This window comes from Cellvibrio sp. UBA7661, from assembly GCA_002483365.1.
GTDB lineage: Bacteria > Pseudomonadota > Gammaproteobacteria > Pseudomonadales > Cellvibrionaceae > Cellvibrio.
In genome coordinates this window covers 591552-649222 of the sequence record DLHT01000006.1, presented here as the reverse complement: position 1 = coordinate 649222, position 57671 = coordinate 591552, and the positions used below count along the sequence as shown (strand labels likewise).

Here is a 57671-nt window from a genome sequence, read left to right as displayed (position 1 = left end):
GCACCGTTGCCAAAGGTTTCATCCAATACCGATTCATTGCTTAAGCGACCTTCCAGGGTATTCATCACCGCGTTAGGCTGTTCGTAAATTTCTTTCAGCATAAAGTGACGATATTGGCCTTTGTCACCCGCATCGTAACTGGCGGTAGATTCGTGAACCTGACGCTCAGCGGCTACACCGTCTTTATCAAAAATACGAATGCTATGACGGGTAATTTCTGCTACATCACCTTCTTCCAAAAAGATAAAACGGCGAGTAACTGGCAAAAGCGCAAGTTGATCTGACGCGATAAAGTTTTCACCAATGCCCAAACCAATCACTAAAGGTGAACCTGAACGTGCAACCACTAAACGCGATGCGTCGTTTTTATCCATCAACACAGTGCCGTAAGCGCCGTGTAATTGTTTTACGGTTTTTTGTACTGCAGTTAATAAACTGTCGGTATTTTTTAATTCTTTTTGCACCAGATGCGCGATGACTTCGGTGTCGGTATCGGACGTAAATACATAACCTTCTTCTTGCAAGAGGCGACGCAAATTTGCGTGGTTTTCAATAATGCCGTTGTGCACTACCGCGATATGCTCTTTTGACACATGCGGGTGCGCATTGCGTTCGCTTGGCTCGCCGTGAGTAGCCCAGCGGGTATGCGCAATACCAGTGCCGCCCGGAGTAGGGCTGCTGTGTACCGCATCGGATAATTCTTTGACTTTGCCCAAGCGGCGCACGCGTTGTAATTCGCCGCTGCTGTTTACCACAGCCACACCGGCTGAGTCGTAGCCGCGATATTCAAGGCGGCGCAATCCTTCCACCAGAATATCCACCACATCGCGTTGCGCTACGGCGCCAACAATTCCACACATCATTTTTCTCCTTAGGGTTCTGAGCTGTAGTAAAAATTTGTAGTAGTAAAAATATTTTTTAATTTTGTGGTTTTTCGTTTGCGTTTTTATTTCTCGTTCGTCACTCCCGCGCGCGGGAGTCCAGCTTTTGATCTTTCACTAAAACTTATGGATCCCCGCTACGCGAGGATGACTACTCCCTGTTAAAAACCGTCCTGCCGATGCAAAAATCACTCTCTAACCAATAATCACTTGCACACCTTGTTTTTCAATTTTCTTTTTATCTTGTTCAGCGATACCGTCATCAGTGACCAGCACTTTTATTGCCGACCAAGGCAATTCCAGATTGTGAATTTTGCGCCCGATCTTGTCGGACTCGGCCATCACAATCACTTCGCGTGCGACTTCGGCCATCACGCGGCTCAAGCTGTAAAGTTCATTGAATGTTGTCGTGCCGCGCTCCAAATCCAAACCATCGGCACCGATAAAAAATTGGTCGAAGTTGTAGGAACGTAAAATTTGTTCGGCGAGTTGGCCCTGAAAGCCTTCGGATTTCGGGTCCCAGGTGCCGCCGGTCATCAAAATCGTGGGTTCGTTTTCCAGCTCGCGCAGGGCATTGGCGATGCTGAGGGAGTTGGTCATCACCACCAAGCCTTGCTTGTGCGATAACTCGGGCAATAACGCTGAGGTAGTGGAACTGCCGCTGTCGAGGATGATGCGATTGTGATCGCGGATCAACTGCGCGGCAGCTTTGGCAATAGACTGCTTACGAACCGAAACTTTTTCGACCGGATCACTCATCAACTCCTGCGGCACCGGAACCGCGCCACCGTAGCGGCGCAGTAATAACCCATTGGACTCCAGCGCGGCCAAATCCTTACGAATAGTCACTTCTGAGGTAGAAAACTGCTCTGCCAAGGCCTCAACACTGACTTCACCACTGCTGTTAAGCAGGTCGATAATCGCCCGACGGCGCTGCTGGGTGTTCCGTTTGGTCATGTTATCTTGCCAGTAAGTTTCGATTTGAAAGATATTGTAGTCTTTCGAAACTTATTGGCAAGGTTTATTTGGTTAAAAAAGCAACTTGGTATTAGAAGAACAGGCGCGCCAAAGGCATGCTTACCTGCCCAAAATCCCAGAATTCTTCGACATTAGCGTTGATCATGACGGCAACTACCATGTTTCGCTCTGGAATCACCATCAGCCAACTTTGCGATCCGCGCGATACGCCGCCGTGATTGGCATTTTTGATGATGCCGTTGCCATCGTCATACTCTGCCCAACGCCACCCAAGTGCATAGTTTTGGGGGTTGGTTGAGCCATCTGATAGTTGTTGAGGTTGCCAGAAAAGCGTTCTTATTTGCGGGGCGATGAAATCATCATTCAACCAAGCCGAACCCAGCATGGCCATATCGGAAGGCGTGGAGATAAATCCGCCGCCTGCGAGCCTATGGCTTAAATCGACTTTTTGCCAGACGCGAAAAGCAGGGTGTTTTCCATCTTTATTCCAATAAAAAGTCGCCAGAGAGTTGGGTTGCAAAAACTCATATTCTGCGCCAGTGGAATCCATGCCCAGCGGCGTAAAAATATGATTGCGCATAGCGCTAAGAAACGGCTCGCGCGCGACAGCTTCAAGTACCACACTTTGCAATACCGTGTTGAAACTGGTGTAGTGAAATTGACTGCCCGGTGTAAATAGCAGCGCTGTATCATCAAACACTTCCAGCGATTCACGTACGGATGTGTAGCGTTTATCGAGCTTAAATAAATAATACATTCCCCATACATCGCCATAATTATCCAGATAATCCGGCAAGCCGCTGGAGTGGGAGGCAAGTTGTCGCGGTGTAATATTTCTCCATTGCGGATTAGGTAAATCCGCAACGTAATGGGAGATAGGTTTATCCAAATCGATTTTTCCATCTTGAACAAATTTAGCGAGCAATGTGGTGGTGACAGCTTTAGAGGTACTGCCAATCCGGAATTGTGTGCTATCAGTTGCGGGGGTTTGTTGTTCGATATTTTCCCAACCTACTGCACCCGCCCACACAACTTTTCCATCTACCGCGACAGCGGCCGACATCGCGGGTGCATGAATTTTTTCACGGTATTGCGCGAGTAATTGCAACGCGGATACCGATTGCGGATGCGTAGAAAATGCAGTTGTTTGGGGATAAGTCTGCGGCGCCGTTATATCGGCAGGGAACCACATAGGTACTTTGCCTTCATAGGCAAGGAATTGGTAAATCGGTGCTGCTAACCAAATAAATGCCATCGCACCGGCGAGCAGGCTGATTTTTTTGTAGGGGATCTTGTGCATTGTTTTTCACCATCGCGTTATTAAAAACCACTCTGGCGAAAACAGTGAAAAATAGCTTAGCAAAATCAAAAAAAACTGATCGATTTTAAAATTGATCAGTGATATTTACTTTTATTTAGATGAATTCTGCTGCTGCGCAGCGGTGCGATAAGAAGTTGGCGTAGTGTCCGTAATCTCTTTAAATGCACGATTAAATGAAGCGATGGAGCCGTAGCCTAAATCCAGCGCAATCGTGAGAACCGGCAGTGACGTTTCCACCAAACGCTGGCGCGCCGCCTCGATTCGGTAGTGATTGAGGAACGCGTTGAAGTTGGTGTAACCCAGCGATTGGTTGATCAGTTTACGCAAGTGATGATCCGCGCATTCCAATTGTTCGGCTAACTTGCTGATAGTGAGATCGGGTTGCACGTAACCTGCAGCTTCAATAAAGCAGTGCAACTTTTTAGCGAGCGCGTTTTCTTGCGGGATTAAACGTGAATAGCGCGGCGCATCCGATGTTGTATCTGATACGGATTCTGGTTTTATCGATAATGCATGAAAAAATAACAGCACCGATGTAATACTGGTACCGATCAAACAAATCGATGCGTTCATCAGCATAAAAATCTGGTGGCGATTCAAGCGGGTATTGCTGAGCTCGACCAGATCCAACATCAGAAAAAACAGCCCGACTAACAAAACAAACCAAAAACGCGCAACGCGCCGCTGCTCTACCAAGTCATTGCGCCAGGTCAGCATCACGCTCGCCAAAAGATGCACAATAAATATCAACGCGATGCCATGACTTGCCATTTGGAGATAGCCGCCACCGCCGCGAATCAAGAAAACATAAATATAAAAACCGGCCAGTAACACCAAGGCGACTTTTCCAAACACCGGCCAGCGCTGTAAATTAAATTCATCATCAAATAATTGTTTGCCATATAACCATAAAAATACCGGCATGGTGTGAGTGAACATCAACAGGATGCTGCGAATAAATCCCTGTGGACGCGGCGAGTAAGGCGCGGTCAACAATAAATAAGCAGCAACACCCAGCGCCAACATCAGCGGAATAATCTGCGCGCGAAAAGTAGATTGCGTGCGATAGGGTTCATAAAACAGATACGCGACCAATAGCAGCAACTGCCCGATACAGGCGTAGCGGATAAAAAAATCAATGCTGGTGATCACGCTGGTTTCTATCACATCGACCCTGACTAAAAACAAAAAACGGGCGGTGATTATGCGGGGAATTGGAGGGCATTTATATGCCCTCCGTAAAATGGCGTTGGGTTTATTACTTCACAAACTTGGACAACAAACGAATATAAGCGACCTGATAGTCGTTGTGGTTTTCGGTGATCTGCCAGGAGTTGAGCGGCCAGCTGGTGTTGAAGTCCAGGTAGGCTTTCATTGCCGGTTGGCCTTTGGGTGGACTTAATACGGCTCCACCGCAACGGGAATCATTTGAGTTGGTTTGGCAAAAGCCATCCCAGTCATAAGACGGGTTGGGGCCGCCAACTAAAAAGCCGGGCGCTGGGCCGTAGGTGGATGTGCCGACTCTATCCCAGAGTGCGCTGCCGTTGGTAAACCACGAATGGTAGAACTCGTTGACCGAGCTGTGCACACCCAGACTGTACATGTTGGACAAGTAGACCATCGCCTGGGGATTAACGCCATGGATGTAATTCAGGTAGCCCACCGCCGCGTTGCGCACCTCGGTTTGATCGATGCCGTTGATGCTGTAGTCGATCAGATTGTGGAAGGTCAGCCCCTTGCGGGAAATGGTGCGGTTGCTGCCCCAGGTGAAGTTGCTGGTGCCGATATAAGCGCGGTAAGGGTCATCGCCGTTGCGCACCGCCGGCCAGTTGTTGTTGGCGTTGAACGCGGATTGGTATTGATTTTTCAGGCTGGTGGCGATGGCACCGGTGGCATCGGGCAGGCTGGCGTAATAAAGCCAGGCGCTGACTTCCGGCTCATTCCATACATCCACCCAACTGGTGGCGTTAGTTGCGTTGGCATCCACATGGCTGCGATAAGTAGCGGAACCGGTCGCTGCAAACAGGTAAATCGCGGCGGTGGTTTTCTTGGTGGCGCGGCTGGCGTCATCCACCTCTTGTTGACCAGCGCCCAAGCCGGCCGATGCACCCTCGTTATTGCGGAAAGTTACGTTGGGGTTGGCCACTGCCCAGGTCCAGGCATTTTCCGCGCGGGTTTTCAGATCGGCAGCGTAGGTATTCAACTCGGGGTTATCCAACCCAGCCAAAATTTTACTGCCCAGTGCAAAAGCACCGGCACTGGTGAGGGTCGCCGAGGTGCTCGCTGGGCCGTAATAGCTGGGGCCGGTGGCGCTTGAAGGTGGGCTGGCGTGTTGGTTGGGCGCTTTTTCGTGGGATAATCCAAGAATCGATAGCACCGAGCCATCGCTGTTCTGCATTTTCTTCAGCCAGTCAAAACCCCATTTGATCTCGTCGATAATGTCGGGCACACCGTTGCCAGATTCGGGGATGTTGTAATCGTCCGTCCAGATAGTCGGGTTTTCCGCATAGGCGTGGAGCAGGGCGACCAGATAGTAGGCGTGCCAGTTGGTGTATTTGTTGTAATCGCCCGCGTCATACCAACCGCCGGAGAGGTCTTTTTCGGTCGCGGCGTTATTTTTGTCGCTATACAGGCGTGCGTTTTTATCTTGCCCGGCAGCTATGTGGCTGGCCGCATCGGTCCAACCTGCTTCGGCAAAAGGCGCTTGTTTAGCAAAACCGGCGCGCTGGTAGAAGAAGCTGCGCATCGCGTGTTTGAGTACGGGTTTGTATACATCCGCACCAATGTTGAACCCGGGCGAGCGCACATTCTTTTCCACATCCACCACCGCATAGCGGCCCGGTGTGGTGACACTGGAGAAATCGAACCACCAGGCTTTATCGCCGGCGGCATCAAAAGTCGCGCCGGATTTCCAACTCACCGCGCTGCCGCTCAGCACCACGGTATTGCTATCCAGGTTGATCAGCTGATAAATCGCACCGGGGGTAAAACTCAGCGCGGCGTCATAGCCGGTTTGCGGATCGCGGATGACCGCGACCTTTTTGGCATCGGGCAAGTAACCAAATTGATCGACCACAATAAAGCTGCTGATAGTCGCCGCACCTTGGCTTGCTGTACTGGAAGCGGCCAGCGATGAGGGTGCTAGTGAAGAAGCTGCAACCGACGAGGGCGCAACACTGCTGGTAGGTGCAATAGAAGAAGCGGGTTTGGGAGTACTGGAACCGCCACCACCTCCACTACCGCAGGCAACCAGTGATCCCATAAACGAAAGTGCAACAAGAAGTTTTGATCGGGTCATAAATCGCTCTTTATATTTATCTGATTTAATCGCCAGATGATAACGGTTTCATCAAGCATCGAGCATCTGTTTTGGGCGGATTTAGTAGATCTTTACCTTTGCAACCGACCTAGGGTTCTTGCAGCGCCAACCCCAACTCGGCAATAGTCGACTGATTGAACCTGATCCACAGGGGAACATTGGCAGCCTGTTCCAATAAAAATTGCTGATAGAAGCTGTCAGCTGACCGCCCTTGGCGTTTATCCAATTGCAGCAAGTAGGCAGCGGCATCCAAGGCATTCTGTAGCTGGCCATTCATGTTAGCCTGCTCAAATGCGCGGATTCCATGAGCTTCGGCCTTTGTCCATTCGCGTTGTGCCAGCCAGATTTTGCCGACTTGAAGCTCCTCGGCAGCATCAAGCTCCTGGTTGGCATAAAGATCCTGTGCATCTTGCCAGCGCGATTGTTTTATCAATAGCTCACTCAGGTGAACTTGTGCGCGCTCCCGCTCCCACCAATCCTGATCGGCAGGAATAAGCTCAAGGACCGTGCGGTACTGCACTTCCGCAGTTGCCTCATCCTGCGCAAACATACCGGCATAAAAGTGGATCAATCCATAGAGGTCAGCGTCTCGCTGGTGCTTATCCAACACAGCTTTTGCGTCATCCAAATATGCCGAGCTATCTTGATCGCGCTGAAATTTATGCGCCAATACCGCTGCCCAAGTATTGAAACGATATTCACCAAGTACATCGCCTGCGCGGCGCACATATTCAAGCGCACGCTGAATATGAGCCTGAACCTGGTCATAGTTGTGGTGTGTTAACGCCACGACGATGCGCTCATGTTCCACTTCTGCCAAGTTGTCCTTATCGTTAATGGTACTGAACACCGACTCTGCCTTGGCCAATAGCAATTCTGCATCTGCCAGCAAATTTTCAGAGGTGTAGACTTTGGCCTCTGCCAGATAGCCTTTTGCCAACATTAGCTTGTCCTGCTGCCTGCTCGACTCACTTTGGAGGAACCTGGCCAACACTCTGGCACTGGCGGCATCGCCAATTCTGAGATGAAGATCGATCAGCCCATACACCAGATTCAAGTCCTGGGAATATTCATTGTGCAATAGTTTCAGCTGTGCTGCCCTAAGCACGGCGTTTTGCTGATCTATTTCCAACAAGCCGGAATTCACAATCACCTGCAGATGCTGCTTCATCAACCCGGCCAAAGCCGCAGCCGTCGGTGCTTGATGCTCTGCTCGCCAAGTCGCAGTGCGGGAGTTCAATTGGTAACGCACCCTCAATCCCTCTGGCTGTTGCGTCACCTTGGCTACGGCCACATAGGGAACCTGCGCGGCTTGGCTAAGCGCGGGAAAGTATTTTTGCGGCGCCCAGAAAAAGTCCTCCGGCACCTTCTGATTGTTAGCAATGACCTGCGTAAATCCATCGGTATTTTCCAAATCGATACGCAGCGAATCCAGTACTTCTGGGTCTACATCTCCCCCGGAAATTAAGGGTAACAGGGCGATGCTGGGTAGGGAGGCAGTAGCCTGATAGGAATGCCACACCATCACCGCGACTGACAGCAAGCAGCCCAGTACCAGGCTGGCGACAATTCTTTTGGGGAAAAAGGGTTTGGCTAACGAAATGCTATTCAGGGGTATTGAACCCGCTTCATCGCTCCCAACCTGAGTCAGCGGCAACTGCCATTGATAGCCTTTTTTGGAAAAGGTTTTGATCGATTCCTCACCAAACACAGCGCGCAAATGACGGATATTCTGAAACACTGCCTGCTCTGCAACGACCTTACCCACCCACACCTTATCCAGAATTTCTTCTTTGCTGAACAACTTGCCCGGCTCGCTCAGTAACAGTGCCAGTAGCTTTGCCTCATTCATGCGCAGTGCAATCACCTCGCCCGCCTGCGTCAGCAATAGCTGTTCAGTATCAAATACGAAGGTTTTGATGGTGTATTTCATGGTATTCCGTTCTGCTTCGGCAAGGGCGTCAATTCTAGTCCGCACGGCAATCGGGTCAACCAAGTACACCCTAGGAATGGTATTCACGCGGGCCATTTTTCTATTATTTTTCTTATCGGGCAAAAAACTAGAATTTAACTAGGATTTTTGCCACACAAACAGCCAATTTCACTCGCGCTCGTTTCACTTCTATCGTTAAGGACTTATCGAATGCGAATGACCCATTGCTCCCTACTAGCCAGTTTTGTTGGCTGCTTATCCACACTGGCACTTGCCCAATCTTCAACGCCTGCTACCACAGTGATCGAACCGATTATGGTCGCCATTCCCGCCGGGAATTTGTTAATGGGAGATGACAAGGCTGATACCCATTCCAATCATAAGCTGCGGGTGGATGGGTTCCAGCTGTCCAAGTACGAGGTGACTGAGGCCGAGTTCAATCAGTTCCTATTAGCCACGAGCTATAAACGGGAGGGTCAATGTTCCCTGATACAGGCCAACGTTAAGCTGGAGTTTCCTTTCTGGCCACCGCAGCAACCCGACCCGGATAATCTGAATACCCACGCTGCATACTGCATTAGCTGGGCCGATGCCAATGCCTACGTGGATTGGTTAAATGCCCAAACCGGCAAACACTATTTCCTACCCAGTGAAGTCCAGTGGGAATATGCCGCGCGCGCGCGCAGCAACAGCCGTTATATCCACGGGGACACGCCAACCAAACTTTGCGACTACGCCAATGTCTATGACACCCCACACCAACGGCAATCACGAGATTTGGATTTAGCCCAACCAGGTGTCGCCTGCAATGATTTCAGCACGTTCATTGCTGCCGTTGGCAGCTATAAACCCAATGCATTTGGCCTGCAGGATATGACGGGTAATGTCAGTGAATGGGTGGCCGATTGCGCGGAAGACAGGGATTCAGCAAACAAAGTGACGGCTTGCACTCGCCATATCTTGCGTGGTGGCTCTTGGGCGGATGCCGAAGACCGTGTCGAAATCGGCTATCGCCGTTTGCTGGAAGATAAAACACCGCGGGCACTGCAAGCCGGTTTCCGTTTGGCACTCAATAGCCGTGAGCAAAGCCATCGCGATGACAACTTCGAACGCAACATCCAACGCCAACAGGCGCAAGCCAAAACCCACAGAATCAATAGCCAGGCGCTGATCAAACACACACTCGCCGCACGCAAAACCTGGAACACTGGCGAGTTGTTGCTGCCACCCATGGTCTCTATCCCCGCCGGCGAATTTATGATGGGCAGCGACACCGACAAAAGAACCCAACCGGTTCATCGCGTCTCACTCAAGGCATTCAAGATGTCGGCCTACGAGGTAACGGTCAAACAATTTAAACAATTCGTCGAACACACGGGTTATGTGATTGGCGAAGACCGCTGCTGGAAATGGGTTGACGAAAAGGGCGGATCATTCAAAGTAGGTTTCGACATAGCCGCCGGTAATTGGCTAACACCCGCCTATGCACCGAGCGATTTCCACCCGGTAATGTGTGTCAGTTGGGATGACGCCAATGCCTATTTGCAATGGTTGTCCAAGACCACTGGCAAACATTATCGCCTGCCGACTGACGCCGAATGGGAATATGCCGCGCGCGCCGGTAGCACCAGCAAGTACGGTGTAAGCGATGATGAAAAAGCCCTGTGCGATTACGGCAATATCTGGGACGCAAGTGGCATGCGCGCGTTTGTGCGCGACAAAAAATATCAAGCAAAAACCATGGCCTGTGATGACGGATCGGAATACACCAGCATAGTCGGCCGCTATAAGCCTAACGCGTTCGGACTCTACGATATGCTCGGCAACGTGAGCGAGTGGACACAAGATTGTGACCGGGATAATTATGTAGGTGCCGCCAGCGATGGTTCTGCCTGGGTAGCAGAAAGCTGCATGATGCGCTCGCGCCGCGGCAGCCATTACGGCCCCGGTGATACGCAAGTGGCGTTTCGCGGCCATGGCGGGCAATCAAACCGCTCAAGTCTGGGTGAAGGTTTTCGTTTTGTAGAAGTGATTAACCCGGAAAATGTTTGCACCAAAGATTGCAATAAACCCGATGCCAAAAATAGTTTTGTCATCCAATTGGCGAGCGCACAAAAGGCACAGTCATTGAATAAAGTCGCCCGGAAAAACTAAACGCAGATACATATAGGTTGCAATCAATTTGCCCCCGGCTCAGATCACCAACGATTTGTGCCTGGGTGCAACACATCACTTTTTCTAATTCATATTCGCCACAATAAACTTCAAAATCTGCCTTGATATAGTTTTCATAAAAAACGAGGCACTTGGCCTCGTTTTTTATTTTTATCGTTTCGTTTATTTTTTTGTTGGACGTTCCCAGCCCTGAATATTGCGCTGTTTACTGCGCGCAATCGCAAGCTCCGCGGCTTCTACATCTTTAGTGATAATTGAGCCCGCACCCACAGTTGCGCCCGCGCCAATTTTTACCGGAGCAACTAATGCAGAGTTGGAGCCGATAAACGCGTTATCGCCAATCTCGGTTTTAAATTTATTCACACCATCGTAATTACAGGTAATTGTGCCTGCGCCCACATTCACTTTAGTGCCGACTTTAGCATCGCCGATATAACTCAAGTGATTCACTTTACTGCCTTTGGCAATCACGGCTTTTTTAGTCTCGACAAAATTGCCGATTTTGACTTCATCGGCCAAATCAGTGCCTGGGCGCAAACGGGCGTAAGGGCCAATATCACAATTGGCTGCCATCACCGCTTGTTCAATATGGCTGAAGGCTTTGATGTGGGTTCCCGCTCCAATCTTGCTATTGATAATCACACAGTTGGGTTCAATCACCACACCATCACCCAACACAACATCGCCTTCAAACACACAGTTCACATCAATCACTACATCGCGGCCGGCGGTTAAATTGCCGCGAATATCAAGGCGCGAAGGATCGAGAAGTGTCACGCCCGCTACCATCAATTCATTGGCTTTTTGTTGTTGATAAAAACGTTCCAGTGCAGCCTGCTGCTGGCGATTATTAATACCTTCTACTTCTTCAACCGCATTGGGCTGTTCAACATGGATCGCAATACCATCGGCCTTGGCCATGGCAATAATGTCGGTGAGGTAATATTCACCCTGTGCGTTGTTGTTTTTTAATTGAGGCAACCATTTCTGCAAATGCGCTGCTTTAACCGCCATGATGCCGGTATTAATTTCAGCAATTTTTTTCTGCTCATCGCTGGCATCTTTGTGTTCAACAATGGCAATTACTGCACCTGAGGCATCGCGAACTATTCGGCCGTAACCGGTTGGATCTTGCATATTTACGGTAAGCAAACCCATTTGTTTTTCATTCACACCGGCAATCAGTTTTTGCAGGGTTTCTGCGCGGGTCAGCGGTACATCGCCGTAGAGGATTAATACCGTTGCATCATTGCGCAACTGGGGCAGGGCTTGTTGTACTGCGTGGCCAGTACCGAGTTGCTCTGCTTGCAACACAAATTTGACATCCGGCGCCGCCATTTTTTGTTCAACTTTTTCAGCACCGTGGCCGACGATGATCAATATTTTTTCGCCACCTACCTGACGTGCAGTATCCACGACATGTTGCACTAATGCTTTACCACCAATGGGGTGCAATACTTTGGGTAAGTCCGAGCGCATACGAGTGCCTTTGCCGGCAGCGAGGACGAGAATATCGAGCATATGGGTTCCTTTTGCGATCGTGGTATGAGTGATATCGCCCATTCTAACGGGTTGCGGGCGTTGATGCTGCGATAGGGCGATAATTGTCCCCTCGCAATTAACGGAATTTTACCCTGTCTAATCGTTACTTGATAAACACTCAGCTCGATTTAAAACAGAATTGTCGCAACGGCGATAAAAAATTGCAGACCTAACCTATGAAAAAACTCATGAATGCTTATTTCATCGCGTTGTGCGCAAGCGCTTTTTTTCAAACCAGCCCGACATTAGCGGCTAACCCTATCGTACCCGGATGGTACGCCGATCCGGAAATCCGGATTTTTGAAGGTCAATTCTGGATTTATCCAACTTATTCCGCTGGGGTATCTACACCCGACCTGCCTGTCACCCTCAGTGAAAGCCAAAAGCAACAACGCACTCAAACGGGCATCTGGTCACCATTTTTGAAACAGACCTTCCTCGATGCTTTTTCGTCCCGGGATTTGGTCAATTGGACTAAACATCAGCGTGTGTTGGATATCAAAGATGTCTCTTGGGCAGCTTATGCGGTTTGGGCTCCTTCTATTATTCATGCCAATGACAAATATTATTTGTTCTTCAGTGCCAACAATATTCTTAACGATAAACAACCCGGTGGTATTGGCGTTGCTGTTAGCGATAAGCCTGATGGCCCATTTCGCGATCTACTGGGTAAACCGTTAATCAACAAAATCCACAATGGTGCGCAACCGATAGACCAAATGGTATTTCGCGATGACGATGGCCAGTTCTACATTTATTACGGTGGCTGGAAGCACTGCAACGTCGCAAAATTGAGCAAGGATTTACGTCGCCTTGAACCTTTCGAAGATGGTGAATTTTTTAAAGAAATCACGCCCGCAAATGAGTATGTCGAGGGTTCGTTTATGGTGAAACGCAATGGTATTTATTATTTGATGTGGTCGGAAGGTGAATGGACCGCATCGGATTACAGTGTTGCCTATGCAATGGCGAAATCACCACTCGGCCCATTCAACCGTATCGGCAAAATATTACAGCAGGATTTAACCATCGCCAAAGGAGCAGGGCACAATTCAGTGGTTAATATTCCAGGTACTGACGATTGGTATATTGCTTATCATCGACGTCCACTCAATACCGAAGACGGTAATCATCGCGAGCTCGCAATAGATCATTTGTATTTTAATACGGATGGCACCATCAAACCGGTGATGATGACCAATGAAGGAATTGCTCCGGTGGCAACATTAAAATAATTTCTAACAACAGAATTTGCTTTTTAAGCAAAAAAATTTGTGGCAATAAAAAAGGCGACCCGAAGGTCGCCTTTTTTGTCCAACAACAAATGCTTACTTGCCCGCTTTTTTGCGAATTGCCTGCAAGGTGCGCAATTGAGCAGCAGCTTCTGCCAGTTGCGCGGCAGCGCGCTGGAAATCGATCTCGCTGGATTGATCTGCCAGTTGTTGTTGCGCTAATTGCTGTGCTTCCAAAGCTGCAGCTTCATCCATATCGTCCGCGCGTAAAGCGGTATCCGCCAACACGGTCACATGGTAAGGCTGAACTTCAAGATAGCCACCGGAAACGAAGAAAATTTCCTCAGCACCACCTTGTTTGATAAGACGCACAGGACCAGGCTTGATACCCGTCAACAATGGGGCGTGACCGTAGGCAATACCTACTTCTCCCAAGCTACCAGTAGTGATTACCATCTCTACCAGACCAGAGAAAATTTCACGCTCAGCACTGACGATATCGCATTGAAGAGTCATGGCCATTTTTGTGTCTCGGTTATCTTGCGTTACTTTTCAGTTAAATCTTCACAGCTAAATCGGAGAAGCTAATCAGCAACAGCCCCGCGTTAACAGGGCTGACTCAATTACTTGAGCTTGCTGGCTTTTTCGATAGCTTCGTCGATTGAACCTACCATGTAGAAAGCTTGTTCTGGCAGGTGATCGTAATCACCGGCTAACAAACCTTTGAAACCACGGATGGTTTCTTTCAGTGGAACGTATTTGCCTGGCGAACCAGTGAATACTTCCGCTACGTGGAAAGGTTGTGACAAGAAACGTTCGATCTTACGCGCACGGGATACGGTTTGTTTGTCTTCTTCTGACAATTCGTCCATACCAAGGATCGCGATGATGTCTTTCAACTCTTTGTAGCGTTGCAATACGGTTTGAACACCGCGCGCTACTGAGTAGTGCTCGTTGCCGATAACCATTGGGTCCAATTGACGTGAAGTGGAATCCAGTGGATCAATCGCCGGGTAAATACCTTTTGCAGCGATATCACGGCTCAATACTACGGTTGAGTCCAAGTGCGCAAAGGTGGTAGCAGGAGACGGGTCAGTCAAGTCGTCCGCTGGTACGTATACCGCTTGTACAGAGGTAATAGAACCGATCTTGGTAGAAGTAATACGCTCTTGCAGAACGCCCATCTCTTCCGCCAATGTTGGTTGGTAACCTACCGCTGAAGGCATACGGCCCAACAATGCAGATACTTCGGTACCGGCCAGGGTGTAACGGTAAATGTTGTCAACGAACAACAGAACGTCTTTACCTTCGTCACGGAATTTTTCTGCCATGGTCAAACCAGTAAGAGCAACGCGCAAACGGTTTCCTGGCGGCTCATTCATCTGGCCGTAAACCATCGCTACTTTGTCTACTACGTTAGAGTCTTTCATCTCATGGTAGAAGTCGTTACCTTCACGGGTACGCTCACCTACACCGGCAAACACTGACAGACCACTGTGTTCTTTTGCGATGTTGTTGATGAGTTCCATCATGTTTACGGTTTTGCCTACACCCGCACCACCGAACAAACCAACTTTACCGCCTTTAGCAAAAGGGCAAACCAAGTCAATTACTTTGATACCGGTTTCGAGCAATTCTTCTGAAGCTGCTAACTCTTCATATTTAGGCGCAGCGCGGTGAATCTGCATACGCTCTTTTTCGCCGATTGGACCCGCTTCATCAATTGGGTTACCCAATACGTCCATGATACGACCAAGGGTTTCAACACCCACTGGCACTTTGATTGGCTCGTTAGTGTTGGTCACAGTTAAACCGCGACGCAAACCTTCTGAGGAACCAAGAGCAATAGTACGGACTACGCCGTCGCCTAATTGCTGTTGCACTTCGAGGGTCAGGTTGCCTTCGGTAATAACCAGTGCGTCATACACTTTAGGCACTGCATCGCGTGGGAATTCCACATCGATGACGGCGCCGATAATCTGAACGATACGTCCGCTACTCATTTCCGGTTCCTCTTTGTTCCAGAAATTCCAGATCCCTTTTAATAAAACTCAGGGCTCTGAAGGATTAAATACAAAAATCGTTAGCCTTTCAGGGCAGATGCAAACTACGCAGCTTATTGGATCGCTGCCGCACCGCCCACAATTTCTGACAGTTCCTGGGTGATCGCTGCCTGACGCGCTTTGTTGTAAATCAACTTCAAGCTATCAATCAATTCACCGGCGTTGTCGGTTGCACTCTTCATTGCAATCATCCGCGCCGCTTGTTCAGAGGCCGCGTTTTCAACTACCGCTTGATAGACTTGTGATTCGATAAAGCGAGTTAGCAACCCTTTCAACAGGAACTCTGCATCTGGCTCGTAGATATAATCCCAGTGATGTTTCAACTTGGTATTTTCTTCGGCAACCAAAGGCAGCAATTGGCGAACTTTTGGTGTTTGGGTCATGGTGTTAACAAAGTCGTTGCTCACCAGGAACAACTTGTCGATAGTGCCGGCTTCAAACGCATCCAGCATTACCTTCACACTACCAATCAGGTCAGCCACTTGCGGGGCTTCGCCGATATCGCGAGTTGAAGCAACGACATTGCCGCCAAAGCTTTTGAAAAACTGACCAGCTTTGGCACCAATCAAACCCAAATCAATCGCTACACCTTTGTCGGCCCAAGCCTTCATGTCCCGGATAGAAGCTTTGAACAGGTTAGTGTTCAAGCCACCACACAGGCCGCGATCACTGGAAACAATGATGTAACCCACGCGCTTAACATCGCGCTCTTTCATAAAACGGTGTTTGTATTCGGGGCTGGAGTTGGCCAGATGCCCGACTACTTCACGGATACGCTGGGCATAAGGTTTACCCAATTGCATCCGCTCTTGCGCACGACGCATTTTACTCGCGGCGACCATTTCCATCGCGCTGGTAATTTTCTGCGTGCTTTTGACGCTCGCTATCTGCGTCCGAATTTCTTTTGTGCTTGCCATCTCTCGAACCCCGGTTAAGGCCTTGCGGCCTAAAAGGTTAGAGATCGCCGCGAATTAACGCAGCGATCGCCAGATTACCAGGTGCGGCTCGCTTTCAGCTTGGTCACCAGCTCTTTGAACTTGCCTTCCAATTCGCTGTTCCAATCACCAGTGGCATCGATATGAGCCATAGTGTCAGCGTATTCGGATTTGGCGAAAGACAGCAGAGCCGCTTCGAAGTCCAGCACTTTGCTTACTTCGATATCTTTCAGGTGACCTTCGTTCGCAGCGAACAGTACCAATGCCATTTGCGCAACGCTCAATGGAGCAAATTGTTTTTGCTTCATCAGCTCGGTAACACGTTGACCGTGTTCCAATTGCGATTTGGTTGCTTCGTCCAAGTCAGATGCGAACTGGGAGAATGCCGCCAACTCACGGTATTGCGCCAATGCGGTACGGATACCACCGGAGAGTTTCTTGATAACTTTAGTTTGTGCAGCACCACCTACACGCGATACCGAAATACCAGCGTTCATCGCAGGACGGATACCTGAGTTGAACATGGACGATTCAAGGAAGATCTGTCCATCGGTAATAGAAATCACGTTGGTTGGAACGAACGCAGAAACGTCACCGGCCTGGGTTTCGATGATTGGCAATGCGGTCAAGGAACCGGTTTTACCTTTCACTTCACCTTTGGTGAATTTCTCTACGTACTCTTCGCTTACGCGAGAAGCACGCTCAAGCAGACGTGAGTGGAGATAGAACACGTCGCCAGGATAAGCTTCGCGGCCTGGTGGGCGACGCAGCAACAAGGAAATTTGACGGTAAGCCCAAGCTTGCTTGGTCAGGTCATCATAAATAATCAGGGCATCTTGTCCGCGATCACGGAAATATTCACCCATAGTACAACCGGTGAATGCTGCCAGGAATTGCATAGACGCAGGATCAGAAGCAGTAGCTGCGATCACAATGGTATGATCCATAGCACCGTTTTCTTCCAGCTTGCGCACAACGCTCGCAACAGAAGAGGCTTTTTGACCGATCGCTACATAAATACACTTAATGCCAGAACCTTTTTGGTTAATGATGGCATCAACGGCGATAGCGGTTTTACCAATTTGGCGGTCACCGATGATCAGCTCACGCTGGCCGCGGCCGATTGGTACCATTGCATCGATTGCTTTCAAACCGATTTGTACTGGCTGGTCTACCGACTTACGCCAAATTACGCCCGGTGCAATTTTCTCAACTGCGTCGGTCATTTTGGTGCTCAGCGGACCTTTACCGTCGATTGGATTACCAAGAGCGTCAACAACGCGACCCAGCAATTCCGGACCAACAGGCACTTCAAGGATACGGCCAGTACACTTACATTTTTGGCCTTCGGCCACACCGCGGTAGTCACCCAGAATTACAGCACCAACGGAGTCGCGCTCCAGGTTCAGTGCCATACCGTAAATACCGCCTTCAAATTCAATCATCTCACCGTACATAACATCGGCGAGACCGTGAATACGAATAATACCGTCAGTTACGGAAACGACAGTACCTTCGTTTTGTGCTTCTGTTGAAAACTCAAGGCCAGCAATGCGCTGCTTGATGATTTCACTGATTTCAGAAGGATTCAGTTGCTGCATGCTCTGTTCCTCAACCCTAAAATTAGGATTTCATTGCTTCGGCGAGCTTCGCCAAGCGACCACGGACTGAACCGTCAATAACCATATCGCCAGTGGAGATAACAATCCCACCAAGCAGGTTCTTATCTACCGAACCTTGCACACTGACTTTACGATCCAGTTTGGCGCTCAGGGCCTGAGCCAATTTGTTAATCAAGTCAACAGGCAACTCGTAAGCTGCTGTTACCTCGACATCAATAGTTTTTTCTTGCTGGGCTTTCAGTCTGGCAAACAGCTCTTTCACATAGGGAAGAAGTGCCAAACGTTTGTTGCTTGCAAGGGTGTGGATGAAATTCTTTTGATTCTCATCCAGTTGTTCACCACAAACCTGTACAAAAACGGAAGCTTTCTGCTGTGCCGACAAACCAGATGCGCTCAACGCTTTTTTCACCTGATCTTGTTCGGCAACGGCGGCTGAAACTTCCAGAGCTTCAAACCATGACTGCAATTTGTTGGCAGCCAGGGCGAACTCGAATGCTGCTTTGGCGTAAGGTCTAGCCAGGGTAGTGAGTTCAGCCATATCTACCTCTCTTACAGCTGCGCAGCGAGTTTGTTTACCAACTCGTTGTGAGCGTTTTGATCGATAGAAGATTCCAGAATCTTTTCTGCACCGGCCAATGCCAGAGTCACTACCTTCGCACGCAATTCTTCACGTGCACGGGCAGTAGCCTGATCAATTTCAGCTTGGGCAGCGGCTTTAACACGATCCGCCTCAACACGCGCTTTCTCTTTTGCTTCTTCAACAATTTCGATAGCGCGTTTGTTTGCTTGATCAATGATTGCGGCAGCTTCTTTCTTTGCAGACGTCAGTTGCTCAACCACTTTTTGTTTAGCCAGTTCGAGATCTTTTTCAGCTTTATCGGCAGCCTGAAGACCATCAGCGATACGCTTGCTACGCTCTGCCATTGCCGCAACAATGGGTGGCCACACAAAGCGATGTGTCAGATAAATGAAGATGACAAACGCCACCATCTGACCGATAAGAGTTGCATTAAGATTCACGTTTAGATGCCTTTGTTAAAGGAATTTAAATCGCAAACACGACAGCTAAAATTAGGCGCCAGTTGCGAACAGGATGTACATACCAATACCAACACCGATCATTGGTACCGCGTCAACCAGACCCATAACAACGAAGAATTGAGTACGCAACATCGGGATCAATTCTGGTTGACGAGCACCGCCTTCCAAAAACTTACCGCCGAGAATACCTACACCAATGGCAGCACCAACAGCACCCAAACCAATTACCAGTGCACCTGCCAAATAAATCAAAGCTTGAGCTTCAGTCACAGTGTTTTCTCCTACTAAGTTGATAAATAAAAATTAAAAGAACAAACAAAAAAAACAATTTACAAAACGGGTTACAAAAAACGCTTAGTGTTGCTCATCGGTTTGATAAGCCATGCTCATGTACACAATGGTCAATGACATGAAAATAAGGGCTTGCAAGAAGATAATCAGAATATGGAATAAAGCCCAAATAACCTGAATCACACCAGCAACACCGGCAAAAATGATCCCTGCACCGTAAAGGATCGCTACCAGGATAAAAATAATTTCGCCTGCATAAAGGTTACCGAACAGCCGCAAACCCAGAGAAACTGGCTTCGCAATCAAGCCTGGCAATTCCAATACGAGGTTCACAGGGATAAAGAGCGTTTGGATAATCGGATTGCTGCTGCTGAACGGGTGCAAAGTCAGCTCTTTAAGGAAGCCCAACAAACCTTTTTGAGTAATGCTGAACCAAAGAATCAGGATGAATACACAAAAGGCCATGCCTAAAGTGATATTAGGATCGGTTGTAGGAACCACCTTGAAATACACATGATGCGGATCCATACCCAGTACATTGGCACCAAATAGTTGAGCCAAGCCAGGAAGTAGATCGATGGCAACCAAATCCATCGCGTTCATGAAAAATACCCACACAAAAACGGTCAATGCCATAGGGGCAATCATGGAGTTTTTGTAAGGGAACATGCTTTTGACATTGCCTTCGACAAATTCGACTGCCGCTTCAACTGCGTTTTGCATGCCGGTTGGTACATCGCTGGTTACTTTTTTGGCAACACTACGGAAAATCAGAAAAAACACTGTTGCCAGAAATACTGACCACCCCAATGTATCAACATTGAAAGCCCAAAAACCCATTTGTGCAGCTTCATCACTAGTGTGTGCGAACCCCCAAGTACCATCCGGTAATTGGCCATAGGTAAGGTTGGTGAGGTGGTGTTTAATGTATTCGGAGGATGTTAATGCTTCGTTTTCGGCGGATGACATCGTTAAGTTCCAAAATTAAAGTTGAAAAAACGTTTGACCTACTAACGCTCTAGACCTTGCGGCGCATCAGTGGGTAGATCCAGGCAACAACCTGAACCATCACATAAGCCATGATCATGGTGGCGGCATAAGCGGCTTCTTTCAGAAACCCAATCTGCTTGAACGCCAGCAGGAACAAGACGGCTGTGATTATAAATTTTCCAAACTCACCCACATAAAATGCTGTGAGCATTTTTTGGGTTGGTGCACCCAACGCAGGGCGAAACACCACAAGCGCCAGCCACAAGTTGGCTGTCACACCAATTATTCCACCGATTAAAATTGAAATTGCGATCGAATAGTTGATCGCCAAGGCAGTAGCGGCAGCAACCAGAGTCGATACCAACTGGGCGGCTACTGTTTGGAGAGCTGTATCACGCCCCTTTAGATAACGAGACAAGTGTTTTCACCCCCCAATTTTTGCGGCGGCATTTTGTCACAAACACGGTCTTATTACCATTAGTAACAAGTTTATGTTCCTTGCGCCCAAACGTGGCGCATTATAGAGACTAAGCCCCCCAGCGGCAACCTTCGAGCTAGCATCAAACTCAAAAACTGACTAGTAAATTTGCTGTAAATTTAGGCACTGTTTTGAGACTTACTGCCGCTTGTGGCTAATGGAGAGCATTACAACTAGATATAGATACAAGACATCGAAATCAGGATGCATTGTAGAGGATGAAAAAGTAAAAATTATTTAATGTGACCAAGAATGCCATCAAGTTCATCAAGGGAATTGTAACTGATGACCAATTTGCCTTTCCCTTTGGCACTGTGCTGAATTTCCACGCCGGCTCCCAAGGTTTCCGACAATTGATCTTGCAGGTGGCGAATATCAGCCGACACTTTGACTTCTGGCGTCACTTTTTCCTGATGTTGATTTTCCTGTAGCTGACGAACCAATGCCTCTGTTTGACGTACAGACAATCCCCTGGCGACTACCTGGCGGGCAATTTCTTTCTGCTGCAACGGTTCCAGAGTCAATAAAGCGCGGGCGTGTCCCATCTCCAGATCGCCATGTTCCAGCAATGTTTTGACTTCTTCGCTTAATGCAATCAAGCGCAACAGATTGGTCACCGTAGTACGTGACTTGCCCACCGCGTGGGCAACTTCTGCATGGGTTAACTCAAATTCATCTTGTAAGCGCTTTAATGCAACCGCTTCTTCAATGGGATTTAGATTTTCGCGCTGGATATTTTCAATCAGAGCCATCGCAATGGCAGCTTCATCGGGCACGTCGCGAATCACCGCGGGGATTCTATCTAGTCCCGCTAATTGTGTTGCACGCCAGCGACGCTCACCGGCAATGATTTCGTAGCGTCCCTCACCAATGCTGCGCACTACAATTGGTTGCATTACACCTTGGACTTTTATCGATTCAGCCAGCTCTTCCAACGCTTCCTGATGCATATCACGGCGTGGCTGGTATTTACCACGTTGGATTAACTCGACGGGTAAGTGCGCGAGTTTGCCATCTTTATATTCAATTTTTTGATCCGCCTCGCTTGGGGTAATAGGCATTTCCGGCGCTGGCGCAGTCACTCCCAAACCTGCACTCAGGAGTGCATCCAAGCCTTTACCCAAACCTTTGCGTTTACTCGACATTCTTGTTGGCCTTATATAATCAAAAAACGAATTTTTAGTTGGTTGCTACAACTTCTGCAGCAGATTTGTTGCTGGATTCATTGCGACGCAAAATTTCACCCGCTAGAGCAAGATACGCTATAGCGCCTTTGGATTGACGATCAAAAGCCAACACCGGCATACCAAAACTTGGAGCTTCAGCAAGACGCACATTGCGTGGAATACAGGTGCGATACAAGCGATCTCCAAAATGTTGCTGCAATTGTGCGGATACATCGTTAGTCAGACTGTTGCGCGGATCGTACATAGTGCGCAATAGACCTTCGATTTTTAAATGTGGATTCAATACTTTTTGAATTTGATTGATAGTGCCAACCAAAGCCGACAAACCTTCCAGTGCATAATATTCGCATTGCATGGCAATAATGACACCATCGCATGCCGTTAATGCGTTCAAAGTTAGCATGTTCAACGAAGGAGGGCAGTCAATCAGAATATAATCAAATTGGTCACGCACCAGGTTAAGCGCATTTTGTAAACGGCGTTCTTTATTATCGAGCGCAAGCATTTCAACTTCTGCCGCAGTCAAATCACCATTTGCTGGCAACACTTGGTACTTACCGCTTTCCGATAATACCAAACAATCATTTATTGACTCGCGTTCGGTGAGCACATCGTAAATGGACTTTTCCACTTCGTTTTTATTCACGCCACTGCCCATGGTAGCGTTGCCTTGCGGATCAAGATCAACCAGCAATACACGTTTCTTGGTCGCAACCAAAGACGCCGCCAGATTCACGCAGGTTGTTGTTTTGCCCACGCCGCCTTTTTGGTTTGCAATCGCATAGATCTTGGTCAAGTGACAATCCTATAACCACCGCGTGGTTGAAAAATTTTATTGTTTAGACTGCAGGATTAATAAATGGCGTTCGCCATCCGTTTCTGCGACAACTAATTTAATACTTTCCAATAACTCAATTTTGTCGCTGATGGGTGCCAACTCATCTTCCGGAAAAATGCCTTTCATAGCGAGAAAAATTCCATCTTTCGCAACAAGGTTTGCACAACCTTCAGTCATATCCTGCAAACTGGCAAAAGCACGGCTAATGACGCCGTGAAATTTTTCTGCCGGATTAAACTCTTCTACGCGGCGATTTTCTACGGTTACGTTTGTTAACCCCAGTAAGGTTTTTACGTGAAATAAAAACCGGGTTTTTTTACCATTGCTATCCAACAACGTAAATTGTTTTTCAGGGAACATAATTGCCAACGGAATTCCCGGAAGGCCACCACCAGTTCCTACATCAATTATCCGCGTTAACGGACATTTTTTTTCTACTCTGGCTTTATGTGAGTTGAACCAAGGAACCACACTTAGACTATCTAAAAGGTGGCGCGAAACCATTTGCTGGATATCACGAACCGCTGACAAATTATAAGCTTTGTTCCATTTTTCAAATTCACCGACATACGCCAGCAATTTTTCTGTTTGTTCACCGGTGAGCAAAACCGACATCTCAGCTGCACCGCGTACCAGCTGTTGCGTTAATCTATCGTGTAATTCTGGTTCAATCACGTGGACTACTCAATGTATCCGCGAAGCGGAAAAAAATTTTATTCGCTGATTAACTGGCTTGTTGTTCAGGTGTATCTTCTTTTAAACGCTTAAGTACACCGCGTTTTTTCAAATACACTAATACCAGTGATATTGCTGCCGGTGTTACACCAGAAATACGCGATGCACGGGCTAAAGTTTGTGGCCTTGCTGCGATGAGTTTCTGTTTTACTTCATTCGATAAGCCATCGACTTGTGAATAATCAAAGTCATCAGGAATAATCGTATTTTCATATGCACGTAAGCGGTCAACATCTTCTTGCTGACGCTCAATATAGCCAGAATATTTTGCCCCGATCTCAACTTGTTCGGCAGCAGCTACATTGGCAAGTGATTCGCCTTTTAAAGGTGCAACATCAGCATAGGTTAATTCCGGCCTTTTTAACAAATCCATCAAACTGTATTCGCGTGTCAATTTAGTCTGGATTTTTTGCTCAACTAATTCTGCTTCAGCGGAACCGGCTTGAATCCAGGTTGAACGTAAGCGCTGTTGTTCCAATTCGATTTGTTCGCGTTTATCACAGAAAATTTTCCATTGCTCATCACCGATCAAACCAAGTTCCCGGCCTTTTTCGGTCAAACGCAAATCTGCGTTGTCTTCACGCAATAGCAGGCGATATTCCGCACGGCTAGTAAACATGCGATAAGGCTCTTTGGTTCCCAGTGTAATCAGATCGTCAACCAGTACGCCGATGTAGGCTTGATCGCGGGTCGGACACCAAGCTTCTTTTTCCTGGGCGCGCAGCGCGGCATTGATACCTGCAAGCATACCTTGCGCACCCGCTTCTTCGTAACCCGTGGTGCCGTTAATCTGGCCGGCAAAAAACAATCCGCCAATTACTTTGGTTTCCAGACTGTGTTGCAAATCCTGTGGATTGAAAAAATCGTATTCAATCGCGTAACCGGGGCGAAGGATATGCGCGTTTTCAAAACCTTTCATTGAGCGCACGATTTCCAACTGCACATCAAACGGCAAGCTGGTGGAAATCCCGTTCGGATAAAGCTCGTGTGTGGTAAGTCCTTCAGGTTCGATAAAAATCTGATGCGAATCTTTATCCGCGAAGCGGTGAATTTTATCTTCAATCGATGGACAGTAACGCGGACCAATCCCTTCAATTACACCTGAGTACATAGGTGAACGGTCGAGATTGCGGCGAATAACATCGTGAGTTTTTTCGTTGGTATGGGTGATGTAGCAACAAATCTGGCGCGGTTGCATTTCACGGTTACCACGCACCGACATCACCGGGCGAGGTTCATCACCCCATTGTTTTTCCAACACATCAAAATTAACTGTACGGGCATCAACACGGGGAGGTGTACCCGTTTTTAAACGATCAACGCGCAACGGCAATTCACGCAAACGTTTTGATAGCGCAATCGATGGAGGATCGCCTGCGCGGCCGCCGGAATAATTTTGCAAACCGATATGGATCAAACCACCCAAGAAGGTACCGGCAGTCAACACTACCTGGTCGGCCATAAATTTCAGCCCCATTTGCGTCACTACACCACGCACCTGGTCGTTTTCAACAATCAGGTCATCAGCAGCTTGTTGGAAGATCCACAGATTCTCCTGATTCTCCAAGGTTTCGCGGATCGCTGCTTTGTAGAGAATCCGGTCAGCCTGAGCCCGGGTCGCACGCACGGCAGGCCCTTTACGCGCATTCAGGACGCGAAATTGGATACCGCCTTTATCGGTAGCCAACGCCATAGCGCCGCCAAGTGCATCGATTTCTTTCACCAGATGACTTTTGCCAATCCCGCCAATTGCGGGATTACATGACATTTGCCCAAGGGTTTCAATGTTGTGGGTGAGGAGCAGGGTTTTACAACCCATACGTGCCGACGCCAGACACGCCTCAGTACCGGCATGGCCGCCACCAATCACAATCACATCAAAACGATCCGGGAAAATCATCGCTCACACCTTGCAGCTTAACTGCGTACTTAGCCGAAATATGACCTGTAGGTCAAAAGGGGCGACATTATAGAGCGAGTCTTGGTTTTGCACAAAACTTGTACAGGGATTAATCAACGCTTTTTTATCACGTATTTCTCAACGAAGAGGGATTTGACGTTTTATCTGAGACAAGGACGTTAAAGACAAGCCCCATGGACGGGCTCACGGCGTGTCCCAGGTAAAAGTTCAAATTTCCTTTTACTGATACTTTTCCAAAAAAAGTGTTCGCGTTACAACAAAGGAGAATTTTTTTAAAAGAGAAATATATATTTTGTTATTTAGGGTTTTAATGATGTTGTTATATATAGTGCTCTATATTTCTGTGGGTAAGTATAAAAATATTATTATTTTCAAATATTTATGATGATGATAACCGATAGGAAAAAGACTCTATAAGCTGCGCTTAAGCTGATTGAAAGCTGGTTGTAACACCTTGAGTTATACAGAGAGGAGAGAAAAAGTGAGTTATCCCCAAAACTCTGCCCAGTTTTTGTCATGAACACACACAGGTTTGTGCACAAGATATCTGTATTAATAATAAAATTTCTCGATAAAACAGGTATTTACCTCTAAATCTTAATATTTTCTGTGGATAACCTGTGTAACTGTGTGGAAAAACATGAAGATAAGCCGGTATTAAGGTTTCCCTTACTGGAAGCTTTGGTGTGAAAGGTGTGATTTTGAGGATGGGGTTAATTAAAGATAAGAATAAGAAAGGTGATGAAATTTACGTCATTTACCTATGCAGAAACTGCTGAAGATCCTGCCTAAAAGATCATCAGGGGTAAATTCACCGGTAATTTCACCCAGGCTATTTTGCGCCTGACGTAAATCTTCGGCCAATAGCTCACCTGCGGCATAGCCATGGAGTTGGGCTTTACCTGAATTCAGGAACGATTGAGCACGTTCAAGTGCATCCAAATGGCGACGGCGCGCAGTAAAACCGCTTTCTCCGGTCTCGCTGTAGCCCATGATAGTTTTGAGATGCTGTTTTAAGTCATCGATTCCCGCACCGGTTGCTGCACTTATTCCGATATAAGTATTGTGTTTGTTTGATGTAAACAAACCTGCAGCTTCATTGCTGAGATCGATTTTGTTGCGCACAAGGGTAATCTTGTTTGGATCTTGTAGTCGTTCGACAAATTCTGGCCAGATTTCCCGCGGATCCGTTAATTGGCTCTGACGGCTATCCACCAGTAGCAATACCCGATCAGCTTGTTGAATTTCTTGCCAGGCGCGCTGGATACCAATTTGTTCTACTTCATCCGGGCTTTCGCGTAAACCGGCGGTATCGATAATATGCAATGGCATACCATCGATATGGATGTGTTCGCGCAGGACGTCGCGAGTCGTGCCTTCAATACTGGTGACAATGGCAGATTCACGGCCGCTCAGGGCATTGAGCAGGCTGGATTTTCCGGCGTTTGGACGGCCAGCAATCACTACGCGCATACCATCGCGCATCAAGACACCCTGTCTTGCTTCTTTAAAAACGTTTTCCAGTTTATCGATGATGGTATTCAGGTCATTGGCGACTTTGCCATCGCTGAGGAAATCAATTTCTTCTTCAGGAAAGTCGATAGAGGCTTCCACGTAAATACGCAAGTGGATCAATGCTTCAACCAACTCATGGATACGTTTGGAAAAAGCCCCCTGCAAAGAGTGAAGTGCGTTGCGTGCAGCTTGCTCGGTTGTGGCATCAATCAAGTCGGCGATGGCTTCGGCTTGGGCGAGATCGAGCTTGTCGTTTAAAAATGCCCGTTCAGAAAATTCGCCCGGGCGCGCAAGGCGGATCCCCAGTTGGGTAATTTCCTGCAAGAGTAAATCGAGAATGACCGGGCCGCCATGGCCCTGCAATTCAAGGACATCTTCACCAGTAAAGGAATTGGGGCCGGGGAAAAACAGGGCTATGCCTTGATCGAGCACATCACCCTTGCGGTTTTTGAAATCGCAATAATGTGCGTAGCGTGGCTGGATATTAATAGAAAGAAGAGTTTCCGCAACGAGCCTGGCTTTGGCACCAGAGACCCGGATAATACCGACACCACCGCGGCCAGTGGCGGTAGCGATGGCGGCGATAGTGTCGGTAATAATCATAACGGTAACTTATTTTGCAGAAGGTTCAGCTTCGATCTGTTTAGTAATGATGTATTGCTGGATGATCGACAAGGTGTTGTTGGTTACCCAGTAGAGTACCAAACCAGCAGGGAACCACAGGAACATAAAGGTAAACACAAACGGCAGCATATTCATAATGCGCGCTTGCATAGGATCTGTCGGTTGCGGGTTCAGCTTCTGCATGAAGTACATGGTAATACCGTAAATAATCGGTAGTACAAAGTAGGGGTCTTTTACCGATAGATCGAGAATCCACCCGAAGAATGGTGAATGACGCAATTCAACTGATTCCATCAGCACATAATAAAGTGCAAGGAATACCGGCATCTGGATCAGCAGAGGTAAACAGCCACCAAATGGATTTACTTTCTCGGTTTTGTAGAGCTTCATCATCTCTTGTGAGAATTTTTGACGATCATCGCCATAGCGCTCTTTCATTTCGGCCATTTTCGGCGCTAATTTGCGCATTTTCGCCATAGATTTATAGCTGGTTGCGGATAGTTTAAAGAATAGTATCTTCACGCAAAGAGTGAGTCCGATAATCGCCAAGCCCCAGTTACCAACTAGATTGTGAATAAACTTAAGAACCGCGAATAAAGGTTTTGATACCCACCAAAGCCAACCATAATCTACTGTCAGATCCAGATGAGGTGAAATTTCTGCAAGCCTTTCTGTGTCTTTTGCACCCGCATAAAAATGGGCACCTATAACCCCTTGGGTTCCCGGAGCCACTTCGGTGACTTTACCGGTAAATCCTAATAGGTAGAGATCATTGCTACCTAATTTGCGCAGGTGGAAAGTATTTTGACTTTCTGCATCTGGTATCCATGCGCTAATAAAATAGTGCTGTACCATCGCGACCCAACCGCCTTTTTCAGTTGTTTTGAATTCATTTTCGGCAATTTTGGCAAAAGTAAGTTTTTTGTAATTTTCTTCAGGTGTGGTAATCGCGGCACCCAAAAATGGATTCATTTCTAACGCGCTGACTTTGACAAAGTTTTGGCTGTCGCGTTTGATTTGACCATAAAGTTGTGCTGACCAAGGAGTATTACTTTGGTTATCAATCAGGTATTCGATATTGATTAAATAATCACCACGGGTGAAGGTAAAACGCTTGGTAATCTTTACCTCACCTTGTTGCAAGAACAAATCAACCTGTAATTGGTTATCACCTTCTTTCAATGAATATTCTTGTTTTTCACTGGTAAATAGAGGACGGCCTTGCGCAGTATCTGTCCCGTTAACACCAATCAAACCACTTTGTGCGAGATAAGTATGGTTGTCACGGTTATCGAGCAATACAAAAGGTTGGTCAGGTGTATTCAATTTCAGGTAATGGCGTGGAAGTGCCAATTGCACGATATCGCCACCCAATGGATTAATTGTCAGATCAAAGCTGTCTGTTTTAACGCGAATTAGCTTACTGGCAGCCAATGTTGTTTTTTCAGCCTCAGATAGATTATTGGATGCAATCGGTATTTCACTGCTTGCCGAAGGTGATGGAACCCCAGTAGCTGAAGAAGACGTTTCTGTTGCTATGGCTTGGCTTGCCATTGCAGGTTGTGAGGGTAATTGTTCTTGATATTCATGCCAGCGGATAACCAACATCAACAAGGTTGCGAGAATTGCTGCAATTAACAGGTTTTTTTGCCAATCCATCTTAATGACTGCCATCTGTAGTGTGTGAGTGAAAAGAACAACATTTGTTGTTTTTTGGTTCAGGTATCTTTGATTCAGGTACCAGGTCTATCCCGCCTTCATGCCAGGGGTGGCATTTTAGTAGGCGACGCAGGGTTAGATAAGACCCTGTAAAAAATCCATGCCGGATAATTGCTTCTTCCGAGTAATGTGAACAGCTGGGATAAAAACGGCATTGGTTACCAATCCAGGGGCTTAATATATAGCGATAAGCGTGAAGCAGCTTGATCGCCAGCCAAACCAGACAGGCGTTCGCTCTACTCATCAGTTGTTTTAGTATCTGCATTGATAGGTTCCCCACTTGTCCGGGGTTGCGATGTTAACCGATGATGGCGCACTTTTTTGAAAATTCGCTGCCACTGCTGATTTAATTGCTGGTTAAAGTCGGTATTAGATAGGCTATCCATGCCTTTACGCGATAAAACCACAATATCCAAACCAGCTAAATCTTGCTGGTAAAGACGAAAGCTCTCGCGGGTTAAACGCTTCATACGGTTTCGTTCAACTGCCAGGCGGATGTGTTTTTTTGCCATAACCAATCCCAAACGCGGCTGGGTTAGCTGGTTCTCACGGGCAAGGATCAAGAAAAACTGATGTGAAGCGCGAAAAGGAGCATCATCAAATACTGGTTTGAAATCAGCAGCGCAGAGTAAACGTAGGGATTTGGTAAAACGAGATGAAGCAGATTTGGAATCTAATCCAAAGCGAGCGTTGCTTTGGGTTTGATTCGAACTAGCAGGCTGTTGAAATTCTATTTTGGCTGGCATAAGTGCGCTAAAAATAGTCTGGGAACGACCGTTATCGACTACTTTATTTCACGTTTGCCAATAACAAATTTCAACAAACTGCTAGTGAACCAAGAATCGATGGCGATTAAACGCGAGTCAGTTCTGCACGGCCTTTCGCACGACGGCGAGCCAATACTTGACGACCACTTTTGGTTGCCATGCGAGCACGGAAACCGTGATTGCGAACGCGTTTCAGATTGCTGGGTTGGAATGTTCTTTTCATGATAAACCTGTTAAAAATCCTGAGTTAATTCACACGGTGTGCGAAAAGAGGCGGGATTCTAATGAATGCCTTCTGCTAAAGCAAATAATTTTGAGCAAATAATCAACAAAACATTTGTTTTTCATTAGTTCCTCATTATCACCAGTTTTCCCTCAGTTAATTCATATCTTATACACAGGGTTATCCACAGATTAATTGTTTAATATGTCAATAATCTACATGCAATATGTGTTTTTTAATGAATGTACGAGTTGCTAACTACTTGAATTTTAATGTCTAAGTTTTGACCTGATAATTTTTTTATGGTTGTTGTGGATAACTCTGTTATGCGGGAGTAGACTTGCCACCCCCTGTGCAAAACCCTGCCGGGATACTTACTTTATGTGTTCCTGATACTTCTATTGGGAAGATCTTCAATTCAATAAACAATAACAGTCATTTGTTTGTCGGGAGTTCTGGTTTTGTTGCAGTCAATTTGGAAATTATGTGCCGCCAGTTTGCAGGATGAGTTGCCTTCACAGCAATTCAATACCTGGATTCGGCCATTGCAAATTGATGAATCTGCTGCCCCGCAAGAATTGCGGTTATTGGCGCCTAATCGATTTATTTGTGATTGGGTATCGGAAAAATTCCTTAACCGTATCCGTGAATTGGCTAGTCATTATCATCAGGATAATAATTTACAAGTGGCTGTAGGCGTGGCACCTAAACCTGTAACTGGATTTCAGGTGAATCAACGCAGACCGGTAGTTGTGCCGCCGGCTACAAAAGAGCAGCTACCCAGAGATTCATTTGCAATTGATTTACCAGCGTTTAATTCGCCCGATGAAAACCTTTCTGCGCAAGATACCAATCAGAAAACTTCGTTAATAATGCCTGTATATGCAGGTAAAGTTACCGATTATGACCTTACTTCACGTGATATTGCCCAAGAAAATACAGATGCCTATACGCGCCCAACGCCGGAAGTGGAAGTAGAAGGTGGCCTTAAACACAGTAACTATTTAAATGTGTCATCGACTTTCGCTACTTTTGTTGAAGGTAAATCAAACCAGTTAGGTTTGGCGGCAGCGCGTCAAGTAGCTGAAAACCCGGGTGGAGCTTACAACCCTCTTTTTATCTACGGTGGTGTAGGGCTTGGGAAAACACACTTGATGCAAGCCGTCGGCAACGCGATGGTTGCGCGCAATCTGAATGCCAAAGTCGTGTATTTGCATTCCGAGCGTTTTGTGGCGGATATGGTAAAAGCATTGCAATTGAATGCGATTAACGATTTCAAACGTTATTACCGTTCAATGGATGCATTATTGATTGACGATATCCAATTCTTTGCAGGCAAAGAGCGATCGCAAGAAGAGTTTTTCCACACCTTCAACTCACTGCTTGAAGGTGGCCGCCAGATTATTCTGACCTGTGATCGCTTCCCGAAAGAAATCAATGGATTGGAAGAGCGATTGAAGTCCCGTTTTGGTTGGGGCTTAACGGTCGCTGTTGAGCCGCCAGAGTTGGAAACACGCGTGGCGATCCTGATGAAGAAGGCTGAGCAGGTCAATATTGAGTTGCCACATGAAGCGGCATTTTTTATTGCCCAGCGCATCCGCGCCAATGTGCGTGATCTTGAAGGTGCGCTCAAACGTGTGATCGCCAGTGCCAATTTCACTGGTAGGCCAATTGATGTTGAACTGGTGCGTGAGGCGTTGAAAGATTTGCTGGCGCTACAGGATAAACAGGTAGGTATTGATAATATCCAGCGCGTAGTATGTGAATATTACAAAATCAAAATGAATGACATGATCTCCAAGCGACGCAGCCGCTCAGTGGCGCGCCCGCGTCAGGTTGCAATGGCTTTGGCTAAAGAATTGACCAACCACAGTTTGCCAGAGATTGGCGAAGCATTTGGCGGACGCGACCATACAACCGTGTTACATGCGTGCCGCAAAATCAAGGAATTACAAGAAGAAACAGCGGATATCCGCGAGGACATGAAAAACTTGCTGCGCTCGCTGACAACTTGATATAAACGCTGTTGTTTTGTGCATCATCGATTTGCGATAAAAACTCAATAAGTCCCGGAAGATTACCTAAGAGACCATCACATGAAATTTGCCGTATCCCGCGAAGCGTTGCTTAAACCCCTACAATTGGTAGCAGGTGTGGTGGAACGTCGTCAGACGTTGCCGGTGTTGTCCAATGTGCTGATTCAATTAAATGGCGATCAGTTATCACTGACAGGTACTGATCTTGAGGTTGAGATTGTCGGTCGTATCACTTTGGAGCAACCGGGTGTTTCCGGCGATATCACTGTTCCTGCACGTAAGCTGGTAGATATCTGCAGATCCCTGCCAGATGGCAGCAATATTGAGTTTTTTCTAGAAGAAAACCGCATTATGGTCAAGTCAGGCCGGAGTCGGTTTACGCTTTCAACTTTGCCCGCATCGGATTTTCCCAATGTAGAAGATACCCCCGGAAACCTTCGTTTCAGTTGCGCCCAGCAAGAAGTTAAACGTCTTATTGAACGCACCGCTTTTGCAATGGCACAGCAAGATGTCCGCTATTATCTGAATGGCATGTTATGGGAAGTTCGTCAGGATCAACTGCGTGTAGTCGCAACAGATGGCCACCGTATGGCGATGTGTACCCGCGCAGTGGCAGTGAATACAAATGATGTCGTCCAGGCAATTCTGCCGCGTAAGGGTGTATTGGAGTTGTCGCGTTTGCTTGATGATTCCACGGCTCAAGTGGAAGTCGTGCTGAGTGCCAATCATATCCGTGTCACGTCAATGGACTATACCTTCACCTCAAAATTGGTAGACGGTAAATTCCCTGAGTATGAACGCGTATTGCCACGCGGTGGTAATAAAGTAGTAATAGGATCCCGTCTTGAATTGAAGCAAGCGTTTGGCCGTACAGCGATTTTGTCCAATGAAAAATACCGTGGTGTACGTCTGCTTCTGTCTGATGGCACTTTGACGATTGTTGCCAATAACCCTGAACAAGAAGAAGCAGAAGAACAAGTTACTGTGGATTACACAGGTGAATCCTTGGAAGTCGGTTTTAACGTAAGTTATTTGCAAGACGTCACCAATGTTATCAGCAACGAAAATATCAAAATTACCTTGTCTGATGCTAACTCCAGTGCATTGTTAGAAGAGCCGGAAAACAGTGACTCCCTCTATGTAGTTATGCCGATGCGCCTGTAATGGCGCATTGGTTTTCTGATTTTTCAGATCCTGTCCTGCAGGTTCTATGACCCTAAAACGCCTTCTTATCCAGAATCTACGTAATTTATCCAACGTAGATATCAATCCATCACCTGATGTAAATCTCTTTTACGGAGAGAATGGTTCCGGAAAAACCAGCATTCTGGAGGCAGTTAACTTACTCGCGCTAGGGCGGTCTTTCCGAAGCCATAAACACAAAGCGTTAATTAACTACCAGCAACCCTCTTTTACTGTGTTTGGAAAAGTGCTTGGTCACGACCATTCCGAAGTACCTATAGGAATTAATCGTACACAAGAAGGTGAGGCTTTCTTCAAAGCGAATGGAGTGAATGTACCTTCAGCAGCTGATTTGGCTATCTACCTGCCGGCACAAGTTATTAACTCTGATACATTTTTATTATTAGAGGGCAGTCCCAAAGTCAGGCGACAGTTTATTGATTGGTTAGTGTTTCACGTGGAACCTAATTTCTTCCCTACATGGAAGGCGACCCAACGTTGTCTCAAACACCGCAATAGCCTGCTGCGGCGTGATAGAATAGACAGCTTTGAATTGGCCTCATGGGATCAGGAGCTGGTTAGTCTCACAGAGACAATCCACCAGTTTCGCTCTCTTTGTATTGATAGTTTCAATGTTTGTGTTGATGGGCTTTTGCAAGAGTTCGTCAAAGTGGATGGAATCAAACTGAGTTATTACCGCGGTTGGGATAAAGAGACTGCTTATGCAGACGTGCTCAGTGCAGGTGTGGAACGAGATCAACGGTTGGGATATACCCATCTTGGAAGTCACCGAGCAGATTTGAAAATAACAGTGAAAGGGCAAGATGCCGCAGAGATACTTTCCCGTGGGCAGCAAAAGCTTCTTGTGTGCGCACTCAAGATCGCGCAAGGGTTTGTGTTTAATCAATTAACCGGCCGCAAGTGCATCTATCTGGTAGATGATTTACCAGCAGAATTGGATGAAAAATACCGGTCATTACTGGTTAGTTGGTTAAATAAAATGAAAACTCAAGTGTTTATCACGGGTGTTGAGCGGGAAACGCTCTTATCCAGCTGGCGTGATTACACAGATATCAACCCTAAAATGTTTCACGTGGAACAGGGTAGGGTAACTGAGACCTGATAAGTCTCATGAATTTAATGAACACATCATCAGCCTAATGCTGATCGCTAATGAACCAAAGCGGAGAATAGCTATGTCAGAAGAGAACACTTACGACTCGTCCAGTATTAAAGTCCTAAAGGGCTTGGATGCGGTGCGTAAGCGCCCAGGGATGTACATTGGCGATACCGACGACGGTTCAGGCCTTCATCATATGGTATTTGAAGTGGTAGATAACTCTATCGACGAGGCTTTGGCTGGGCATTGTGATGAAGTGCGAGTCACTATCCACCCTGATGAGACAGTTTCTGTCTCCGATAACGGCCGTGGCATCCCAACTGAGATGCATGAAGAGGGTGTATCGGCAGCAGAAGTAATCATGACCGTGCTTCACGCTGGTGGTAAGTTTGATGACAACACCTATAAAGTATCCGGTGGCTTGCACGGTGTAGGTGTATCAGTTGTTAATGCGTTGTCTGAGTATTTGAAACTGACTATCCGCCGTGGTGGCAAGATTCATGAGCAGATTTATCGCCATGGTGTACCCGATGCACCACTTACTGTAGTTGGTGATTCCATTACTACCGGTACAGAAGTGCACTTCAAACCGTCTACGGAAACCTTTACCAATATCGAGTTCCATTTTGAATTATTGGCTAAACGCTTACGCGAATTGTCTTTCCTGAACTCTGGTGTGCGCATCGTATTGAAGGATGAGCGTTCAGGTAAGGAAGAGGTTTACCAATATGAAGGTGGTTTGCGCGCCTTTGTTGAGCATTTGAATACCAACAAAAACCCTATTAACAAGATGGTGCACTTTGTTTCGCTCAAACGTGATGACGGTATTGGTGTTGAGGTGGCTTTGCAGTGGAACGATTCCTTTCAGGAAAACCTGTTCTGCTATACCAACAATATTCCGCAGCGTGACGGTGGAACCCACTTGGCAGGTTTCCGCGCTGCATTAACACGTGGTTTGAATACCTATATCGAGAAAGAAGGCATCGCCAAGAACGCCAAAGTTGCTACTACCGGTGATGATGCCCGTGAAGGCCTCACTGCGATTATTTCGGTAAAAGTACCTGATCCAAAATTCTCCAGCCAAACCAAAGACAAGCTTGTATCGTCTGAGGTAAAAACGGCAGTAGAGCAGGAGATGAACGAACACTTCGGTAACTATTTGCTGGAAAACCCGCAAGAAGCCAAGTCGATCGTGGGCAAGATGATCGACGCTGCCCGCGCCCGTGAAGCTGCCCGTAAAGCCCGTGAGATGACTCGCCGCAAAGGGGCATTGGATATTGCTGGCTTGCCCGGCAAATTGGCCGATTGCCAAGAGAAAGATCCAGCACTTTCAGAACTCTACCTGGTAGAAGGTGATTCTGCGGGAGGTTCTGCAAAACAGGGCCGCGCGCGTAAAACCCAGGCGATCCTGCCGCTCAAAGGTAAGATCCTCAACGTTGAGAAAGCCCGCTTCGACAAGATGCTCTCATCAGCCGAAGTAGGAACGCTGATTACCGCACTGGGCTGCGGTATTGGTAAAGAAGATTACAATCCGGAAAAGTTGCGCTACCACAGCATTATTATCATGACCGACGCCGACGTGGACGGTTCACACATCCGCACCCTGCTGCTGACTTTCTTCTTCCGCCAAATGCGTGAGTTGATTGAGCGCGGCCATATCTATATCGCCCAACCACCGTTATATAAAATTGCCAAAGGTAAGCAGGAACAATATCTGAAAGATGAATCGGCGATGACCGAGTTCCTAACCCAAGCGGCACTGGAAGATGCGAGTCTCTACGTCAACCCAAGCGCTCCACCGATTGCTGGCGAAGCCTTGGAGAAGCTGGTGTACGAATACCGCAAAGTGATGGCGACTATCGATCGACTGTCGCGCCTCTACCCCGCCGATGTGCTGGAAAAGATGATCTACTTACCCGCTGTTCGCCCTGAGCATCTGGCTGATCAAGGTCATATGCAGCAATGGTGTGACCAAATGGCCGCGCATTTCAGTATCGATGCTCGCGCCGGTAGCCAGCGCTATATCATCACTGTGCGTGAGGATACCGAGCGCCACCTGTTTATGCCGCAAGTAGAAATCACTGCCCACGGCATCGCCACCCCCTATCCGTTTAACCACGACTTCTTTGCTTCGGGCGAATATGCCTCTATTGTTTCACTGGGTGAAAAACTGGAAAGCCTGATTGAAGAAGGTGCTTACATCCAGCGCGGCGAACGCAAACAACCGGTTGCCAGTTTTACCGAAGGCCTTGAGTGGTTGATGAAAGAATCGCGCAAGGGTTACAACATCCAACGCTATAAAGGTCTGGGTGAAATGAACCCTGAACAGTTGTGGGATACCACCATGAATCCGGAAACCCGCCGTATGTTGCGGGTGACGATTCAGGACGCGATCGCAGCTGATCAAATTTTTACCTGCCTGATGGGTGATGCGGTAGAACCTCGTCGCGATTTCATCGAAACAAATGCGTTGGCGGTAGCTAACCTTGATGTATAATTCTTAAGTAAATCAAATACTTAAGTTAAAAACCCGGAACAAATTCCGGGTTTTTTTATGCTTATTAGAAGGACAATATCAAATAACCAAGTGAGTTGATCCTAGATGAAATTTGATTTTTGATATAGTTAGCGGTGTTGATTATAAAAATTTGAAATAAAAAATGACCTAAAAATCATGAGTGGCTAAATTGTGCTGGTCTATACTCAGGCCGTGGTAAACGATTTAACAGAATCAACTGTGTAGCGAGACAAGTGGAATGACAATCGAGAAAAAAACACCCAAAGTGCTATTAACCCAGATCGAAGATGCGTTGGAAGAACGTCAGCGTCACGATCGTCGCCAGCAGCATGCAGGTATTCCGCAAGATGTGCCTAATGATCGCCGTAAAGGTGATCGCCGCGCGGAAAAGCACAAATAAGCTGTTATCTGAATAGCAGAAGTAAAAAAGGGGCCCTAAGCCCCTTTTTTATTAAAAGTGGTTTGTGCGATTGGATTGATGCACTAACGCAGCCAGGTTCCGGTATTGCCAATTTTGCCCGGACCATTCAGCACATAAATCCCCGCCGAATAGCTGGCAACATTAAAACTGATACTGCCATTGGTCACATTGATGCTATTACCCGTCACCGTGTCGCGGTAAGTTCCATTTTTCACACCGCTCACAGTGATCGATTGGCCACTGCTGGATGCCAGTCCCACCACCGCATAGCTGCCCTCCGAAGAAAGATCGCGCACATAACTCATGCCTGCGCCCCACTCACTTACCCGGGTACTTGGTGCTTTTTGCAGGGCAGGGATCGCGCTGCGGATCTGGTTCAGGCGCTTGATGTGTTGGTAGAGTGGATGGCTTTGGGTGGCAGCGAGGTTATCCAGATGCGGCCCGAAATAGGCGCGCCCGGTCTGGTCGATAGTGTCGCTATTGCCGGCGATATCCTGCGGTAATCCGGCCTGGAACATAATTTCCTCACCGTAGTAGAGCGTAGGAATACCGCGATTGGTCCAGAGCAGGTTGTACACCATCGCCGCATTGGCGATCTCGCCGCCGTAGCGATATTTAAAATCGTTATCCGGCCCTACATCGTGGTTCTGGAAGAAGGTGACGAGTTGGGTGGCATCGCCGTAGACCCAATCCATCGCCATTACTCCACCAATACCGCCAAAGTTGCCGCGTGTGACGTTATCGCGGAAGGTTGAAAAGACCGAGAAGTCCAATACCGAGAAACCGGAATCGCCTCCGGCTAATGGATTGGCAGGATTGCTGGTGGTGCGCGTATACCACCAGGGGCGGATCACAGCGCTGGCGTTGTCGTTGGATATCTCGGAGCCAAACCCGGTGCCTTTTACCAGGTTTTCACCAAATACAAACAAGCCCGGTTTGTGCGCTTTCCAGTTATTCACATAGGTCAGCATTTCGTTGCGCTCAATGTGTTTCACGGTATCCAAGCGTATGGCATCCACGCCCATATCCAAATACATGCGGATTGCGCCGTTCAAATAGTCTTTTACGTTTTGGCGGCCTGTGGCCAGGTCGATGGTGTCGCCCGCCATGTGTTTACGCTGCAGCGCGAGCGGGCTCTCCCAATCACCTCCAGACATAAAACCATCCAGGTGATACCAATTAGCGTCCAGACCAGCCGCATCGATACCAAAGAAACGGTTGGCGTCATATCCAGCCTTGGGCACGGTCACGCCGGTTTTAGGATCAACCAAAGGCACTGTTCCGTTGGGGTCGCTGGTATGGCGATCCTTAAACCATTGGGGAGCGACGGAATTGTCGTTATCGTCGCGGAATGTGCTTTTATAATCGCCTAAATTGCCAAGATAAGGCCCATTTACGATATTGCCCTGAACCCCGCCTGCCGGTACGTAGTACTTGATTGGCAGATGGTCGATCCAGACCGCGTTGCGCAAACCGTATTGGCTGGAGTGGTTGATCACCACATCCTGGATTACTTTCAGGCCTTTGGCATGAGCTGCATCGATAAACTCTTTGTAACCCGCTCCGGGCGATTCAAGGCGCGGATCGACTTTGTAAAAGTCATAGGCGTGATAGCCGTGATAATCCAGACCCGAACGGTTCTCTACAGGTGGTGTTACCCAAATGGCGGTAAAACCAAGGTCTTTGATGTAGTCCAACTTTTGGATCAAGCCTTTGAAGTCACCACGCCAGTGTGGGTCGCCCGCCTTGTAGCGGTCGCGGTTGTAATAGTTATTGCTGGCATCGCCATCATAAAAACGCGCGGTCAGTAAAAAATAAATCGTCTCTTTGCGGAAATCGCCATTCACAATACCAGTGATGGAGCTGGCCGCGCTGCTGTTGATGGCGCTCGAACTGGTTGCCGCCACACTGGAATTCAAATTGGTCAGAGTGATGGCTTTGGTACTGGCGTTAAAACAAATGGAATAAAGTGTATTGGCAGCAACCACATAGTCCGTTTGCGGATAGCTTTCCGTCCAATTGGCAAAGTGATCGATCTTGAAACGCGGATTGGTACTCGCCGCACCAAATTGCTGTTGCGTACAGTGCAAACCATTTTGCAGTGTCATCAATGTTGATGCCCAATTGTTCGGCGTACCGCGAAAATACCAATTGTCATTCGCGACAGACGAAACACTACTGGACGAACTGCTTTTTGATGAAACTGCTGCGACAGAAGAGGGTGCTGAACTGCTTGGCGCAACACTGCTTGATGAACTAGAAATACCTGCAATGGGTGTCAGTGTGTAGGCGAGCGTCGCGTCATTCACTTGCACGCGATACTGTCCTGCAACATTGGAATAAATATCGCTGCCGTTTTGGTTTAATACACCATCGCTGTTGCTATCGCCGTAATTCACTGCCCAGTTATTGCTGGTATCAAATTTAAAACGCTGGTTGGCTTGACCATCAAAGGTCACATCTACTGACCATAGATTATTAGCGACCAGAGTCATCGCACTAGTAGACCAATTGTTGGCAGTGCCGCGAAAATTCAGTGCAGTAAAATTTTTATTGAATGCAGTAGAGTTGCAGTTAGAAACTGATTGCACTGCAATCGCTTTACTGACGGTATTAAATGTAATCTGGTAAGACTGGTTTGCGGCAAGGGTGTAATCGCCGGTTGGATAGCTCTCACTCCAATTACCCGTGCGATCAATTTTAAAACGCGGGTTAGTGCTTGCTGCACCAAAAGTTTGGCAGGTGGAAACATCTGTGGACGATACTGCCGTCATCGGCGTTGTTGTCCAATTATTAGGAGTGCCGCGAAAAAACCAATCGGCATAGGCCAGATTGCTGAGCAGCAGCGTACCCGCCGCAATCAGCTTAATAGATGTGTTCATAATGTCCTCGTGTCAGGTTATAAATTATTTTTTTGAATGTTTCAGGGGTGCGAAAAAATCGCGCCTGAAATCAGGATTGCAATACAGCAAAACAGGAACTGCTAAATAGCAAATGGATACATCAATATTATTGTTATTATGGTGCGGGCAAGGTTTACCCTTTACGCTGCTCTAGACTAGAGCGAGCGATTGAGACAAAACAATAAATTGCATACGTATGCAGGTTATGAATACGTATGTAAAAACGGGATTATCTAACGCAGAGAACTTTTTATATCAAAGGGCTTTTATCGAATACCCACTTTCTCAAGCGCGACGTAAGGGTAGTGTGTTTAACTTCAGTGTATTTGAGGCTGGCTTTAAGTGACTATTAAGTAAATAAGTTGTACTAGGCAAAATCTAAACTGATGGGCTCGTAAAAATCGGTAACTGTCAGATTAGATCTGAGCTAGTACAATTAACGACATTAATAATCACTACCTGGAATAAACCATTTAGGCAGGCTTTCAACGCCTCCACATCTTGATAGCAATTTTTGTTCTACTTCAAAAAGAGACATATATCTATTCATCTTTGACTTTTTATCGAAAAAACCAATAACACTTTCTTTGCTCATAAGAGTATCAACATACTCAAAATATATATTCCTCATCTCAAAATCGCCATTCTCAAGACCCAAGTCTTGCAGCTCTATCTCTTCTAAAAGAGGCAAATATATAAGATGAGGAACCACCCCCTGAGAAGAGAATTCTTCAATAAACATCCACGTACCAATATCTTGCTCTGGAATTTTAGGCAATAGATAGGTTCCTTTAAAAGAAGTAGTGTTAAGGTCATTAGCTTGAAACAAAATATTATTCGACTTGATTTTTGTAGAATAAAATAATGTAAGAAAACCCGAGTCTCCTGCTCCTTCTGAAATATTCGTTATTTTGTATTTTTCAAATACACAGCCATTAAAAGACTTAACAGCTGACGTCGACATCAGATCAACAGAAAAAGCAACATTACCAAAAAATAAAAATATTAAACTTAGTATATATTTCATCTTAAAACCCTATTGAATTTTCAAATCCATAACTTTTTTTTGGTAGTTTGTTATTTCATTATATTTGCTTTCACGATTCCAACTAGAAGGCATAGCTTTCCACAAATAACTGTCAGATGCCTTATTCCGTGCAATCAAATCTTCCCACTTTGGTGCGACGAAACCATCGGAAATAGCATTCTTCAACGCCCCACCAATCGTGCCCTGCCCCGCATTATAACTAGCGACATATAGCTGTTCTTTTTCCAAGCGACTATATAGATCAGATATTTTACTTTTCTCTAGAATATTATCGATATATTGAGCTTTTTTATCAAAAACCGTTGCACTTGCGGCAATGCTTTTTTGCGGATCAAAACGTTCATCACCTGACAAATCAAACTGCCAAACACCATCAACTTTCTTGGTATTACCTAAAGATAGCCCCCCTTCAGTCTTCGCTTCGCTTCGCTTGGACCTAACTGGGCAATACCAGCATACCCAACACTATTGTAGGCATTAGAATTAAATGCGGATTCAACAGATAAAACAGCCTTCAGTGTTAAAGGGCTTACCCTTGGATACGCTGATGCTGCTGATAAAATATAATCGTTATAGTCATTTTGCTTTCTATACTTGAATCCTCTAACATCTTTCCATGATGTATCCATATCAATAGCATCTTTCTCTATAGAAAATAGCTCCATATCCGCTAACGTATCATCCACAATCCCCAAATAATCCACCGGTTTAATTTCTGATTTTTCCGTCACCGGAGAAATATATTTCAATTGTTTTCGTGAGCTGAGTGCATAACCAGAATTCATTCCCTTCGCAGTAAAAGGATCAGCAGCGTAAGCTACTGTACCTGTTTTAGAGATCCACTCATCAAGTGAACTTTCATCAGAGTTACTTTGCGTCTGCAATCTATGCCATTGGTTAGCAATCAGCATAAGCTGATTTTTAACAGCGACAGATGCGCGCCAATAGTAGTTGAGTGGATCAGCCCAAAAACCTTTGTGTGGGTGTTCGGGATCTTCTTGCCAGGTAAATGCAGCGCAAAAAGGTTTTCCAGTGCGGCATACGTTGAAATAGAGGCCGCTGCCGATCAGGCGTTCTATTTGGTTGTTGGCATAATCGTGATTTCTTAACGAGCTGTAAGAACCAATTTCTGTGCGGATAAATTCCGGGAGATTTTCGATGCGCATCCACAAATGATTGGGGTTGTTCAGCATCTGCATAATATGGGTATGTGCAAACACAGGGGCTTCCACAAAAGGAAGGTCTTCCCATGTCAGTTGGGCGCGGTGTTTGATTGCAAAAGTTTGCATGTGGCAACTCCTTGTAGCAGCAGAAAATTCGTCCATGCCCGAGGGCAACGCGGTGACGGCGCACACCCTATTGGGATGAGGTGGGCAGGTCAATAAAATAGATTGGGTGGAGAATAAAAATGAGAATTAGCTTACAAAAAATGAGTTTATAAGGGACGCACGCCTGTTTTACTTGTGGCTGCTGTCTCAGTGTTAGCGATTCAAGCTTGTTAGTATTTTTCGCCTGTACTTTGCGAAGTGAGTATTGGTTATGAAAAGCATCGTTAATGTAGATAAATGTATTTCAGTTTTAATGCTGTTGACATTAGTTGCTTGTGGTGGAGGTGGTTCCGGTGGAGGAGCTTCCAATCCGCCGACTAATAATTCTTCAACGCCTGCGGCGAATAATTCTTCCAGTATTGTCAGTAGTACGAACTCAATAACAAACTCTTCATCCTCATCTTTCAATGCAGTAACAGCACCGCAAAATGTTGCTGTCGTGCCGGGCAATGGTTCAGTTACTTTGAGTTGGAATCCGGTTGTCGGTGCAACGGGGTATCGAATTTATTTTGCTTCTGAAGCCAACATTATTATCAATTCGATTGCCAGCTTTGATGATGGTACGCGTGTGGACAATGCAATATCGCCGCACGTTATTAACAATTTGCGCAATCAGGAAACGTATTATTTTGTAGTGACTGCGCTGAATGGCAACAGTGAAAGTATTGCCAGTGCAGAAGTGAGTGCAACACCGGGCTCGATTGATTTAACAAAACAACCCACTGCGCAAGAAGTGTTGGTAGTGGAATTGGTTAATCGCGCGCGCGCCAACCCTGGTGCAGAGGCAGCACGTTTAGGTATTGGTTTAAATGATGGGATAACCGGAACACAAATTATCGATACGCCCAAGCAGCCCCTTGCGCACAATCTATTACTGACTCAATCAGCGCGCCTGCATTCGCAATGGATGCTGGATGAAGATATTTTTTCCCACACAGGCCAAAATAATTCAACACCCCATGAGCGTATGCAGGCGGCAGGTTATACCTTCACAGGCAGCTGGACGAGTGGGGAAAATATTGCATGGGGCGGCACCACGGGCAGCAACATTAACTTAACCAGCTATGCAGTGTCGCAGCATGAAGGTTTATTTAAATCGCCTGGTCATCGCGTCAATATCCTCAACGGGAATTACCGCGAGGTGGGTGTTGGCCAACTGCAAGGTTATTTTATGCAGGACAGCCGCAATTATTTATCATCCATGCTCACGCAAAATTTTGCGCGCTCTGGCTCGAATTATTTTTTAACCGGCGTGATTTATGACGATAAAAATAACAATGAATTTTATGATGTCGGCGAAGGCCTAAGTGGAATCAGCATTACTATCAATGGCAAAACCTACCCTGCATTTAATAGCGGTGCCTATTCAATTCCATTCCCTAACGGTACTTACGAATTGAGTATTACTGGCGATGCACTGGGCGCACCGGTTTTTTATGCAGTGCAAATCAGCAACCAGAATCGCAAGTTGGATGTGATCAAAAGCGGCAACAATGTGCGTGTGAATACACCGTGATCTTCTAAACCGCTGGCATCGGCAAGCGCTCATTAACACAAAAAGTATCTAATGCAAAACGGATAATCTCTTTTTGCCCCACTTGTTTGAACGCTACTTCAGTTGCGCTTAGTTCACATAACCACTGTGTCATCTCTGTCGGTTTTTTTTGTGCGAGTGCGGAGTGGATAAATAAACCGACACAGTGTTTTTGTTGTGGGTCGCGTGCCGATTGATATTCAAATGCCTGCACACCCGCACTGCGCATATCGCTGCCAAGTTGTTGGGTTATTGAATAATGTTGCGGATGGGTAAGTTGTGTTTGGTATTGGGTAAATGGTTCAGTGTGTAAACGAATTCCGCGCTTGGTTGCGTAATTCACGCTGAATAATGTGTGTGCAGAGGTGATGGTATTTTTGATGGGAGAATTGCTGATCGAATACCAAAATACAAATCGGTAATAGGCCGCTTCTGCCAAGGTCGTATTTGCATTGCAGCCCGCATAAAAAATACCAGGTTCATGCGCGCGCCCAAAACGTGAACCCCATTTGAGCGGTGGATAGCGAAACGGTGTTTTCAATAAATAATGATAGTGGTCGCAATGTGCTGGGTAGGGTGGTTTTACTGAGTCGAGTAATTCTTCCAACAGCGCTTGTTCTTCGAGTGTATCGACATAACCCAGCGTAGCGATTTGCTCCTGGCTTTCGACTAACCGCCATGCAGTGCCGGATATGGGCTGAATGTACGTTGCTCCCTCGCAGGCTTCCCAAATCATTCGTCTCACTCTCCGCGATTAAATTTTGCCGCGCAGGGCATCAACAAATTGCAGCACTTGGATCAGCCCTTGAATGGATTCAATCTGCCGCGCGGGCACGCCACCCGTCACCTCGTTAGGGCTGTGCATAAAATGTTTGATCCAGTCTTTATCGCCCCCGGTCAACGCAAAAAGCGCGCGGGTGATGCGGATTAACAGCAAAGCCAGTTCGCCCTGTTTGGATTTAGGGTCAAGTGCCGGGTTTTGTTTGAGGCGGCTCACAGCGGTGCGATGGATTCCCAATACAGCGGCCAACTCAGCTTGTTTTAAGCCGAGCTGGTCAGCGGCATTCAATACCGCTTTGGCGAGTACCGATGCTGGATCCGGACTGGTTTGTGCGAGCGCTGACATCTTTCCCCTTTCCTCAATCTTTCCAAAAAATGTTCAATATGCACTTATGATAGGTTATATGTGCATATTGAACAAGTTTTGGGCAAAAAGTAAAAACGAGTAAAGACCTTGTGATTATTTGCTTCGTAGTAGGAAATCATTGAGGATAGGTCGCCGATTTGTCGCATAAACCACACAAAAGAAAGGATCAGCAAGGTGCAAAAACTCACTCACTTCCGCTACGACTGCATGGGGTTTCAAAGCCAATCGCCCAAGGTAAAGATTTTGTCTGCCGTGTCCAGACTCACGGGTTTGCTATTGGTTTTGAGTTTATTGATGGGCTGCCAAACGGCGGAAATCAAAAAACCGTTTGCCCATAATCCTGTGATCTGGGCCGATGTGCCTGACCCTGCTGTGATGCGCGTGGGCGATACTTATTATATGAGTAGCACCACCATGCATATGAATCCCGGTTTGCCGATTATGAAATCAAAGGATTTGGTCAATTGGGAAATGGTGCGTTATGCCTATCCAACGTTATCAAGCGATGAAAAATCCAGTCTGAATAATGGCAAAGAAGCTTACGGTGAAGGTACCTGGGCGAGTAGTTTGCGTTATCACAATGGGCGTTATTACGTCAGTAGTTTTTCCAACACCACCAAAAAAACTTATATTTTTTCAACCGACAATATTGAAACCGGCGATTGGCAAAGAATCGAAATCGATGCGTTATTTCATGATTCATCATTATTTTTTGATGATGGCCGTGTATTTATGATTTATGGCAATGACGATATTTTTATCGTCGAGCTAACCGCCGACGCGACCGCAATTAAAAAAGACGGCGTTAATCGTGTATTAATCCCAAAAGCTTCACGTGTTGCTGGTGATAAATTCTGGGTTCCTTCCGAAGGTTCGCAGATGTTAAAAGTGAACGGAAAATATTACCTAAATTTAATTTCCTGGCCTGCGAATAAAATGCGCACGCAATTAATTTATCGTGCGGATACTTTGCTGGGAAGCTATGAAGGCAAAGTCGCATTAACGGATAAAGGCATTGCCCAAGGTGGATTAATTGATACGCCTGATGGCAAATGGTATGCGTTTTTATTTCGCGATCGCGGTGCAGTAGGGCGTATTCCTTATTTGGTGCCTGTGCATTGGCAAGACGGTTGGCCGATTTATGGTGTAAACGGCAAGGTGCCCGATGAGTTACCGATTCAAGTTGTTCATCAAGGATTCAATAATATTATTGAATCAGATGAATTTGATTATGCTGCCAACCAACCACTTAAAATGGCGTGGCAATGGAATCACAATCCAGTTGCTGAAGGCTGGTCACTTACCCATCGCAAAGGCTTTTTGCGTTTAACCAATTTACGTTTGGATAAAAGTTTTGTTGAAACACAAAACACCTTGACCCAACGTACGTTTGGCCCGGTTTCAACTGCACACACCTTAATTGATGTCAGCAATATGAAAGCAGGCGATTACGCTGGCATTGGTGCTTTGCAATCAATCTATGGATTTGTAGGCGTTGAAAAAACCAAAGAAGGTTTATCTATTGTGATGGCGAGAGGTGAACAAGATCAGTGGGAGGTGATTGAACGAGTGCAGCTCACTGAATCAAAAATCCATTTAAAAACCTATATGGATTTCCGCGATCTGAAAGACACAGCAACCTTCGCTTACAGTCTTGATGGCATAGATTGGAAACCCATCGGCAACACCCTGCACATGAAATATTCACTGGATCATTTCATGGGGTATAGATTCGCCCTGTTTAACTTCGCCACAGAGCAAACCGGCGGCAGTGTGGATTTTGATTTTATGCGATTGGAATAATTACCGTTTTATAAATGGGCAAGGATGCTTTTCAAACAGATCAAAACCGCAAGTGTTCATCCCACCGGCAGCGCCGTTTTATCTACTGGCGACTTCAACACAAACGATGAATGCACACCGCTCACCCCTTCGATGCGGGTGAGTTTTTGCAGCAGGAATTGTTGGTAGGCATCCATATCTTTTACGATGACTTTTAGTAAATAGTCGGCAGATTGGCCTGTGATCAAATGGCACTCCAACACCTCGGGGTAAGCTTCAACGGTTTTTTCAAACGCATCAAAGCGATCCGGGGTGTGTTTATCCATGCTGATCTGGATAAACGACACCAGCGTCAGCCCCAACTTGCGCGCATTGAGCAGCGCGACGTAGCCGTCGATCAGGCCGGATTCTTCCAGCGCGCGCACCCGGCGCAAGCAAGGTGAAGGAGAAAGACTGATACTGTCAGCCAGTTCCTGGTTGGAGATGCGTCCGTCTTTCTGGAGTGCTTCCAATATCAAACGATCGTATTTATCCAGTTCCAAGCGGGATTCCATAGCGATAAATCTCAAATAGTTGATATTAAATTTCAATTTAATAAAATTTAAAGAAATTTAATTGCTAACAAACCAATAATAACACAATCTTCGCAATCATCTGCCAGTATTGACACACTATACTAAGACCATGCTGATAAAAGCTCCGGCGCTACCCGCGCGGGTTTGGGGTTTCCACCGATGTGACTGCATCACCGGAAACCGGTACCTGCCACCACCAGGTTCCTGACCAGATCCACTTGAATCGGCCAAAACCGCAAGACCACTACTACAGCAGTACACAAGAACTATACAGCTTGGAGCCTGGAACACTTGTACAACAAGGTTCCAAGTGCTCCTTACAAACCGGACCCTTTAGGCAATATTCGGAGTCGATCATGCTTGCCAATCCATCTACCAAATACCAGCGTTTTGTCGGCGTTTCTTTGCCCGACCGTCAATGGCCGAACAACCACATTGAAAAACCGCCCATTTGGATGAGCACTGACCTGCGCGATGGCAATCAGGCGCTGATCGATCCTATGTCTGTTGCGACCAAATTGCGCATGTTCAAAGAATTGGTGGCGATTGGTTTCAAAGAAATTGAAATTGGTTTCCCCTCCGCGAGTGAAATTGATTACAACTTCACTCGCCAGTTGATCGAGGAAAATTTAATTCCCGATGACGTCACCATTGAAGTCTTAGTGCAAGCGCGTTACGACTTGATTGAAAAAACCGTGGAAAGTTTGCGCGGTGCCAAGCGCGCGATTTTGCATATGTACAACCCGCTTGCACCCGCGTTTCGCAAAATTGTGTACAACACCGATGAAGCCGGTGTAAAAGCAATTGCAATTCAAGGCACCAAGTGGTGTAAAGAATTAATCGCACAAGCACCGGAAGTAGATTGGACTTTCCAATACTCGCCGGAAGTATTTTCCTCCACCGAAATCGAATTGGTGAAAGAAGTATGCGATGCGGTGGTGGACATTTGGAATCCATCGCCACAGAAAAAATTGATTTTGAATTTGCCCGCAACGGTAGAGATGAATACGCCGAATACCTATGCGGACCAAATTGAGTGGATTCATCGCAACATTAACCGTCGCGATTCCATCATCATCAGCGTGCACCCGCACAACGACCGTGGCACTGCAGTAGCCGCCGCTGAATTAGCGGTAATGGCCGGTGCAGATCGCGTGGAAGGTTGTTTGTTTGGTAATGGCGAGCGCACCGGTAACGTGTGTTTGGTGACCTTGGCGATGAACTTGTATTCGCAAGGTGTAAGTCCTGGTTTGGATTTTTCCGATATCGACCGTGTGCGTAAATTGCACGAAGAGTGCACCCAGTTGCCGGTACATCCACGTCACCCTTACGCTGGTGAATTGGTATTTACCGCCTTCTCTGGTTCGCATCAGGATGCGATCAAAAAAGGTTTTGCAGTGCAGAAAAAAGATGCGCTGTGGGAAGTGCCTTATTTGCCTATCGACCCGGCAGATTTAAATCGCAGTTACGATGCGGTCGTGCGGGTAAACGCGCAGTCCGGTAAAGGCGGTGTGAGTTTCCTGTTGCAACAAGAAGCCGGTTTGCAATTGCCGCGTCGTTTGCAAATTGAATTCAGCGGTGTGGTGCAAAAAGTCAGTGACAGTACCGGTAAAGAAGTGAAGGCCAGTGAAATCGCCAAAATATTTAATGAAGAATATTTTGCAGTGACTACGCCGATTACTTATCAATCCAGCAAGTTCACTGAGCAGGATGATACCCATCAGGTGGATATCACTATTCACGCGCAACATCAGGATAAAACCGTGCAAATCAGCGGCAGTGGCAATGGCCCGATTGATGCCGCCGCCCACGCCATCAGCCAGTTTATCGACGGTGAAGTGAGCGTGATTGATTACCACGAACATTCCGTTGGCGAAGGCTCCGATGTCGCCGCCGTGACCTACGTGGAAATCAAAGTGAAAAACGGCAAGCCGGTTTATGGTGTAGGACAAGACCGCAACATCATCACTTCAGCAGTGAAGGCGCTGATTAACGGTGTGAACCGCAGTGGTGTGGTGAGCTAAGACCGGCCATTAATCCGCCGTTGCTAAAAAAAGCGCAGTCAGTGAAAACTGGTTGCGCTTTTTTTATGTCGGTTCTATAAACAGTTTTAGTAGTGGCTGATTGATGTAGTAGTTACTGCGACTGATTTTTTCTTTCTTAAGCAATCCAATGTCAACTAATTGCTCCAGATACTTGGCAGCAGTCAATCGTGAAACTGATAGATCCTGCATCACAAAGTCAATTTTTGTGTAGGGATGATTGAATAAATTATTCAGTAACTCCTGACTATAAATTTTTGGCAATTGATTGCGTATTTTTTGCTTGTATTCCTGCATAAGTATTTTAATTTGCTTTATTAGTTCGATAGTCGCCTGAGCGGTTTGGATTACACCATCTAATACATAGATCAGCCAAGGTTCCCATTCATTAGTATCGCGTACAGCTTGTAACTGCTGGTAATACTCCGCTTTGGTTTGAATAAGGTAGCGACTGAGATACAAAATCGGCAAATCCAATAAACCCTGCGCGACCAAATACAACATATTAATGATGCGGCCTGTGCGCCCATTACCATCATAAAAAGGATGAATGCTCTCAAACTGATGATGAATAATTGCCATTTTAATTAGCGGGTCAGCAGCACAAAGGTCGGGGTCGTTTATATATTGCGCCAGGTTATCCATTAAGCGCTCTATGTCTTGCGGGTGTTGCGGTGGCGTATATACAACTTTGCCGGTCTGCGCATTTTTTAGTTCTGTGCCGGGTAATTTACGAAAACCGGCTTTATTTTCTTCCAGTATTTCCTGAAGGGTTAACAAATCACTGAGCCGAATTAACCCCGATTTACGCACAAATTCAAAACCGGTTTTTAACGCAACTGCATAATTTTGCACTTCTTTAGCTGCAGGATTTATATGTGCATCGGTAAATAATTCCGCTTTGAATAACTCGTCTTGCGTTGTAATGATATTTTCTATTTCCGAGCTATGTTTGGCTTCTTGCAGCGCAAGGGTATTAATCAGAATTGCTTCGTTAGGAATCGTCTCCGCTATTCCTTTTAGCTCCGCCAAATAACGATGAGCCAAGGCCGCCTTTTTCAAGGTGGCGCGGGTTTCAATCTGCTCAAGGTCGGAAATCGGCAACGGTGTTACGACATAGCTCATGGTCTGGTTCCATATGTATAGAAAACCACCAAATACTATACACATTACTTTAACGTGTATAGAAAAACAGAAAAGCTATACATGATGACAGTTATATGTATAGAAAAGACGTTTTACTTTGCTACCAGGATGCAAGGTCGTAACTATCAAACCAGATTTCTTATCTTCATCAACTTATATCAAGCTTAATTCAAACATATCAAACTAAAATAAATTGACCATAGGATAGGGGTTAGGTTATATTTTGATCATTCTGGTTGATATTGAGGGAAGAGTCATGCAGCGGTTGAACAAAAATTTGGCGATTAGTGCGTTTGGCAAGATTCGTCATTTATTGAAAACAAGTGTTATCCGCCAAATGGAAACGTTTTTTGAGCTGATGTCAGAGGATGGTCTGGTGAACTTGGGCCAGATTCGCGACGAACTCTATCCACAAAGTGAAAAAGGTAGTGCTAACGCATCCTTCAACCGGTTTATCAAACACATCAACGAAGAATTGGCAGCGCAGGGTAGCAAGGCGCGCCTCGCCATAACGGCAGACAAGAAAGCAGGTGATAAACGCGAGTGCTGGTTCGAAGCTGAGCCTGTTCAATTCCCCATTCCCCATACACCACAACTGGATGCGATTCCCGACGATCAGCTAGAGCAGAGCCAATTGGGCCAGCCGGTGTTGGATGTAGATATAGTGCTGATTACCTTTAACCAGTATGAACTGGAGCAAACCTTGAAGTGTTTTTGCCCCAATGCCCTAGCAGTACAGATGGAGGGGCACAACCGTTTTTACTATCAACTGGGCAAGCACGGTGGGCAGAATCTGGTATTAATGCATTCCCGCCAAGCCACCATAGAGGCAATGAAATCGACAGAGATAGCGATTGAATTCTTTCAACCCAATGCAGTTATTGCTCTGGGGATTGCGTTTGGAATCAACAGTGAAAAGCAACAGATCGGCGAAGTGCTAATTTCAGAATCCATCACTACCTATGAGCTGGCGCGAATAAATAAAGATGGCCGCATTACACCGCGCGGGCCTCGCCCACCCGCATCAAAACACTTGCGCGACTGGTTTCACCAGTTGGATGCCTATCTGACGAAAGAAAAAAGTGCTGAGTATGCCAAGCGTCATTTTGGCAGTATGTTTAGTGGCGACAAGCTGATTGATAATAAGGATTATCGCGATCAGTTATTGTCGATTGATCCTGAGGCCATCGGCGGCGAAATGGAAGGCACCGGAATTTACAATGCCTGTGAAGCATCTAAGACGGATTGGATTATCGTAAAAGCCATTTGTGATTTTGCAGATGGCGACAAAGGCAAAAATAAAGATGCCAATCAAAGAATTGCAGCAGAGAATGCCGCGCGTCTGGTAAAAGCCGCTTTGGAATTTGGCAACTTCTATCCAACTAAAAAAGTATCTTCGCCAGAAAAACTACGCACCAAACATCCGTTAAAAAACTTTCATGATTACACAGCCAATTGCACAAACTTACATGAAATAGATGAACGTGCCTTAGTAAAGGATGCGCGTGCGCTACCCACAACCTTAAAAAAAGAACAAGCAGCATTGCTTGAGCAAGAGCACACCAATGGTATTCCAGTAGTGGCCAGGTTATTGGATTGGGCGCGAGAACCACAGGCGAAATCAGTATTTGCAATACTGGGTGAATATGGCATGGGTAAAACTATCAGCTGCCAATTATTTGATAAGCAGCTGCGTTCACTGCTAACGCAAAATAAACTCTTACCCGTTCCTCTCTATTTTGATTTGCGCCATGTAACCAGTAAAACACTGGTAGACGGATTTCAATTTTCAGACATTATTAACGATTGTATTCGCTTTGGTTGGCTAAAAAGTGATTCCAGCGAGGAGTTCACCACCAGCGATATTGAACGCTGGGCAAACCAGTCGGGTGTGGTGTTGATATTTGATGGATTGGATGAAGTACTGGTAAAAATATCCGAATCCGATGGGCGAATTTTTACCGACCAACTTTATAAATACCAAGCAGAGCTAAAAACCAACAGCAAGCAACCGGTAAAAATGCTGCTTACTTGCCGCAGTCAATATTTTAAAACTCTGGATCGCCAAAAAGACCACTTTACCGGGCAGGAGCGCGGCGGTGTTAGTGCGGATGATATAGAAGCCATGGTAATGCTGCCTTTAACGGAGGAGCAAATTACCAACTACCTTCGCCATGCGTTACCGGGCATAGACCCAGCCACCATTATTGATATGGTGAAATCTGTGCATGACCTGCACGATTTAAGCAAACGACCTTTTACCCTGAAGTTGGTAGGCGAATTTTTTCCTGCGTTGGAAGAAGACCGCAAAGCAGGAAAAGCCATCAGCGGTGTTAGCCTGTACCGCCGTGTAGTAGACCGTTGGCTTAATAGGGATGATGGCAAGCATCAGATTAAAAGCGACCATAAATTGCAATTAGCGTCGCATTTGGCGGCATTATTGTGGAAGCAAAAGCAATCTGCCTTACCCGCGAATGAAATCGAAGATTGGTTTATGGGTTGGTTGGCAGATAATCCACGCATTGCGTTTCGTTACCAGAATGTTTCAGCAGATATTCTGGAAGAAGATTTACGCACGGCCACTTTTCTATGTCGGGAAGATTCTGAAGAGGGTAGCCACTTTCGCTTTTCCCATACCTCACTGCAAGAATATTTTTTGGCAAATTATTTATTGCTGGCGATTAGCGACAATAAACCGGAACATTGGGTTATTGCAAAACCCAGCCGCGAAACCTTGGTATTCCTCGCCCAACTATTGGCGGAACCTGAAAATAAATCGCTCTTATCAAAACTAAGTGAATGGCGAAAAAGCTATCGCCAAAGCACCTCCGAAAATTTACTCCATTATGCCTTGGTTGCTTATGAGTTAGGTTTTTCGCTGCCGGTTTTAAATGGCATACAACTCGCGGGCGCCAATTTGGCTGAACTAAGTATTAAGGCGAAGTCAAACAATCATATCTCACTTGAGGGTGCAAATTTTTCCGGTGCGAATTTACGCCGAGCAAAATTTAGTTTTGTAAGTTTAGACGGTACAAATTTTAATGAAGCGATTCTGGATAATGCCGAGTTTGATCAATGCCCATTAAACAATACGCAATGGTCAAAAGCTGAAATGACTGCTACACGTTTTTTCCGTTGCTCCTTAGCGGCAGCAAATGTTGCAACGGCAAAGGTTTACCGCAGCCGTTTGCTGAACTGCAATTCCTTGCCTGAAGCTGTGCAACAAAATTCACAGTGGTTAATTAACCAGCCAACTATTTCTACCCATGAACTTGGCAGCAACAGGCATTATTCGTATTCAGGGCATAACAATGGAATAACCAGTTGCGCGCTGAGTGCAGATGGCCGCTATCTGGTATCGGGTTCTTATGATCAGAGTTTACGCCTTTGGGATGTGAGTAGTGGCGAGTGTGTACACGAGTTTATTGGTCATAATGGATGTGTAACGAGTTGCGCGCTAAGTGCAGATGGCCGCTATTTGGTATCAGGCTCTGATGATGAGAGTTTGCGCCTGTGGGAGTTAAGTAGCGGCGAGTGTATTCGTGAGTTTATTGGTCATAAACAATATGTAACAAGTTGCGCGCTGAGTGCAGATGGCCGCTATCTGGTATCAGGTTCTGATGATGCGAGTCTGCGCCTGTGGGCGTTAAGTAGCGGCAACTGTGTCCGTGAATTTATTGGTCATGAAGCCGGGGTAACGAGTTGCGCGCTAAGTGCAGATGGCCGCTATCTGGTATCGGGTTCTGATGATAAGAGTTTACGCCTGTGGGAGTTAAGTAGCGGCGAGTTCATTCGCGAGTTTATTGGTCATGATGGAAGTGTAGCAAGTTGCGCGCTAAGTGCAGATGGTCGCTATTTGGTATCAGGCTCTGATGATGAGAGTTTGCGCCTGTGGGAGTTAAGTAACGGCGAGTGTGTCCGCGAATTTATTGGTCATAATGAATGTGTAACGAGTTGCGCGCTAAGTGTTGATGGCCGCTATCTGGTATCGGGTTCATGGGATAATAGTTTGCGCCTGTGGGAGTTAAGTAGCGGCGATTGTGTCCACGAGTTTATGGGTCATGGAGATTGGGTATTGAGTTGCGCGCTAAGTGCAGATGGCCGCTATCTGGTATCTGGCTCATGGGATAATAGTTTGCGCCTGTGGGAGTTAAGTAGCGGCGATTGTGTCCGCGAGTTTATTGGTCATAGCAGTTTGGTAACGAGTTGCGTGCTAAGTGCAGATGGCCGCTATTTAGTATCGGTTTCAGGGCGTAAGAGTTTACGCTTGTGGGAGTTAAGTAGCGGCGATTGTGTCCGCGAGTTTATTGGTCATACTAGTTGGGTAACGAGCTGCGCGCTAAGTGCAGATGGCCGCTATCTGGTTTCGGGTTCTTATGATAAGAGTTTACGTCTCTGGGAGTTAAGTAGTGGCAAGTGTGTCCGCGAGTTTATTGGTCATACCAGCTGGGTAAGGAGCTGCGCGCTAAGTGCGGATGGTCGTTATCTGTTATCGGGTTCTGATGATAAGAGTTTGCGCCTGTGGGAGTTAAGTAGCGGCGAGTGTGTCCGCGAGTTTATTGGTCATAAAAAACGTGTAACGAGTTGTGCGCTAAGTGCGGATGGCTGGTATCTGGTATCAGGTTCTGATGATGCGAGTTTACGCCTGTGGGAGTTGAGTAGTGGCGAGTGTGTCCGCGAGTTCATTGGTCATAAAAAACGTGTAACGAGTTGCGCGCTGAGTGCAGATGGCCGCTATCTGGTATCGGGTTTTAGTAATGCGAGCTTGCGTCTATGGGAGTTAAGTAGCGGCGATTGTGTCCGCGAGTTTATTGGTCATAAACAAAGTGTGTCGAGTTGCGCGCTGAGTGCAGACGGTCGCTATCTGATTTCTGGCTCTGATGATAGTAGTTTACGGCTGTGGGAGTTAAGTAGCGGCGATTGTGTCCGCGAGGTTATTGGTCATACGAGTCGGGTAACGAGTTGCGCGCTAAATGCAGATGGTCGCTATCTAGTGTCATCCTCAAGCGATGGCACTGTGCGCCATTGGTCGTTGGAAACCGGCGAAACAATAAAAGTGATATTCCATGCACCAGAATCCAACTACCTCACAACCGATGGCAAGCAACAAACAATCCTCGCCAAAAGCGAATACGCTTGGCGCTACTTCAACGGGTATTTTACTAACAAGAATGGTGAGCCAGAGAGTTTCCCTGTTGTCTAAGTTAAATCTGAAATAAAAGATAAAGCGCAGTCAGTGAAAATTGGCTGCGCTTTTTTATTGACGGATTTTTTTGAATCCAAAACGCAGTTTCCAGCATCCAACTAATCGAGTAAACCAAATTCCCTATCCCCCCAACTTGGGAATCGGGTTTTCTCTCCGCATGATTTATCCACCATTGGCAGCACCTGTGGTAGGTGGATAGTCTTCTCCGGCAGGTGCTGCTGCCGGAGTTTTTTCTGACCCTGCATATTCGTATGCCTATTCGTCGGGCCGGTAATCAAGGCGAATTGGCCGCACTCATACCCTGCAACCAGGGCTGCATCGGTTAATCCCATCACTGCGCTGCAGGACGAATACCTTATAAGCGGTAAAACAGATAAAAAATTTTTCACTGCCTGAATCCAAAACAGTCGGATACACATCAAAGCTAATAACACGGGCAAAATGCGCAGCACACCCGGCACTGACACTTGTCATTAGAGTGTTAAGCCAAAGTAAATAAGCCAGACATTTGAGTGAAAGTCTCTAAGCTGTCGGCTGAGCCCACAGTGTTCAATAACAGGAAGCTACCATGATCAAACTGCATAACATCCACAAGTACTATCACTCTGGCGAACAGCCACTGCATGTACTGAAAGGTATAGACCTGCATATTCGCGAAGGAGAGCTGGTATCGATTATGGGATCTTCGGGTTCAGGTAAATCGACCTTGTTGAATATCCTCGGCATATTGGATACCCATGACCAGGGCGATTATTTTCTTGCCGGGCGCGAAATCAAAAAGTTGAAAGAAAAAACCGCCGCAAAAATGCGCAATGAATTATTGGGTTTTGTTTTTCAATCATTCAATTTGCTGCCATTTAAAAACGCGACGGAAAACGTTGCACTGCCACTCTATTACCAAGGTGTGAGCCGCAAAGAGCGCAACTACCGCGCTGAACAATATTTGGAGATGGTGGGGCTTTCGCATCGCGCCAAGCATATGCCTAATGAAATGTCCGGCGGACAAAAACAGCGCGTTGCTATTGCCCGCGCGCTGGTCACCAAACCCAAAGTAATTCTTGCGGATGAACCCACTGGTGCATTGGATAGCCAAACTACGCAAGAAGTCATGGCGCTCATGAAAGAAGTGCATCAGCTGGGCAACACGATTGTGATCGTAACCCACGAGCAGGATATTGCCGATCAAACCCAGCGCCAGATTATTTTGAAAGACGGATTGATTGTCTCTGGCAAGCATTACCATTCCCATGTGGCAGATGACATTGCCGATCAGGATGAAGAAGCGATTTTGGGTTAGAAAAAGTCTTGGCTGAAAAACCGGTGGATCAGAAAAATCCCGGATTAAAAAACTTG

45 protein-coding genes (1 of these 45 only partly in view) are annotated in these 57671 nt (G+C 46.7%); 12 read left to right on the top strand and 33 right to left on the bottom strand.

Translation table 11 applies throughout. From position 1 onward, the window contains the following. From glmS to B2739_RS06865, 6 genes are all read right to left on the bottom strand, one after another. Nucleotides 1-860 carry the 5' end (the start) of a glutamine--fructose-6-phosphate transaminase (isomerizing) gene (gene glmS, locus B2739_RS06890; RefSeq protein WP_331345134.1) on the bottom strand. 973 nt of this gene lie to the left of the window's left edge, so 860 of the gene's 1833 nt are visible here — the first part of the coding sequence; it begins with the start codon at nt 858-860; the stop codon falls past the left edge of the window. A 216-nt stretch (nt 861-1076) separates the two neighbouring features. Then, a complete protein-coding gene (locus B2739_RS06885; protein WP_331345114.1) occupies nt 1077-1838 on the bottom strand; it encodes a DeoR/GlpR family DNA-binding transcription regulator in 762 nt (253 codons plus the stop codon). Between the two features lie 91 nt (nt 1839-1929). After that, the gene (locus B2739_RS06880) at nt 1930-3159 is read right to left on the bottom strand and encodes a serine hydrolase domain-containing protein (RefSeq protein WP_331345113.1); all 1230 of its coding nucleotides are present in this window, start codon (nt 3157-3159) and stop codon (nt 1930-1932) included. Between the two features lie 111 nt (nt 3160-3270). Further along, nucleotides 3271-4347 (bottom strand): helix-turn-helix transcriptional regulator, encoded by a 1077-nt coding sequence (locus tag B2739_RS06875; protein WP_331345112.1) that lies wholly within the window; start codon nt 4345-4347, stop codon nt 3271-3273. Nucleotides 4348-4438: 91 nt separating this feature from the next. Then, complete coding sequence (locus B2739_RS06870; protein WP_331345111.1) at nt 4439-6478, bottom strand: glycoside hydrolase family 9 protein; 2040 nt, start codon at nt 6476-6478, stop codon at nt 4439-4441. 109 nt (nt 6479-6587) lie between these two features. Continuing rightward, nucleotides 6588-8432: a winged helix-turn-helix domain-containing protein gene (locus B2739_RS06865; RefSeq protein ID WP_331345110.1), complete on the bottom strand. Its 1845-nt coding sequence runs from the start codon at nt 8430-8432 to the stop codon at nt 6588-6590. A 210-nt stretch (nt 8433-8642) separates the two neighbouring features. Between B2739_RS06865 and B2739_RS06860 the strand changes: the two genes are divergently transcribed. Further along, nucleotides 8643-10586 (top strand): formylglycine-generating enzyme family protein, encoded by a 1944-nt coding sequence (locus B2739_RS06860; protein WP_331345109.1) that lies wholly within the window; start codon nt 8643-8645, stop codon nt 10584-10586. A 183-nt stretch (nt 10587-10769) separates the two neighbouring features. Here B2739_RS06860 and glmU read toward each other — a convergent pair whose 3' ends face one another. After that, complete coding sequence (gene glmU, locus B2739_RS06855; RefSeq protein ID WP_331345108.1) at nt 10770-12128, bottom strand: bifunctional UDP-N-acetylglucosamine diphosphorylase/glucosamine-1-phosphate N-acetyltransferase GlmU; 1359 nt, start codon at nt 12126-12128, stop codon at nt 10770-10772. 197 nt (nt 12129-12325) lie between these two features. On the opposite strand from glmU, the gene B2739_RS06850 reads away from it, so the two are divergent. Next, nucleotides 12326-13384 carry a glycoside hydrolase family 43 protein gene (locus tag B2739_RS06850; protein ID WP_331345107.1) on the top strand — a complete coding sequence of 353 codons (1059 nt, stop codon included), beginning with the start codon at nt 12326-12328 and terminating at the stop codon, nt 13382-13384. Between the two features lie 93 nt (nt 13385-13477). Here B2739_RS06850 and B2739_RS06845 read toward each other — a convergent pair whose 3' ends face one another. The 18 genes from B2739_RS06845 to rpmH all read right to left on the bottom strand — a co-directional run bounded on the left by B2739_RS06845 (nt 13478) and on the right by rpmH (nt 30330). Then, nucleotides 13478-13903, bottom strand: a complete 426-nt coding sequence (locus B2739_RS06845; protein ID WP_331345106.1) for a F0F1 ATP synthase subunit epsilon — start codon at nt 13901-13903, stop codon at nt 13478-13480. A 101-nt stretch (nt 13904-14004) separates the two neighbouring features. Continuing rightward, a complete protein-coding gene (atpD, locus tag B2739_RS06840) occupies nt 14005-15384 on the bottom strand; it encodes a F0F1 ATP synthase subunit beta (protein ID WP_331345105.1) in 1380 nt (459 codons plus the stop codon). A 113-nt stretch (nt 15385-15497) separates the two neighbouring features. Beyond that, on the bottom strand, nt 15498-16361 hold the full coding sequence (gene atpG, locus B2739_RS06835; RefSeq protein ID WP_331345104.1) for a F0F1 ATP synthase subunit gamma: 864 nt from the start codon (nt 16359-16361) through the stop codon (nt 15498-15500). Nucleotides 16362-16435: 74 nt separating this feature from the next. After that, nucleotides 16436-17980: a F0F1 ATP synthase subunit alpha gene (gene atpA / locus B2739_RS06830; protein ID WP_331345103.1), complete on the bottom strand. Its 1545-nt coding sequence runs from the start codon at nt 17978-17980 to the stop codon at nt 16436-16438. A 22-nt stretch (nt 17981-18002) separates the two neighbouring features. Continuing rightward, nucleotides 18003-18539 carry a F0F1 ATP synthase subunit delta gene (locus B2739_RS06825; protein WP_331345102.1) on the bottom strand — a complete coding sequence of 179 codons (537 nt, stop codon included), beginning with the start codon at nt 18537-18539 and terminating at the stop codon, nt 18003-18005. Between the two features lie 11 nt (nt 18540-18550). Beyond that, the gene (locus B2739_RS06820) at nt 18551-19021 is read right to left on the bottom strand and encodes a F0F1 ATP synthase subunit B (protein ID WP_049631333.1); all 471 of its coding nucleotides are present in this window, start codon (nt 19019-19021) and stop codon (nt 18551-18553) included. Between the two features lie 51 nt (nt 19022-19072). Then, nucleotides 19073-19312 carry a F0F1 ATP synthase subunit C gene (gene atpE / locus B2739_RS06815; RefSeq protein ID WP_039916140.1) on the bottom strand — a complete coding sequence of 80 codons (240 nt, stop codon included), beginning with the start codon at nt 19310-19312 and terminating at the stop codon, nt 19073-19075. A gap of 84 nt (nt 19313-19396) precedes the next feature. After that, a complete protein-coding gene (gene atpB, locus B2739_RS06810) occupies nt 19397-20302 on the bottom strand; it encodes a F0F1 ATP synthase subunit A (protein ID WP_331345101.1) in 906 nt (301 codons plus the stop codon). A 49-nt stretch (nt 20303-20351) separates the two neighbouring features. Further along, entirely contained in the window at nt 20352-20741 is a 390-nt protein-coding gene (locus B2739_RS06805) for an ATP synthase subunit I (RefSeq protein ID WP_331345100.1), read from the bottom strand. A 293-nt stretch (nt 20742-21034) separates the two neighbouring features. Next, complete coding sequence (locus B2739_RS06800) at nt 21035-21946, bottom strand: ParB/RepB/Spo0J family partition protein (RefSeq protein WP_331345099.1); 912 nt, start codon at nt 21944-21946, stop codon at nt 21035-21037. 34 nt (nt 21947-21980) lie between these two features. After that, a complete protein-coding gene (locus B2739_RS06795) occupies nt 21981-22784 on the bottom strand; it encodes a ParA family protein (RefSeq protein ID WP_331345098.1) in 804 nt (267 codons plus the stop codon). A gap of 36 nt (nt 22785-22820) precedes the next feature. Continuing rightward, nucleotides 22821-23441 (bottom strand): 16S rRNA (guanine(527)-N(7))-methyltransferase RsmG, encoded by a 621-nt coding sequence (gene rsmG, locus B2739_RS06790; RefSeq protein WP_331345133.1) that lies wholly within the window; start codon nt 23439-23441, stop codon nt 22821-22823. Nucleotides 23442-23550: 109 nt separating this feature from the next. Beyond that, a complete protein-coding gene (gene mnmG / locus B2739_RS06785) occupies nt 23551-25461 on the bottom strand; it encodes a tRNA uridine-5-carboxymethylaminomethyl(34) synthesis enzyme MnmG (protein WP_331345097.1) in 1911 nt (636 codons plus the stop codon). A 774-nt stretch (nt 25462-26235) separates the two neighbouring features. Then, the gene (gene mnmE, locus B2739_RS06780) at nt 26236-27600 is read right to left on the bottom strand and encodes a tRNA uridine-5-carboxymethylaminomethyl(34) synthesis GTPase MnmE (protein ID WP_331345096.1); all 1365 of its coding nucleotides are present in this window, start codon (nt 27598-27600) and stop codon (nt 26236-26238) included. A 9-nt stretch (nt 27601-27609) separates the two neighbouring features. Next, nucleotides 27610-29280 carry a membrane protein insertase YidC gene (gene yidC, locus B2739_RS06775; RefSeq protein WP_331345095.1) on the bottom strand — a complete coding sequence of 557 codons (1671 nt, stop codon included), beginning with the start codon at nt 29278-29280 and terminating at the stop codon, nt 27610-27612. 1 nt (nt 29281) lies between these two features. After that, complete coding sequence (yidD, locus tag B2739_RS06770) at nt 29282-29584, bottom strand: membrane protein insertion efficiency factor YidD (protein ID WP_331345132.1); 303 nt, start codon at nt 29582-29584, stop codon at nt 29282-29284. Then, entirely contained in the window at nt 29577-30086 is a 510-nt protein-coding gene (gene rnpA, locus B2739_RS06765) for a ribonuclease P protein component (RefSeq protein WP_331345094.1), read from the bottom strand. The genes yidD and rnpA overlap by 8 nt, the downstream gene beginning before the upstream one ends. 106 nt (nt 30087-30192) lie before the next feature. Then, nucleotides 30193-30330: a 50S ribosomal protein L34 gene (gene rpmH / locus B2739_RS06760; RefSeq protein WP_049631342.1), complete on the bottom strand. Its 138-nt coding sequence runs from the start codon at nt 30328-30330 to the stop codon at nt 30193-30195. A 461-nt stretch (nt 30331-30791) separates the two neighbouring features. On the opposite strand from rpmH, the gene dnaA reads away from it, so the two are divergent. From dnaA to B2739_RS06735, 5 genes are all read left to right on the top strand, one after another. Then, nucleotides 30792-32345, top strand: a complete 1554-nt coding sequence (gene dnaA / locus B2739_RS06755; protein WP_331345093.1) for a chromosomal replication initiator protein DnaA — start codon at nt 30792-30794, stop codon at nt 32343-32345. Between the two features lie 81 nt (nt 32346-32426). Beyond that, complete coding sequence (gene dnaN, locus B2739_RS06750; protein ID WP_049631345.1) at nt 32427-33530, top strand: DNA polymerase III subunit beta; 1104 nt, start codon at nt 32427-32429, stop codon at nt 33528-33530. A 46-nt stretch (nt 33531-33576) separates the two neighbouring features. Beyond that, on the top strand, nt 33577-34671 hold the full coding sequence (gene recF / locus B2739_RS06745; RefSeq protein ID WP_331345092.1) for a DNA replication/repair protein RecF: 1095 nt from the start codon (nt 33577-33579) through the stop codon (nt 34669-34671). A gap of 73 nt (nt 34672-34744) precedes the next feature. Then, nucleotides 34745-37165, top strand: coding sequence for a DNA topoisomerase (ATP-hydrolyzing) subunit B (gene gyrB / locus B2739_RS06740; protein WP_331345091.1), 2421 nt, complete (start codon nt 34745-34747; stop codon nt 37163-37165). Between the two features lie 259 nt (nt 37166-37424). Beyond that, the gene (locus B2739_RS06735; RefSeq protein ID WP_331345090.1) at nt 37425-37586 is read left to right on the top strand and encodes a hypothetical protein; all 162 of its coding nucleotides are present in this window, start codon (nt 37425-37427) and stop codon (nt 37584-37586) included. 83 nt (nt 37587-37669) lie between these two features. On the opposite strand, the gene B2739_RS06730 is transcribed toward B2739_RS06735, so the two are convergent. From B2739_RS06730 to B2739_RS06715, 4 genes are all read right to left on the bottom strand, one after another. After that, nucleotides 37670-40489 carry an alpha-amylase family glycosyl hydrolase gene (locus B2739_RS06730; RefSeq protein ID WP_331345089.1) on the bottom strand — a complete coding sequence of 940 codons (2820 nt, stop codon included), beginning with the start codon at nt 40487-40489 and terminating at the stop codon, nt 37670-37672. Between the two features lie 466 nt (nt 40490-40955). Next, nucleotides 40956-41537, bottom strand: coding sequence for a hypothetical protein (locus B2739_RS06725; RefSeq protein ID WP_331345088.1), 582 nt, complete (start codon nt 41535-41537; stop codon nt 40956-40958). A 9-nt stretch (nt 41538-41546) separates the two neighbouring features. Beyond that, entirely contained in the window at nt 41547-41912 is a 366-nt protein-coding gene (locus B2739_RS06720) for a transglycosylase SLT domain-containing protein (RefSeq protein ID WP_331345087.1), read from the bottom strand. Between the two features lie 38 nt (nt 41913-41950). Next, nucleotides 41951-42847: a transglycosylase SLT domain-containing protein gene (locus B2739_RS06715; RefSeq protein WP_331345086.1), complete on the bottom strand. Its 897-nt coding sequence runs from the start codon at nt 42845-42847 to the stop codon at nt 41951-41953. 250 nt (nt 42848-43097) lie between these two features. On the opposite strand from B2739_RS06715, the gene B2739_RS06710 reads away from it, so the two are divergent. Then, nucleotides 43098-44402 carry a CAP domain-containing protein gene (locus B2739_RS06710; protein WP_331345085.1) on the top strand — a complete coding sequence of 435 codons (1305 nt, stop codon included), beginning with the start codon at nt 43098-43100 and terminating at the stop codon, nt 44400-44402. A 4-nt stretch (nt 44403-44406) separates the two neighbouring features. On the opposite strand, the gene B2739_RS06705 is transcribed toward B2739_RS06710, so the two are convergent. Together B2739_RS06705 and B2739_RS06700 are read right to left on the bottom strand one after the other, a co-directional pair. After that, nucleotides 44407-45156: an RES family NAD+ phosphorylase gene (locus B2739_RS06705; RefSeq protein WP_331345084.1), complete on the bottom strand. Its 750-nt coding sequence runs from the start codon at nt 45154-45156 to the stop codon at nt 44407-44409. Nucleotides 45157-45174: 18 nt separating this feature from the next. Further along, complete coding sequence (locus B2739_RS06700) at nt 45175-45546, bottom strand: XRE family transcriptional regulator (RefSeq protein ID WP_331345083.1); 372 nt, start codon at nt 45544-45546, stop codon at nt 45175-45177. Nucleotides 45547-45741: 195 nt separating this feature from the next. Here B2739_RS06700 and B2739_RS06695 point away from each other — a divergent pair, with 195 nt between their 5' ends. Further along, nucleotides 45742-47370, top strand: a complete 1629-nt coding sequence (locus tag B2739_RS06695) for a glycoside hydrolase 43 family protein (RefSeq protein WP_331345082.1) — start codon at nt 45742-45744, stop codon at nt 47368-47370. 56 nt (nt 47371-47426) lie between these two features. On the opposite strand, the gene B2739_RS06690 is transcribed toward B2739_RS06695, so the two are convergent. Beyond that, the gene (locus B2739_RS06690) at nt 47427-47903 is read right to left on the bottom strand and encodes an Lrp/AsnC family transcriptional regulator (RefSeq protein ID WP_049631352.1); all 477 of its coding nucleotides are present in this window, start codon (nt 47901-47903) and stop codon (nt 47427-47429) included. A gap of 377 nt (nt 47904-48280) precedes the next feature. Between B2739_RS06690 and leuA the strand changes: the two genes are divergently transcribed. Further along, a complete protein-coding gene (leuA, locus tag B2739_RS06685; protein WP_414633210.1) occupies nt 48281-49948 on the top strand; it encodes a 2-isopropylmalate synthase in 1668 nt (555 codons plus the stop codon). Nucleotides 49949-50011: 63 nt separating this feature from the next. Here leuA and B2739_RS06680 read toward each other — a convergent pair whose 3' ends face one another. Continuing rightward, nucleotides 50012-51091: a Fic family protein gene (locus B2739_RS06680; protein ID WP_331345081.1), complete on the bottom strand. Its 1080-nt coding sequence runs from the start codon at nt 51089-51091 to the stop codon at nt 50012-50014. 277 nt (nt 51092-51368) lie between these two features. Between B2739_RS06680 and B2739_RS06675 the strand changes: the two genes are divergently transcribed. Then, entirely contained in the window at nt 51369-56315 is a 4947-nt protein-coding gene (locus B2739_RS06675) for a pentapeptide repeat-containing protein (protein WP_331345080.1), read from the top strand. A gap of 571 nt (nt 56316-56886) precedes the next feature. Next, entirely contained in the window at nt 56887-57615 is a 729-nt protein-coding gene (locus B2739_RS06670) for an ABC transporter ATP-binding protein (protein ID WP_331345079.1), read from the top strand. Nucleotides 57616-57671 lie beyond the last annotated feature (56 nt).

Excerpts from the sequence above, each read along its gene's own strand:
- yidD (WP_331345132.1), bottom strand. The coding sequence starts at position 29,584 with ATGAGTAGAGCGAACGCCTGTCTGGTTTGGCTGGCGATCAAGCTGCTT.
- dnaN (WP_049631345.1), top strand. The coding sequence starts at position 32,427 with ATGAAATTTGCCGTATCCCGCGAAGCGTTGCTTAAACCCCTACAATTG.
- B2739_RS06860 (WP_331345109.1), top strand. The coding sequence starts at position 8,643 with ATGCGAATGACCCATTGCTCCCTACTAGCCAGTTTTGTTGGCTGCTTA.
- B2739_RS06880 (WP_331345113.1), bottom strand. The coding sequence starts at position 3,159 with ATGCACAAGATCCCCTACAAAAAAATCAGCCTGCTCGCCGGTGCGATG.
- mnmG (WP_331345097.1), bottom strand. The coding sequence starts at position 25,461 with ATGATTTTCCCGGATCGTTTTGATGTGATTGTGATTGGTGGCGGCCAT.
- B2739_RS06730 (WP_331345089.1), bottom strand. The coding sequence starts at position 40,489 with ATGAACACATCTATTAAGCTGATTGCGGCGGGTACGCTGCTGCTCAGC.
- B2739_RS06700 (WP_331345083.1), bottom strand. The coding sequence starts at position 45,546 with ATGTCAGCGCTCGCACAAACCAGTCCGGATCCAGCATCGGTACTCGCC.
- yidC (WP_331345095.1), bottom strand. The coding sequence starts at position 29,280 with ATGGATTGGCAAAAAAACCTGTTAATTGCAGCAATTCTCGCAACCTTG.
- B2739_RS06800 (WP_331345099.1), bottom strand. The coding sequence starts at position 21,946 with ATGTCGAGTAAACGCAAAGGTTTGGGTAAAGGCTTGGATGCACTCCTG.
- B2739_RS06825 (WP_331345102.1), bottom strand. The coding sequence starts at position 18,539 with ATGGCTGAACTCACTACCCTGGCTAGACCTTACGCCAAAGCAGCATTC.
- B2739_RS06710 (WP_331345085.1), top strand. The coding sequence starts at position 43,098 with ATGAAAAGCATCGTTAATGTAGATAAATGTATTTCAGTTTTAATGCTG.
- atpB (WP_331345101.1), bottom strand. The coding sequence starts at position 20,302 with ATGTCATCCGCCGAAAACGAAGCATTAACATCCTCCGAATACATTAAA.
- B2739_RS06725 (WP_331345088.1), bottom strand. The coding sequence starts at position 41,537 with ATGAAATATATACTAAGTTTAATATTTTTATTTTTTGGTAATGTTGCT.
- B2739_RS06675 (WP_331345080.1), top strand. The coding sequence starts at position 51,369 with ATGCAGCGGTTGAACAAAAATTTGGCGATTAGTGCGTTTGGCAAGATT.
- mnmE (WP_331345096.1), bottom strand. The coding sequence starts at position 27,600 with ATGATTATTACCGACACTATCGCCGCCATCGCTACCGCCACTGGCCGC.
- leuA (WP_414633210.1), top strand. The coding sequence starts at position 48,281 with ATGCTTGCCAATCCATCTACCAAATACCAGCGTTTTGTCGGCGTTTCT.
- recF (WP_331345092.1), top strand. The coding sequence starts at position 33,577 with ATGACCCTAAAACGCCTTCTTATCCAGAATCTACGTAATTTATCCAAC.
- B2739_RS06735 (WP_331345090.1), top strand. The coding sequence starts at position 37,425 with ATGACAATCGAGAAAAAAACACCCAAAGTGCTATTAACCCAGATCGAA.
- gyrB (WP_331345091.1), top strand. The coding sequence starts at position 34,745 with ATGTCAGAAGAGAACACTTACGACTCGTCCAGTATTAAAGTCCTAAAG.
- rnpA (WP_331345094.1), bottom strand. The coding sequence starts at position 30,086 with ATGCCAGCCAAAATAGAATTTCAACAGCCTGCTAGTTCGAATCAAACC.
- rpmH (WP_049631342.1), bottom strand. The coding sequence starts at position 30,330 with ATGAAAAGAACATTCCAACCCAGCAATCTGAAACGCGTTCGCAATCAC.
- B2739_RS06885 (WP_331345114.1), bottom strand. The coding sequence starts at position 1,838 with ATGACCAAACGGAACACCCAGCAGCGCCGTCGGGCGATTATCGACCTG.
- rsmG (WP_331345133.1), bottom strand. The coding sequence starts at position 23,441 with ATGTCGGTTTTGCTCACCGGTGAACAAACAGAAAAATTGCTGGCGTAT.
- B2739_RS06870 (WP_331345111.1), bottom strand. The coding sequence starts at position 6,478 with ATGACCCGATCAAAACTTCTTGTTGCACTTTCGTTTATGGGATCACTG.
- glmU (WP_331345108.1), bottom strand. The coding sequence starts at position 12,128 with ATGCTCGATATTCTCGTCCTCGCTGCCGGCAAAGGCACTCGTATGCGC.
- B2739_RS06705 (WP_331345084.1), bottom strand. The coding sequence starts at position 45,156 with ATGATTTGGGAAGCCTGCGAGGGAGCAACGTACATTCAGCCCATATCC.
- B2739_RS06690 (WP_049631352.1), bottom strand. The coding sequence starts at position 47,903 with ATGGAATCCCGCTTGGAACTGGATAAATACGATCGTTTGATATTGGAA.
- B2739_RS06670 (WP_331345079.1), top strand. The coding sequence starts at position 56,887 with ATGATCAAACTGCATAACATCCACAAGTACTATCACTCTGGCGAACAG.
- B2739_RS06845 (WP_331345106.1), bottom strand. The coding sequence starts at position 13,903 with ATGGCCATGACTCTTCAATGCGATATCGTCAGTGCTGAGCGTGAAATT.
- B2739_RS06715 (WP_331345086.1), bottom strand. The coding sequence starts at position 42,847 with ATGCAAACTTTTGCAATCAAACACCGCGCCCAACTGACATGGGAAGAC.
- atpA (WP_331345103.1), bottom strand. The coding sequence starts at position 17,980 with ATGCAGCAACTGAATCCTTCTGAAATCAGTGAAATCATCAAGCAGCGC.
- atpG (WP_331345104.1), bottom strand. The coding sequence starts at position 16,361 with ATGGCAAGCACAAAAGAAATTCGGACGCAGATAGCGAGCGTCAAAAGC.
- atpD (WP_331345105.1), bottom strand. The coding sequence starts at position 15,384 with ATGAGTAGCGGACGTATCGTTCAGATTATCGGCGCCGTCATCGATGTG.
- B2739_RS06680 (WP_331345081.1), bottom strand. The coding sequence starts at position 51,091 with ATGAGCTATGTCGTAACACCGTTGCCGATTTCCGACCTTGAGCAGATT.
- B2739_RS06865 (WP_331345110.1), bottom strand. The coding sequence starts at position 8,432 with ATGAAATACACCATCAAAACCTTCGTATTTGATACTGAACAGCTATTG.
- B2739_RS06850 (WP_331345107.1), top strand. The coding sequence starts at position 12,326 with ATGAAAAAACTCATGAATGCTTATTTCATCGCGTTGTGCGCAAGCGCT.